Origin of the sequence: Sulfitobacter sp., from assembly GCF_039977885.1 — a bacterium.
Classification (GTDB): domain Bacteria; phylum Pseudomonadota; class Alphaproteobacteria; order Rhodobacterales; family Rhodobacteraceae; genus Sulfitobacter.
On the sequence record NZ_JBDWCI010000005.1, the window covers coordinates 1 to 57054 of the forward strand.

54 protein-coding genes and 2 tRNA genes (1 of these 56 only partly in view) are annotated in these 57054 nt (G+C 57.0%); 27 read left to right on the forward strand and 29 right to left on the reverse strand.

Annotation, left to right across the window (positions count from 1 at the left end; translation table 11 throughout):
- Positions 1-405: 405 nt before the first annotated feature.
- The 5 genes from ABJM03_RS02060 to ABJM03_RS02080 form a co-directional block, all read right to left on the reverse strand.
- Entirely contained in the window at positions 406-2019 is a 1614-nt protein-coding gene (locus tag ABJM03_RS02060; protein ID WP_348415224.1) for a site-specific integrase, read from the reverse strand.
- Positions 2016-2426: an AlpA family phage regulatory protein gene (locus ABJM03_RS02065; RefSeq protein WP_348415225.1), complete on the reverse strand. Its 411-nt coding sequence runs from the start codon at positions 2424-2426 to the stop codon at positions 2016-2018. The genes ABJM03_RS02060 and ABJM03_RS02065 overlap by 4 nt, the downstream gene beginning before the upstream one ends.
- Positions 2427-2435: 9 nt before the next feature.
- Positions 2436-2642 (reverse strand): MerR family transcriptional regulator, encoded by a 207-nt coding sequence (locus ABJM03_RS02070; RefSeq protein WP_348415226.1) that lies wholly within the window; start codon positions 2640-2642, stop codon positions 2436-2438.
- 96 nt (positions 2643-2738) lie between these two features.
- Positions 2739-3383, reverse strand: a complete 645-nt coding sequence (locus ABJM03_RS02075; RefSeq protein ID WP_348415227.1) for a hypothetical protein — start codon at positions 3381-3383, stop codon at positions 2739-2741.
- Positions 3384-3394: 11 nt separating this feature from the next.
- Positions 3395-4570 (reverse strand): tyrosine-type recombinase/integrase, encoded by a 1176-nt coding sequence (locus tag ABJM03_RS02080; protein ID WP_348415228.1) that lies wholly within the window; start codon positions 4568-4570, stop codon positions 3395-3397.
- Between the two features lie 308 nt (positions 4571-4878).
- Here ABJM03_RS02080 and ABJM03_RS02085 point away from each other — a divergent pair, with 308 nt between their 5' ends.
- The 3 genes from ABJM03_RS02085 (at position 4879) to ABJM03_RS02095 (ending at position 8650) form a co-directional block, all read left to right on the forward strand.
- On the forward strand, positions 4879-6126 hold the full coding sequence (locus ABJM03_RS02085; RefSeq protein ID WP_348415229.1) for a tyrosine-type recombinase/integrase: 1248 nt from the start codon (positions 4879-4881) through the stop codon (positions 6124-6126).
- 267 nt (positions 6127-6393) lie between these two features.
- Positions 6394-6588 (forward strand): transcriptional regulator, encoded by a 195-nt coding sequence (locus tag ABJM03_RS02090; RefSeq protein ID WP_348415230.1) that lies wholly within the window; start codon positions 6394-6396, stop codon positions 6586-6588.
- A gap of 1 nt (position 6589) precedes the next feature.
- Complete coding sequence (locus tag ABJM03_RS02095) at positions 6590-8650, forward strand: AAA family ATPase (RefSeq protein WP_348415231.1); 2061 nt, start codon at positions 6590-6592, stop codon at positions 8648-8650.
- 730 nt (positions 8651-9380) lie between these two features.
- Here the strand turns inward: ABJM03_RS02095 and ABJM03_RS02100 are convergent.
- Positions 9381-9470 (reverse strand) — tRNA-Ser (locus ABJM03_RS02100).
- A 201-nt stretch (positions 9471-9671) separates the two neighbouring features.
- On the opposite strand from ABJM03_RS02100, the gene ABJM03_RS02105 reads away from it, so the two are divergent.
- The 7 genes from ABJM03_RS02105 to ABJM03_RS02135 all read left to right on the forward strand — a co-directional run bounded on the left by ABJM03_RS02105 (position 9672) and on the right by ABJM03_RS02135 (position 16190).
- Positions 9672-10544: an SPOR domain-containing protein gene (locus ABJM03_RS02105; protein WP_348415232.1), complete on the forward strand. Its 873-nt coding sequence runs from the start codon at positions 9672-9674 to the stop codon at positions 10542-10544.
- 18 nt (positions 10545-10562) lie between these two features.
- Positions 10563-11726 carry a D-alanyl-D-alanine carboxypeptidase family protein gene (locus ABJM03_RS02110; protein ID WP_348415233.1) on the forward strand — a complete coding sequence of 388 codons (1164 nt, stop codon included), beginning with the start codon at positions 10563-10565 and terminating at the stop codon, positions 11724-11726.
- A complete protein-coding gene (gene tmk, locus ABJM03_RS02115) occupies positions 11723-12358 on the forward strand; it encodes a dTMP kinase (protein ID WP_348415234.1) in 636 nt (211 codons plus the stop codon). The genes ABJM03_RS02110 and tmk overlap by 4 nt, the downstream gene beginning before the upstream one ends.
- Before the next feature lie 99 nt (positions 12359-12457).
- Positions 12458-13603, forward strand: a complete 1146-nt coding sequence (locus tag ABJM03_RS02120) for a DNA polymerase III subunit delta' (RefSeq protein ID WP_348415235.1) — start codon at positions 12458-12460, stop codon at positions 13601-13603.
- Between the two features lie 19 nt (positions 13604-13622).
- The gene (locus tag ABJM03_RS02125; protein ID WP_348415236.1) at positions 13623-14429 is read left to right on the forward strand and encodes a TatD family hydrolase; all 807 of its coding nucleotides are present in this window, start codon (positions 13623-13625) and stop codon (positions 14427-14429) included.
- On the forward strand, positions 14426-15229 hold the full coding sequence (locus ABJM03_RS02130) for an MBL fold metallo-hydrolase (RefSeq protein ID WP_348415237.1): 804 nt from the start codon (positions 14426-14428) through the stop codon (positions 15227-15229). Before ABJM03_RS02125 ends, ABJM03_RS02130 begins: the two co-directional genes overlap by 4 nt.
- 31 nt (positions 15230-15260) lie before the next feature.
- Entirely contained in the window at positions 15261-16190 is a 930-nt protein-coding gene (locus tag ABJM03_RS02135) for an AEC family transporter (protein WP_348415238.1), read from the forward strand.
- Here ABJM03_RS02135 and ABJM03_RS02140 read toward each other — a convergent pair.
- The 3 genes from ABJM03_RS02140 to ABJM03_RS02150 form a co-directional block, all read right to left on the reverse strand.
- Positions 16179-16865 carry a 6-phosphogluconolactonase gene (locus ABJM03_RS02140; protein WP_348415239.1) on the reverse strand — a complete coding sequence of 229 codons (687 nt, stop codon included), beginning with the start codon at positions 16863-16865 and terminating at the stop codon, positions 16179-16181. The genes ABJM03_RS02135 and ABJM03_RS02140 overlap by 12 nt on opposite strands.
- A 96-nt stretch (positions 16866-16961) precedes the next feature.
- Complete coding sequence (locus ABJM03_RS02145; protein ID WP_348415240.1) at positions 16962-17831, reverse strand: NAD(P)-dependent oxidoreductase; 870 nt, start codon at positions 17829-17831, stop codon at positions 16962-16964.
- 250 nt (positions 17832-18081) lie between these two features.
- A tRNA-Leu gene (locus tag ABJM03_RS02150) sits at positions 18082-18165 on the reverse strand.
- 153 nt (positions 18166-18318) lie between these two features.
- Between ABJM03_RS02150 and ABJM03_RS02155 the strand changes: the two genes are divergently transcribed.
- The 5 genes from ABJM03_RS02155 (at position 18319) to ABJM03_RS02175 (ending at position 22526) form a co-directional block, all read left to right on the forward strand.
- Positions 18319-18840, forward strand: coding sequence for a Hint domain-containing protein (locus ABJM03_RS02155; RefSeq protein WP_348415241.1), 522 nt, complete (start codon positions 18319-18321; stop codon positions 18838-18840).
- Positions 18841-19145: 305 nt separating this feature from the next.
- Entirely contained in the window at positions 19146-19484 is a 339-nt protein-coding gene (locus ABJM03_RS02160; RefSeq protein WP_348415242.1) for a P-II family nitrogen regulator, read from the forward strand.
- Between the two features lie 40 nt (positions 19485-19524).
- On the forward strand, positions 19525-20934 hold the full coding sequence (glnA, locus tag ABJM03_RS02165) for a type I glutamate--ammonia ligase (protein ID WP_348415243.1): 1410 nt from the start codon (positions 19525-19527) through the stop codon (positions 20932-20934).
- Between the two features lie 159 nt (positions 20935-21093).
- Positions 21094-21612, forward strand: a complete 519-nt coding sequence (locus tag ABJM03_RS02170; protein ID WP_348415244.1) for a hypothetical protein — start codon at positions 21094-21096, stop codon at positions 21610-21612.
- Between the two features lie 110 nt (positions 21613-21722).
- Complete coding sequence (locus ABJM03_RS02175; protein WP_348415245.1) at positions 21723-22526, forward strand: lytic murein transglycosylase; 804 nt, start codon at positions 21723-21725, stop codon at positions 22524-22526.
- A 49-nt stretch (positions 22527-22575) separates the two neighbouring features.
- Here the strand turns inward: ABJM03_RS02175 and ABJM03_RS02180 are convergent, their stop codons facing one another.
- Together ABJM03_RS02180 and ABJM03_RS02185 are read right to left on the reverse strand one after the other, a co-directional pair.
- Complete coding sequence (locus ABJM03_RS02180; RefSeq protein ID WP_348415246.1) at positions 22576-23301, reverse strand: DUF3445 domain-containing protein; 726 nt, start codon at positions 23299-23301, stop codon at positions 22576-22578.
- Between the two features lie 17 nt (positions 23302-23318).
- Positions 23319-24473 carry an aminotransferase class I/II-fold pyridoxal phosphate-dependent enzyme gene (locus ABJM03_RS02185; RefSeq protein WP_348415247.1) on the reverse strand — a complete coding sequence of 385 codons (1155 nt, stop codon included), beginning with the start codon at positions 24471-24473 and terminating at the stop codon, positions 23319-23321.
- A 160-nt stretch (positions 24474-24633) separates the two neighbouring features.
- On the opposite strand from ABJM03_RS02185, the gene ABJM03_RS02190 reads away from it, so the two are divergent.
- A complete protein-coding gene (locus ABJM03_RS02190) occupies positions 24634-25851 on the forward strand; it encodes a bifunctional alpha/beta hydrolase/OsmC family protein (protein WP_348415248.1) in 1218 nt (405 codons plus the stop codon).
- A gap of 80 nt (positions 25852-25931) precedes the next feature.
- Here ABJM03_RS02190 and ABJM03_RS02195 read toward each other — a convergent pair whose 3' ends face one another.
- Positions 25932-26360 (reverse strand): RcnB family protein, encoded by a 429-nt coding sequence (locus ABJM03_RS02195; protein ID WP_348415249.1) that lies wholly within the window; start codon positions 26358-26360, stop codon positions 25932-25934.
- Between the two features lie 227 nt (positions 26361-26587).
- Between ABJM03_RS02195 and purB the strand changes: the two genes are divergently transcribed.
- The 4 genes from purB to ABJM03_RS02215 all read left to right on the forward strand — a co-directional run bounded on the left by purB (position 26588) and on the right by ABJM03_RS02215 (position 30817).
- The gene (gene purB, locus ABJM03_RS02200; protein ID WP_348415250.1) at positions 26588-27892 is read left to right on the forward strand and encodes an adenylosuccinate lyase; all 1305 of its coding nucleotides are present in this window, start codon (positions 26588-26590) and stop codon (positions 27890-27892) included.
- A 228-nt stretch (positions 27893-28120) separates the two neighbouring features.
- Positions 28121-28642 (forward strand): hypothetical protein, encoded by a 522-nt coding sequence (locus ABJM03_RS02205; RefSeq protein WP_348415251.1) that lies wholly within the window; start codon positions 28121-28123, stop codon positions 28640-28642.
- 132 nt (positions 28643-28774) lie between these two features.
- Entirely contained in the window at positions 28775-29851 is a 1077-nt protein-coding gene (locus ABJM03_RS02210) for a FliG C-terminal domain-containing protein (protein ID WP_348415252.1), read from the forward strand.
- A gap of 66 nt (positions 29852-29917) precedes the next feature.
- Entirely contained in the window at positions 29918-30817 is a 900-nt protein-coding gene (locus ABJM03_RS02215) for a lauroyl acyltransferase (protein ID WP_348415253.1), read from the forward strand.
- On the opposite strand, the gene ABJM03_RS02220 is transcribed toward ABJM03_RS02215, so the two are convergent.
- A complete protein-coding gene (locus tag ABJM03_RS02220) occupies positions 30814-31518 on the reverse strand; it encodes a DUF1223 domain-containing protein (RefSeq protein WP_348415254.1) in 705 nt (234 codons plus the stop codon). The genes ABJM03_RS02215 and ABJM03_RS02220 overlap by 4 nt on opposite strands.
- 224 nt (positions 31519-31742) lie before the next feature.
- On the opposite strand from ABJM03_RS02220, the gene acnA reads away from it, so the two are divergent.
- Positions 31743-34442, forward strand: a complete 2700-nt coding sequence (acnA, locus tag ABJM03_RS02225; protein WP_348415255.1) for an aconitate hydratase AcnA — start codon at positions 31743-31745, stop codon at positions 34440-34442.
- 110 nt (positions 34443-34552) lie between these two features.
- Here acnA and ABJM03_RS02230 read toward each other — a convergent pair whose 3' ends face one another.
- Positions 34553-34951: a DM13 domain-containing protein gene (locus ABJM03_RS02230; protein ID WP_348415256.1), complete on the reverse strand. Its 399-nt coding sequence runs from the start codon at positions 34949-34951 to the stop codon at positions 34553-34555.
- Between the two features lie 146 nt (positions 34952-35097).
- On the opposite strand from ABJM03_RS02230, the gene ABJM03_RS02235 reads away from it, so the two are divergent.
- Complete coding sequence (locus ABJM03_RS02235; protein WP_348415257.1) at positions 35098-35682, forward strand: TetR/AcrR family transcriptional regulator; 585 nt, start codon at positions 35098-35100, stop codon at positions 35680-35682.
- A gap of 260 nt (positions 35683-35942) precedes the next feature.
- On the opposite strand, the gene ABJM03_RS02240 is transcribed toward ABJM03_RS02235, so the two are convergent.
- From ABJM03_RS02240 to yajC, 10 genes are read right to left on the reverse strand one after another with little or no spacing between them, the layout of a single operon-like run.
- Complete coding sequence (locus tag ABJM03_RS02240) at positions 35943-36485, reverse strand: DsbE family thiol:disulfide interchange protein (protein WP_348415258.1); 543 nt, start codon at positions 36483-36485, stop codon at positions 35943-35945.
- A complete protein-coding gene (gene ccmD, locus ABJM03_RS02245) occupies positions 36472-36633 on the reverse strand; it encodes a heme exporter protein CcmD (RefSeq protein ID WP_348415259.1) in 162 nt (53 codons plus the stop codon). The genes ABJM03_RS02240 and ccmD overlap by 14 nt, the downstream gene beginning before the upstream one ends.
- Positions 36633-37364: a heme ABC transporter permease gene (locus tag ABJM03_RS02250; protein ID WP_348415260.1), complete on the reverse strand. Its 732-nt coding sequence runs from the start codon at positions 37362-37364 to the stop codon at positions 36633-36635. The genes ccmD and ABJM03_RS02250 overlap by 1 nt, the downstream gene beginning before the upstream one ends.
- 46 nt (positions 37365-37410) lie before the next feature.
- A complete protein-coding gene (gene ccmB, locus ABJM03_RS02255; protein ID WP_348415261.1) occupies positions 37411-38067 on the reverse strand; it encodes a heme exporter protein CcmB in 657 nt (218 codons plus the stop codon).
- Entirely contained in the window at positions 38064-38681 is a 618-nt protein-coding gene (gene ccmA / locus ABJM03_RS02260) for a heme ABC exporter ATP-binding protein CcmA (protein ID WP_348415262.1), read from the reverse strand. Before ccmA ends, ccmB begins: the two co-directional genes overlap by 4 nt.
- A gap of 5 nt (positions 38682-38686) precedes the next feature.
- On the reverse strand, positions 38687-39040 hold the full coding sequence (locus ABJM03_RS02265; RefSeq protein ID WP_348415263.1) for an Mth938-like domain-containing protein: 354 nt from the start codon (positions 39038-39040) through the stop codon (positions 38687-38689).
- Positions 39041-39044: 4 nt separating this feature from the next.
- Positions 39045-39800 carry a sulfite exporter TauE/SafE family protein gene (locus ABJM03_RS02270; RefSeq protein WP_348415264.1) on the reverse strand — a complete coding sequence of 252 codons (756 nt, stop codon included), beginning with the start codon at positions 39798-39800 and terminating at the stop codon, positions 39045-39047.
- On the reverse strand, positions 39793-40761 hold the full coding sequence (gene secF, locus ABJM03_RS02275) for a protein translocase subunit SecF (protein ID WP_348415265.1): 969 nt from the start codon (positions 40759-40761) through the stop codon (positions 39793-39795). The genes ABJM03_RS02270 and secF overlap by 8 nt, the downstream gene beginning before the upstream one ends.
- A gap of 1 nt (position 40762) precedes the next feature.
- Positions 40763-42412 (reverse strand): protein translocase subunit SecD, encoded by a 1650-nt coding sequence (gene secD / locus ABJM03_RS02280; protein ID WP_348415266.1) that lies wholly within the window; start codon positions 42410-42412, stop codon positions 40763-40765.
- A 37-nt stretch (positions 42413-42449) separates the two neighbouring features.
- Complete coding sequence (gene yajC, locus ABJM03_RS02285) at positions 42450-42731, reverse strand: preprotein translocase subunit YajC (RefSeq protein ID WP_348415267.1); 282 nt, start codon at positions 42729-42731, stop codon at positions 42450-42452.
- A gap of 217 nt (positions 42732-42948) precedes the next feature.
- Here yajC and serS point away from each other — a divergent pair, with 217 nt between their 5' ends.
- A complete protein-coding gene (serS, locus tag ABJM03_RS02290) occupies positions 42949-44241 on the forward strand; it encodes a serine--tRNA ligase (RefSeq protein WP_348415268.1) in 1293 nt (430 codons plus the stop codon).
- Here serS and ABJM03_RS02295 read toward each other — a convergent pair.
- Complete coding sequence (locus ABJM03_RS02295) at positions 44238-45413, reverse strand: DUF2235 domain-containing protein (protein ID WP_348415269.1); 1176 nt, start codon at positions 45411-45413, stop codon at positions 44238-44240. The genes serS and ABJM03_RS02295 overlap by 4 nt on opposite strands.
- 62 nt (positions 45414-45475) lie before the next feature.
- On the opposite strand from ABJM03_RS02295, the gene ABJM03_RS02300 reads away from it, so the two are divergent.
- Positions 45476-46186, forward strand: a complete 711-nt coding sequence (locus ABJM03_RS02300; protein ID WP_348415270.1) for a hypothetical protein — start codon at positions 45476-45478, stop codon at positions 46184-46186.
- Between the two features lie 23 nt (positions 46187-46209).
- On the opposite strand, the gene der is transcribed toward ABJM03_RS02300, so the two are convergent.
- The 3 genes from der to ABJM03_RS02315 form a co-directional block, all read right to left on the reverse strand.
- Positions 46210-47694 (reverse strand): ribosome biogenesis GTPase Der, encoded by a 1485-nt coding sequence (gene der / locus ABJM03_RS02305; RefSeq protein WP_348415271.1) that lies wholly within the window; start codon positions 47692-47694, stop codon positions 46210-46212.
- Between the two features lie 96 nt (positions 47695-47790).
- On the reverse strand, positions 47791-49164 hold the full coding sequence (locus ABJM03_RS02310; protein ID WP_348415272.1) for a PQQ-binding-like beta-propeller repeat protein: 1374 nt from the start codon (positions 49162-49164) through the stop codon (positions 47791-47793).
- Between the two features lie 68 nt (positions 49165-49232).
- Entirely contained in the window at positions 49233-49916 is a 684-nt protein-coding gene (locus ABJM03_RS02315) for a tetratricopeptide repeat protein (protein WP_348415273.1), read from the reverse strand.
- A gap of 243 nt (positions 49917-50159) precedes the next feature.
- Here ABJM03_RS02315 and ABJM03_RS02320 point away from each other — a divergent pair, with 243 nt between their 5' ends.
- The 3 genes from ABJM03_RS02320 (at position 50160) to ABJM03_RS02330 (ending at position 55773) form a co-directional block, all read left to right on the forward strand.
- On the forward strand, positions 50160-51401 hold the full coding sequence (locus ABJM03_RS02320) for an efflux RND transporter periplasmic adaptor subunit (protein ID WP_348415274.1): 1242 nt from the start codon (positions 50160-50162) through the stop codon (positions 51399-51401).
- Positions 51398-55225: an efflux RND transporter permease subunit gene (locus tag ABJM03_RS02325; protein WP_348415275.1), complete on the forward strand. Its 3828-nt coding sequence runs from the start codon at positions 51398-51400 to the stop codon at positions 55223-55225. Before ABJM03_RS02320 ends, ABJM03_RS02325 begins: the two co-directional genes overlap by 4 nt.
- 92 nt (positions 55226-55317) lie before the next feature.
- Positions 55318-55773, forward strand: a complete 456-nt coding sequence (locus tag ABJM03_RS02330) for a DUF302 domain-containing protein (RefSeq protein WP_348415276.1) — start codon at positions 55318-55320, stop codon at positions 55771-55773.
- A gap of 79 nt (positions 55774-55852) precedes the next feature.
- Here ABJM03_RS02330 and ABJM03_RS02335 read toward each other — a convergent pair whose 3' ends face one another.
- Positions 55853-57054: the 3' portion of an ABC transporter ATP-binding protein/permease gene (locus tag ABJM03_RS02335; RefSeq protein WP_348415333.1), read on the reverse strand. It continues 595 nt past the right edge of the window; the window shows 1202 of its 1797 coding nt (coding positions 596-1797); its start codon lies off the right edge, out of view; the stop codon is at positions 55853-55855.

Here is a 57054-nt window from a genome sequence, read left to right on the forward strand (position 1 = left end):
CAGCGCTTCCAACGCCACCTTGGCCTTGAATTCTGGATGATGTTGCTTCCGTTTCGACATTCCTGATCTCCTTCGTGTTGAAGATCAGCAGACTACAAATCGCAGCTTACGTCAGTGTCCGAATTTCGGGGGGTAGCTCACTCCTTTTGGACTGTCGCGAAGGCGGGCGGACCAGAATTATTGGTTTTCATGGTCCGCTTAGGCGATTTCGCAAAATCCTCTCTGCAGAGCGGCGAATTCACACTTTCCGCCCCTTATGTCGATTAAAGCGAACGATCCAAACCGAACGTTGATTAACATCGGCAATACGTTGGTGCGATGCATCAGACAGGATAGCTGCTGCGAGCGTAGCACTAGCACGATAAAGCCACCGACAAGAGTTGCAGGCTTTAACTCGTCGAGGGATTATTCAAGTAGATCGTCATCTCCTCGTGCCTTATCGCGCTTTTCCGCGAGTCTTTTCGCCTCGGCATATTCCAGTGTGCCACGAATGAGGCGGTGCTGGTAAAAGTCGATGATTAATTCGTTTTCCTCTTCTGTGAAGACCAAGTCGGAGCACAAATCCTCCATTAGCTCGCCGCTCTGAGATTGGGACATCTTGGCGTAGTGCTTTTCTGTGATCTGCTCGTCCGAATGACCGAGATTCATCGACCAGGCTTTGCGCTGCTGATGTGAACGGCACATCTGAGCGCCCAGTGCTTTTAGAGTGTGTCGCGCGGAATGCGGCGTGTAAGCTTTGCCAACTCGCTCTGACGCCTTTGCAAAGGCATCTTGCAAGGGCTTGCTCGATGCCAAAGGCTCGACCGGAGTATCGCTCGGCGTCCGCGCCACGAGTTGTCTGCCATCTGGAAACAGGGCACAGTGGGGTTGAAACCCGAGGTCTTGCAATTCCCTCACCCAAGACAAGAAAATCTCTTGAAACGCTCCCGTCCGCGGAAACCACTTAGCGCGATAAGTCTTGCCGTTCTTGGCTGGAACTTCCCTTGCATCTTGCAAAACAGATCGGCTGTCAAAGTCAACGTGCTTGATCCGAAGCGCGGAAAGAGCTGCTGCCCTGAAGCCCGAAATAAAGGCAAAGGCAACGATTGCGCGATCACGGCGTTGGATCACACTCTTTTCGGGCATCATCTCAATCATGCGCCACGCCTCGCTGAGCGTTGGGTACTCTTTACGCCGCTCCTTTGACTGCGGAGATGAAGCGCTGCGAGGGAGGGCAAAGTAGTCCGGTATGCTAGAACTTAAGCGGCGGTAGCCCTCCTGCCCATGAAGCCATTGGAAGAATGCTTTAAGGTGCGAAGCTCGGTGACGAACAGTGGAATTGCTGAGACCGCCTTTGTCCTTCGACTGGGCCAGCAGGCGAACCAGGTGATCACGATATTGTCCGGCGTGCTTCGGCTTCACCTTGCTGAACTGAATACCTTCCAAGAAGGCTTCAAAGTCGCGGATGCTGACCAGATGCGCTTGCACTGTTTTTGGGTCATATTTGCCTGCGAAAACTTGCCATTCATGAACCACCCGATCGTTGATAGTGAACCATTTCACTCCCCGAGAACCCGCTTCCTTCCCAATACCAGCCGAAGAGTCCACTTGGCTTTCGTCTATGAGCGCCAGCGGCGTGTTTGTATTCAGGCATTCTTCAACTTTGTCGCACTCCGTCGCACCCAGTAACTTTAGCATAGTCGCCCCGCAGTCGCAGCACGTCGCTTGGACCAAGCTAGCGCGACCTTCCTTGCGTGGGAACGAGATAGTGCTGAGGTCGGGAAAAACCGCATTTCCGCACGCAACACATTTGAACTCTCCCTGCCGCAGATTGCGACGCGTACGCTCTGCTCGTTCCGTATGAAAGCGCTTGAGTTCGGCCCCACGAAAGAGTTGAGGCAGCGACCCATCCGACGGGTCTAAGCCTGAGCCCACCCAGTTTGAAACTGTATTGCGATGCACGCCGAAAAGCGCTTGAACTTCGACAACCGAATAAACCTTGGCGTGCTGTGGACGAATTTTCCGGTAAGAGCGGCTCATTTCTGACCTCCCGCATTGCCAGTTTTCAAACGGTTCGTTCGGACCACTTTCCCTTTGGCCCCCTTCGGCAAAGAATTCTCGTGGGTGACTAGGTCTGACAGTCGCCAGCGCGTGACACTCACCGAGAGCTTGATAGGCTCCGGCAGTGCCCCCTTCGCCGCCCAGCGCCACACTGTCTGGCGGCCGACGCCGTAACGGTGCGCTACCTCCGCGTCTCGCAGATAACGCTCACTTGGCGCTTCATTGACCGGGTTTGCAGAAGTAGCTTTCTGCTGCTTTTTGCGACTAGGCTTTGCTTTCGGAGGCGCAGGCTTCAAATTCCCGTTCCGGCGGAAAGTTTGCTGAGGTAGTCCGGCAATAGCAAAAAGATCGAGGTTTTCGCGCGTTTGGCGTATCTTTTTCGGCATTTCTACACCTCACGCGTTCTGAGACGGGTCGACGCGATTTATCGCCACCCATGCGTTCAGGTCGGATCCGCGATAGATGATCTTGCGGCCCAATCGGTAGAACGCCGGGCCTTTCATCTTGTGACGCCATTGCGCCAGCTTTTCGCGGTCTCCGATGATGTTAAGTTCGGGATCGCCCAAGACATAGTTGCGGTTATTTTCGAAGAGATTGGACACGTTCTGCTTTCCTTTCGTTGCAGCGAGTTTCAACGAATGGATACGCTCAGGTCAGGAATGCCAGGCAGCCCCGATCTCTAAATCGGGGACCCTAAGTCATTGACTAGCAACAAATGAAATTTGTTCACGATCGTCCACGTAGGGCTTATTCGAACTCCTCGGAGAGTGACGGCTCAATTCCATGCGGATTTGTTCAGCGAGAAAGAGCATATCAAATGATTGAAGCGCGCTGTCCCCAAATAAGTCCATCGCCATCCCCAAATGAACAACACCACGGTAGGTTCCCCAAATCTTCCTAAGGGTGTCGTGATCGCGCGCGCCGAAAATCTTTTCCTGCTGTGAGAAGTGGCGTACTTGCTCTAGTATCCCGATCTCGGTTTGAAGACCCTCGAACTTTCCCTCTTTGATCGTAAGTAATACCCGCATCCCAATGTGTTCAGCGATATTGAGCTTTTTCTCCCGCCCCCGACTTCCTTCATACTCACGCTCAATCTGAGAAAACTCAGCGGCAGCCGCGCGACGTGCCGGAGCCTCAAGCATGCTACGCCTGAAAAACTCCGCGTTGGCGGACATCCACTCTTCGCTGCGTCCATCCACGATCAGCTCGTCTACTTGTGTCGCCACTTCCTGTTTCAGATTGGAAATCGCGCGAAGTCGTTGTCGGTTGTCAGGCGCGCTCAGCGCAATCCTAAACATCTCGATGAACTGAACCTGCGTATCGCTAATAAGCACCGTTTCCATCGACGCGGCTCCTAGATGGACGTGTTTGCGACGTATTGAGACCAATCCCGCATCAATGCACGTCGTTTGTCCAGCAGGTCAGAACGGGCGTAGGCGCGCTCCACATCAGACCCGACCGAGTGCGCCAAACTCTTCTCAGCAACTTCGCGCGGCACATTGGCAACCTCGGACGCCCAATCGCGAAACGTGGATCGAAAGCCGTGAACTGTGACCCCCTCCACATCCATCCGGCGCAAAAGCATGAGCATCGACATATTGGACAAAGGTCTGTGGCGCTTTTGGCCTTCGAACACAAAATCAGACCTTAGCTCCTTTAGGGGCTCAATGATCGAGAGCATCTCATCCGTCAGCGGTACGCGATGGGCCTCGCCGGTCTTCATGCGATCCGCTGGACACGTCCAAAGCTGCGTCTCGAAATCGATCTCTTCCCACCTTAGTCCCAGGACTTCCCCTGTTCTTGATCCCGTCAGACAGGTGAACATTAAGGCTTTTGCGGCCATCGCTTTGCGTGTTCGCAAATCCGCATAGAATTTTGGAACATCCTGCCAGCCCATCGCCCTGTGATGCTTCACCTTTGCTTTGACCCTTGGCAAGGCTCCTGCATCCTTGATCGCAGTGACCGGGTTCTCGCCAGTGCGAAATCCTTTTGAACGCGCGACGTCCAATACAGTCTTGATCCTTTGCGCCAAACGCTTTGCGGTCTCGTGTTTCTCGGTCCAAATCGGCGCAAGGCACATCATCACCTCGGGCTGGTCAATGCTGTCGATCGGCATGCGCCCGATTTTTGGGAAGGCATAGTCACGCAACGTATTGATCCATTGTTGGCCGTGTTTGGCATTTTTCCACGTGGGCATCCGGTCAATATGAACCTGCTGCGCCACCTCTTCGAAGGTTGGCACCTCTCGACGGGCGTTAAAACGTGGATTTAATCCTTGCTTGGCCATCCGGCGATATTCCAGCGCCCGCTCGCGTGCTTGGTTCAACGGAACAATATCAGCGCCCCCAAGGCCAAAGTCAGTACGCAGCGGTGCCCCTTTTTTATTTTTCTGGCCTTTGACGACCACGCGCACGATCCAACGGCGTGCACCTGATGGATCTACCACGAGATAAAGGCCGTTACCGTCCCCATGACGCCCAGCGCCAAGATTCTCGACCAGCTTCTTCGTCAATTTACCAGACAGGGCCATTCAAAAAATACCACATTCCGTACCACTCAAGGAACGAATATAGACACTATCGAAAGAAACTCAAGGCAAGCGAAGACAGGCGCTAAGTTCATGCAAACAATATAAAAAGGCCACTCAAGGCGAACAAATCAAAGCGATGAAGAAGGGGATCTGGCGGAGGCTCAGGCGGCCCTTTTGGTATGCTTGGATATAGCTTGATATATAATATATCCATATATATCAGAGAATTAGACACTTATTTGCATCAAGGCATAACATTCACTACCATCTAATAACGTATTTTATGGCGGATAGGATGGCGGATAAGAATGCCCAAGATTGCAAAAACAATCCCAAACTCACAGTTTAAGAACTTGGCGCACAACCCTGCGCATGGAGATCGCCCCACTAGCTACCCGACAGGGATCGTTGCAGGGTTATACATGCAAGTCACAAAGAGCGGCTCTAAAAGTTGGTTTCTACGCACCAAAATCGGAAGCCGTAGGCCTGAGATCGGCTTGGGCGGCTATCCAGCAGTTGGGGTGGCGCTAGCAAAAACTAAGGCCTTAGAAGTGTTGGAGCAGATACGGCAAGGGATTGATCCCGTGCAGGCCCGCAAAGAGGCCCGTGAAGCGCTCACAAGTCAGGGTATACTTTTCTGCACCGTGATGGAGCAATACCTCAAAGGGAAGCTGGCAGAATTTGACAATTCCAAACATCGCAAGCAGTGGCGAGCCACTTTAGACAGATACGCCCTGCCCTCGCTAGGCAATATGCCCATCTCAGATATTACCGTGCAACACATTCAGAGCACACTAGAACCGATTTGGCACGCCAAGACTGAGACAGCGTCTAGGCTCAGAGGGCGGATTGAAAACGTGTTGGCATACGCCACCGTGCAAGGCTATCGCAGCGGCGACAATCCTGCACGCTGGAAAGGCAACCTAGACACCGCCCTACCCAAGCCCTCAAAGATCGCGAAGACAGTTAATCAACCTGCGCTTTCATTAGCAGACGCCACACAGTGGTTCTGCGACTTGCGCGCTCGATCAGGCACAGCAACGCGAGCGCTTGAACTACTCGCGCTGACAGGTATGCGCTCTGGCGAAGTACGCGGCCTTACATGGGAAGAAGTAGACCTGAAAGGCGGCACAATCACGCTACCCGCCCAACGCATGAAAGCAAACAAAGAGCATCGCATCCCCCTCACAAATGCTATGAGAGGACTTCTAAGCGGCCTCACAAAGCAAGACGGGACTAACTATGTGTTCCCCGCCCAGCGCGGCGGCATGTTGTCAGACGCAGCCTTAAGCGCCTGTATGAAGCGCATACATGAGGCAGCGGGTGGCGCGCTTTATCTAGACCAACGGTCAGGACGTCCCGCTGTACCACACGGCATACGCAGCACTTTTCGAGATTGGGCCGCAGAGCTAACCGACTACCCCAGCGCAATGGCTGAAATTAGCCTTGCTCACTCTGTCGGGTCGGACGTTGAACGCGCCTACCGTCGCGGCGATCAGCTCGAAAAAAGAAGGGCTATGATGTCGGATTGGGGGCAATTCCTACAAGGTAAGTGATTCGTTTTTGCATTCACATTTTCAAAAAAAATGCAAATACTATCGGTGCGACATATTGCCACACCGCCTGAAGTGCCTTATTTTTATAGCGCCGCTCAAATGCAGAGTTTGATATAGTGTGTTATACTACACTTGGCGATTAACGTGCGACGCCAAAGGAAAAAGCCCCCGCTGTGTTGGCGCACAGAGAGGGCTGAATTCAGATTAGACCCGCTATTCAAGCAGTCTGAAATCTCCTTAGCACATTTTTGATAAGGAGGTCAAGTTTTGACCGACGAACTACAACAGCTAACGTCAAAAGACGTTCGCGCCCTGCTGGGCGGCATTTCTGACATGACGCTTTGGCGCTTAGAGCAGGACCTAGAAGCAGGCTTTCCCAAACCTGCCCGAATTCGCTCGCGTCGTTACTGGTCCGAAGCGGCACTTGCGGCTTGGATTGCTGGACAGGGAGGCGCTCAGTAAAATGGAAAATGAAAAGAACGCCACTGGTGGGCAAACCAATGACGCTCAGAAAGTTATTTTTAGTAACCTTGAGTATATCAATCCCACCCCTGCAAGTCAAAATGACCGCGAGCTTGAATTCTTAGACGCCATGAAAGCGGCAGGTTGCGCCCCACAGGGCAAGCACCCGATAGCAGACAATTTACTACACCGCTTTGATATAGTCGGAGATCACAAGGGCAGTAACAATGGAGCCTATATGCTTGATTATGCGAGTGATGGCTTCGCCTTTGGTTGGTTCCAAAACTGGAAGTCAGGCGATACCGTCACTGCATGGCACAGCGGTGCAGGAGCGACGCTAACCGACCCCCAGCGCGAAATATTGGCAGAAAGAAGGGAATATCAGAGAGCAACACAGGATCGCGCACGCGAAGAAAGGCAAGCTGAAGCCAAGACCAAAGCCCAAAGCATTTGGGACAACGCAGAAAAAGCAGGTCATTGCGCGTACCTTGATCGCAAGAAAATAGACATACACTGCGCACGCTTTTCCAACGGCGATCTGATCATTCCCATTAAGGTGGGAGGCAATATTGCGAGCCTGCAATTCATCAAAGCCGATGGTAGCAAGCGGTTTCTGTCTGGCGGGAGAGTTGCTGGTGGGTATTGCGATCTCAGCACAAAAGACGACAACTTCAGCAAATGGGTCGTCTGTGAGGGCTTTGCCACAGGGGCAAGCATCCGCCAAGCAACAGGCTTGCCAGTCGCAATCGCCTTTAGTGCGGGCAATCTAAAGGCCGTAGCAGAGAAGATACGGAACAAATGGCCAATCTGTGAGATAATCATTGCTGGCGATGCTGATGCGCATGGCGTTGGAAAGCTGAAAGGCGACGAAGCGGCAGCAGCAGTTGCAGGCATAGCCATATACCCCCAAAGCGGCGACTGGAACGACGTGCACACCCGTGAAGGCTTAGGGGGCGTAAAAGCAGCACTCAACGCTGAGACGCCCTCTCTGACAGTCAGCGTAGCAGACTTTGAAGGCACAGTCGCGCCAGATAGAAAATGGATCGTTGAGGATATGATACCTGATCGCCAAGTGACATTGTTCACAGGTGATGGCGGGACGGGCAAATCTCTGATCGCCATGCAGCTTGCGACAGCAGTTGCGTTGCGTGAGGAAAAACCTCTCCAGACTTGGCTGGGACGCCCCATTATGAATGGAAGCGCTCTATACTTTGGTGCTGAAGACGAACAAGACGAAATGCACCGTCGCTTAGAGGACATTGTTGCCGCTGAAAAATGCAGCTTTAATGACCTTTCACAACTACGCATTTGCTCACTAGCGGGCGAAGATGCGCTGCTCGCAGTCGAAGGTGCAGCAGCCGCACCCCTTTCTGCGTCACCCCTCTACGACAAGATAACGAGGGAGCTTTTGAGGTTCTCCCCCAAGGTGGTTGTGCTCGACACCCTTGCAGACATGTACCCCGCTAATGAGAATGACCGCGCTAAGGTTCGGCAGTTTATTGGGATGCTGAAGTCACTAGCGATTACGTATGACTGTGCCGTAGTGTTGCTGGCTCACCCATCCAAGTCAGGCATGGAAACAGGGCGCGGCGATAGTGGATCAACAGCTTGGAACGGCTCGGTGCGCTCGCGGCTATACCTTACACATGAAAAGGACAGCGATGGACATATCGATCCCAATGGCCGCATCCTCACTAATATGAAGAACAACTACGGCCCTCTTGGTGCATCGACTAAACTATTTTGGGATAATGGCGTCTTTTCCGCGAGGGCTGGAGAGACACCTCTGGATAAAAAGGCGGAGACACAAAAGGCTGAACGGGTATTTATGGCGTTGATACGTAAATTTGCAGAACAAGGCCGTGACCTCAATTCATCCTCTGGGTCCAACTATGCACCAAGGCAATTTGCTGAAGACCCAAGCAGTGAAGACATTACGAAAGCGATGTTTAAAAGAGCGATGAATAATCTATTTGCGCAAGGAAAAATCAAGAACATAGAAGGCAAACGCTCGAAGCAGCTTGTCGAAGTCAGGTGCGAGGAACACCTCTCCCCCAACTAGCGAACAACTCGCCTACAACTGGGGGTGCATCTACTGCGCACCCCCTTTACATCTCCCCTGCACACCTCTCCCCCCTTATACCCCCCAAGAGATGCGCCGCCCTTGAGCGGCTGGCGCACCCTTTAAGAACAACGCCCAGCGCTGGGCTAAATGTTTGAATTTTCCCTGATGCGGGAATTAACAGCACATCGCAACCTGCTTTCAGGTGCTCACACAAGTACAGCGCTGCAAATAACTCATTGACTGCAGAGAATATTAATTAATCTTTTTGGGTGGCGAATTCTTAGCCACAACGCCTTTCCACACAATATAATAACCATTCGGATGGAGAGACTTATCTACACAACTTGCTACGCGGTGCTCAGGTTTATTAACCTCACTGGGCAAGCCATGTTTGTGCCGTTGACCACATGGACAGTCAAAAACTGCAATTGGATGCTCGGAAAAATAATTTGCCTCAACTTCATAAGTAGTCATCAAATGATACCATAGTGCTTTTTAAAAACATTAGCGCCAGCATAAGAGCCGACCAAAACAGTAAAGGCCATTTTAGACCACAAAGCTAGCCCCTTAGCCTGAAAATATGGCGCACATAGATACCTCGACATTACCAATGCGCAGGAAAAGGACTGCACCCCACAGGCAAGAACGGGTCTATTGGCGGATAAGATGGGGGGTAAGAAAATCATGCACCCATTAACTTAACAAAAACAACGAGTTACAAAAATACTGGCGGAGGCTCAGGGATTCGAACCCTGGGGACGCTCTCACGCCCGTCGGTTTTCAAGACCGGTGCAATCGACCACTCTGCCAAACCTCCGCTGTGGGGTGTTCCTAAATCGGTCAAAACGATTCTGCAATCGGGCAAAATTCACGCGCTGCTGTGGGGAAATCTGCCGATGTGGTGAGCGATCTCTTGTCTGGCGGGGTGATCGCAGGCTAGACTACGCCAAATGCTCCGCAAAGGGGCCATAAGCCATGTCCTGAAAACAGGCATGCACACAGGCAAGGACGAGGGAATATGGGCAGTCTCAAGATGCAAGGTCGGGCACGCAGAAAACTGCGCGGCGTTGCGACAACAATTCTGGTCGCAGGGGTTTTGGCCGGCTGCGATGATCAGGGTAAATTTGCACTGCCCTCTCTGGGTGCGAATAGTGCCACCGCAAGCGCCCCTGCCCCTGCGGGCCCGACGGTCGAACGCGACATCGAAGCCCCCGAGGTGTTTTCGGTCACGGACGAAGGGCTCTGGGACGGGCGGCCCAGCTTGGGCGGTGTCTGGGTGGCTCATCCGGATGTAACCGACCCCGAGCGGGTCATCATTCGCAATCAGGCTAACGGGCAATTCGTCGTCGGCGCCTTGTTCCGCCGCGAACGCGACATCCCCGGCCCTAGCTTGCAGATCTCGTCAGATGCGGCGGCCTCGCTTGGCATTCTTGCCGGAGCCCCGACCAAATTGAACGTAACAGCCTTGCGCAAGGTTGAAGAGCCCGCCGAAGCCGCCGCCCCACAGCCAGGCCCAAGTGTCGAACCCGCACCGGAAGTCAGCGCAACGCCGCTGCCTCCCGCCGCCGCCAGTACTGCGGCAACAGCAGCGGCAGCAGCGCCGGTCGCAAAACCGACCCCCGCACCGGCACCAAAGCCGCCCGTTCAAAGCACAAGCCTGTCCAAACCCTTTATCCAGATCGGTATTTTCAGCATCGAAGAAAACGCAGAGCGCGCGGCCAAGCAAATGCGCGGCGCTGGATTGTCTCCTACAATCAAGAAAAGTACCATCAGCGGCAAGACGTTCTGGCGTGTGGTTGTTGGCCCCGCCGCCACCAGCGCGGAACGTGCCAAGATTTTGTCGACCATCAAAGCAGAAGGCTTTACCGACGCCTATGCTGTTTCCAGCTAACTCATAGAGGTGCCTGACATGCGCGGATTGAAACTCACCCTTGGGGCGGTTGCCCTCCTTGCCTCCTCGGTGAGCGCGCAGGCGTTTGAAACCGGTGCCAGAGCGGCCTATGTTCTGGATTATAACAGCGGCACCGTGTTGATGGCCAAAAACGCCGATCAGCCCTTGCCGCCTGCATCAATGTCCAAGTTGATGACGCTGTATATGGCCTTTGAGGCGATTGATAACGGCATTCTGGATCTGGATCAGGAACTACCCGTCTCGGAAGCCGCGCAGGCCTATGGCGGCTCGACCATGTTTCTCAAGGCCGGCGAGCGGGTCAAGGTCGAGGACCTAATTCGCGGTATTATCGTGCTGTCGGGAAATGATGCCTGTGTCGTCATTGCCGAAGCCCTTGCCGGCACCGAAACCCGTTTTGCCCAACAGATGACGCAACGCGCCCAGCAATTGGGCATGACAAATTCCACATTTGCCAACTCCAACGGGTGGCCTGCAACGAACCACCGGATGTCGATGCGCGATCTGGGCCTTGTCGCGACCAAACTGATCAAGGATTACCCACAGTACTATCCGATGTTTGCGCAAAAAGAATTCCTGTTTGATCCACAGGAATCCTCAAACCGCTTCAACCGGAACCCGCTTTTGGGTTTGGGTATTGGGGCCGACGGGCTAAAAACCGGCCACACTCAAGAGGCAGGTTACGGGCTTGTCGGTTCGGCCATACAGGGCGACCGGCGGATTATATTTGTCCTGTCGGGCATGGATTCGACCCAAGCACGTGCACGCGAATCCGAGGCCGTGACCAACTGGGCCTTCCGTCAGTTCGCCGAGACAACGCTGGGCACAGCGGGTCAACACATCGCGCAGGCTGACGTCTCTATTGGGGCCGAGCGGACTGTGGGTCTTGAACTGGCCGAGGATATCTCACTGCTGTTGCCAGTGACACCGCTCACGCCTTTGAAAACAGAGGTCGTTTATCAAGGCCCTGTGAAAGCGCCGATTGCCAAGGGCGATCAAATTGGCGAACTGATTATAAGCCCCGAAGGCCTACCGGAAAAGCGCGTGCCGCTGGTTGCGGACAGTGATGTCGCAAGCCATGGCTTTATGGACCGTGTGATGGCTGCGGCCATGAACCTTGCCTCTCGCCTGAGTGACAAAGCGCCGGCGCCCGAAGCTTCGTGAGCGCCAGCGGCTTGTTCATCAGCTTTGAAGGCATAGACGGCTCTGGCAAATCCACGCAGGTGGCCTTGTTGGCCGAACACCTGCGCGCGCAGGGCCGCGATGTGATTGTCACCCGCGAACCGGGCGGTTCTGACGGCGCTGAAGAAATCCGCGCGCTCGTGCTGCAAGGCGATCCTGACCGCTGGTCCGCCGAGACCGAACTGTTGCTGTTCACCGCTGCGCGCCGCGATCATCTGGAGCGGTTGATCCGCCCCGCCCTGAGCGCGGGCAAAGTGGTAATCTGTGATCGATTTGCCGATAGCACCCGCATGTATCAGGGCCTGAGCCGTGGCAATCTGCGCAATACTGTGGACACGTTGCATGACCTTATGATCGGGGTAGAACCCGATGTGACGGTTCTGATTGATATGGATCCCGTCGAGGGGTTGAGCCGCGCCAAGGCCCGACAGGGCATCGAGGAGCGGTTCGAAGACTTCGGAGCCGATCTGCAAACTGCCATGCGCGCGGGTTTTCTGGCGCTGGCAACAGAATTCAGCGCCCGTTTCCGCGTGATCGACGGGGCGCGCGATGTAGACAGCGTTGCCAAAGATATCCGCACAGCGATAGAGACCGAGCTTGCGAAACGGGCTTAAAACCTGCCCACGCCCGAAAACACGCCGGAATTTTCCTAAAAGTTGCTTCCCCTTACGCGGGGCATTTCAAACCCGCCCGATCCCCGCTAAACCGCTGGTATGAGCGATGATACCCCTCCCCAACCAGAACGTCTGACCGGCGCGCCGCATCCGCGTGAAACGCCGCATCTGATCGGACAGCAGGCCGCAGAAAATGCATTTGTTGCGGCGTTCAATTCGGGCAAACTGCATCATGCGTGGCTGATCACCGGCCCTCGCGGCGTAGGAAAGGCCACGCTGGCATGGAAAATCGCCCGCTTTTTGCTGGCCACCCCTGCCGCGGATGAGAACAGCATGTTTGCGCCCGATCTGCCCGACACCCTCGAAATTTCGCCCGACCACCCTGTGTCGCACCGCATTTTGGCTGGTGCCGAGCCGGGCGTGCATCTGGTGCGTCTGGGCGGCAAGGGCAGCACGGATTCTGATCGCGCCAAGAATTTTGCAGAAAAGAAATATTCCGCCGTTATCCGCGTAGATGAAATTCGCGTGCTGAACAGCTTTATTCATATGAGCGCGACCGAAGGTGGGCGTCGCGTGGTGATCGTGGATGATGCGGATTTGATGAACCCGAACGCCTCTAATGCGTTGCTCAAAATGCTCGAAGAACCGCCTGCGCGGACCTATTTTCTGCTGTTGTCGCACCAGCCATCGGGCCTGTTGCCCACAATCCGCTCGCGTTGCCGCACGTTAAGTTTGCGCACGCTTGAACCTGCCGAAGTTGCCGAAGCCATGGCGCAGGCCGATGTACAAGCCGCCAATGCCGATGCGCTTGCGGCGCTTTCGGGGGGATCGGTTGGCGGCGCCATGCGGCTATCGCTTTTGGGTGGTGCGGCACTTTATGCCGACTTGGTGGCCTTGATGGGGACCCTGCCCCGTATGGACCGCGGGCGCGCGCTCAAACTGGCCGAGCTCGCCGCCGCGCGCGGTGGCGAGGCCAAGCGCGACCTGTTGTTCACCTTGATTGATCTGCTGCTGAGCAGGCTCGCGCGCACCGGTGCCATGGGCACGCCCCCCGCCCCGCAAGCCGCACCACAAGAAGCCGAAATTCTTGCCCGCCTGTCACCTGATCCGTATCAGGCCCGTATCTGGGCAGACCTCGCAGCCGAGATCAGCAGCCGCGCGCGCCACGGTATCTCGGTCAACCTTGACCCTGCCGCACTGGTTCTAGATACCTTGCGTAAAATGGCAGACGCGGCACCCCGCTGAGCGCCCCGACGGAGCCCCCATGACCGACACACCACAGATCACCGACAGCCACTGCCACCTGGACTTTCCCGAACTTATCGAGGAATTGCCCGATGTTATCGCCCGCGCGCAGGAGGCCGGTGTGGCCCGCATGGTCACCATCTGCACCAAGCTCAAAAACGAAGCAGCCGTGCGCGCCATCGCCGAAGCACATGCGCCGGTTTTCTATGCTGCCGGCACCCATCCGATGTCCGTCGCCTCCGAGCCGATGGCAACGCTTGAGCAGTTGATCGAGATCGCGCAGCACCCCAAAATGGTCGGCATCGGTGAGACCGGCCTTGATTACCACTACACCGCCGAAAGCGCACAGGTGCAGCAAGAGAGCCTGCGCATCCATATCGCCGCCGCGCGCGAAACCGGCCTGCCACTTATCATCCATAGCCGCGATGCGGATGAGGATATGGCCGCCATCCTGCGCGAAGAGCACGCCAAAGGCGCATATACCTGCGTGATGCATTGTTTCTCTTCTTCGCCGGAACTGGCCCGTGCCGCGCTGGATTTGGGGTTTTACCTCAGCATGTCGGGCATCACCGCATTTCCCAAAAGCAACGATTTGCGTGATATTTTCGCGAGCGCCCCGCTGGAGCGCGTTCTGGTAGAAACCGACAGCCCCTACCTTGCGCCGCCGCCCCACCGCGGCAAACGCAATGAACCCGCCTTTACCGCCTATACGGCCCGTCGTGCGGCAGAAACCTTTGGCGTGGATTACGCCACCTTCGCCGCCCAGTCCGAGGCCAATTTCGAACGCCTGTTCACCAAGGTTGCCGCCTATGAGGCCCCTGCATGAGCGATGTGATGCGCATCACCATCCTTGGCTGCGGCTCATCGGGTGGCGTGCCACGGCTGGGCGGCGAATGGGGCGCATGTGACCCGAATGAGCCGCGCAATGCGCGGCGTCGTTGTTCTGCACTGGTCGAGCGGATCGGCTCGAACGGCACGACAAGCGTTCTGATTGACACGTCACCCGACATGCGCGCGCAACTGCTGGATGCCGGTACCAGCCGCCTGGACGCGGTGCTATACACACATGCCCATGCGGACCATGTTCACGGGATTGATGACCTGCGCATGATCGTCATCAACATGCGCGCGCGCCTGCCGGTTTGGGCCGATGCCCCCACCCGCGCGTCGCTGATGGAACGCTTTGGCTATGCCTTTGTTCAGCCCGAAGGATCAATGTATCCGCCCATCCTCGAAATGAACCTGATGGATGGTGATGTCGAGATTGACGGCCCCGGCGGCCCCTTGCGGTTCACCCCGTTCGAGGTCCCCCATGGGAGCATAAATGCCCTTGGATTTCGCGTGAACGATGTGGCCTATCTACCTGATGTACAGACCATTCCCGAGGATATCTGGCCCATAGTTGAAGGGCTGAAATGCTGGATCGTGGACTCATTGCGCCGCGAACCACACCCAACACATAGCCATTTGGCACAGACCCTTGAATGGATCGAAAAAACACGCCCTGCGCAGGCGGTGCTGACCAATCTCCACACTGATCTCGACTATGCCACGCTTGATGCCGAAACACCTGAACACATCCACCCTGCCTATGACGGGATGCAGATTGAGTTCGATCTAGAATAGTCCCCCGCCCCCTTTCAAAACCGGATTTTATATGCAGACCCTTCTTGACGTTATCCTTCCGGTTTTTCTGGTCATCGGTTCGGGCTATTTTGCCGTGTGGCGCGGGCTGTTTCCGGTCGCAGGTGTGGACGGTGTCCTGCGTTTCGCCCAAAGTTTTGCTGTGCCCTGCTTGCTGTTTCAGGCGATCTCGAAGCTTGACCTCAGCTCGGCCTTTGATGCGCCATTGCTGATCAGTTTCTACACAGCGGCAGCCGTCTGTTTCACGCTCGGCATCCTTGGTGCGCGGTTCTTTTTCAAACGCGACTGGGAGGATTGTGTTGTCATCGGCTTTTGCGCGCTGTTTTCCAACACGGTCCTGTTGGGCCTGCCGATATCCGAGCGCGCCTTTGGTCCCGACGGGTTGGCGGGGAACTATATGATCATCGCCATGCATTCACCGTTCTGCTACGGCCTAGGGATCGCGGTAATGGAATTCGTGCGCAACCGCGGCAAAAGCAAAGCCGCGCTGGCGCGTTCGATCATCAATGCGATGTTCCATAATCCACTGGTGATCGGGATCATGTTGGGCTTTGCGGTCAATCTCAGCGGCGTGGCCTTGCCGCTGGTGATCGACGATGCTGTATCGCTCATCGTGCGGGCAGCCTTGCCCGCCGCCCTGTTTGCATTGGGCGGCGTGCTGATCCAGCACAAGCCCGAGGGTGATATGAAAGCCATCGCCATGGTTTGTGCCCTGTCGCTCCTTATTCATCCCGCGATTGTCTGGGGCATGGGCAAGGGTTTTGGCGTGCCAAGCGATTTGTTCCATTCCGGTGTTCTGACGGCAGCCATGGCACCAGGATTTAACGCATATATTTTTGCCAATATATATGGGCGCGCAAGACGCATTGCCGCGTCTTCCGCCTTGATTGCAACCGCTGCCTCTATCCTGACAGTCTGGATGTGGCTGGCTTTACTCGGGTAGGCACATCACCACCGATTGCGGCATCCGCAATACGGCCGCCACCGGCAGCTCGTTCGGGTCTGCGTCCGGTGCCATCGAAAGCGCCAGCTGCGCCACTTTTTCCGGCGTGTTTGCCAGCATCAGGATTTGCAAACAGTCCTTGATCGCCTTGAGCCCCAGCGTCAGGCGCGGAGCAACATTTGGCGGTGTCTCGGGCACGGCAGCGGCAAAAATGCTGTCATCGCGCGCCTCGATCCGGTCGGGGAAAATCGACGCCGTATGGGAATCGTCCCCCACACCGAGGAAAGCCACCGCAGGCGGCCATGCCATCGTATCAAGGCCCGCAGTCCAAGTAGCAAGAGCCGCATTCGGGGCCAGATCGGTGCCAAAGCTGATGTAATGGCACGGACGGCCTGCATCGGCGAAAAGCCCGCGTAGCATGCCCTCGGTCGAAGCTGCATCTTCGACAGGTACCAGCCGTTCGTCACTTGCCACTGTATAAACGCGGTCCCAGTCAATATCATCGCGCGCCAACACCAGCGGCAAAATCGCGCGCGGAGTGCGGCCACCCGGCACGACCCAGCTGACCCGCTTGCCCGGTGAGATATCACAGGCCGCTGACAGGGCATCCCCCATGAAGGCAGCAGCAGCCACAGCAAGCGCTTCGGCATCGGGAAGGGTTTGGATATCTACCATAGAATTAGCCTTTCAATCGGTCTGGCGCGATGCGCCACATAGGATGTTTGCGCTCACATTACGGCGGCACGTTCATGGGGGCAACGTCGTTTGCGTTCAATCGTTCCGCAGGCTGCGCCATTGCGCAACCATCTGCGCGGGATCGCTGTCGGTGGCGTTGAAAGAATACAGCCTGGCCAGAGCTGCGCAATCCAATGTGATATATTGATGGGCACTGCCCATGGCGGGTACCAGATCAAACGCCATCCCTGCGGCCTGTGCAAGGGCCGCCATTTCTACCGGATTTGATACTCCGATATTCAGGACGTCCGGCAGCGTTTTGTGGTTCTGAGCCAGTTCACACAGGACCTTGGCCAAAGTGTGCGGCCCGATATAGGAGCGCAGCGGCGTGGCCCCACCATCGAAACTGTCAATGCGCAACCTCTCGCCCGACTTCAGCGCCGCACCATTGCCAAGCAGCGCATCCGCCCCCGCCACATTCCCGATGCGCAAACAGCACAACATCAAGCCCAGCTCACGCGCATGAACGGCGCAGCGTTGTTCCATCTCGTATTTGGCGCGGCCATAATCATTGGCAGGCGCAGGGCAATCATCCTCATGATATGGGCTGTCGCTTTGCATCCCGTAAACCGCCGAACTGGAGGCCAGAATAACCGTTTTTGCCCCCAGCGCCTTGGCCGCCTCAAGGCTGTTCAGACCAATGGCCACATTTTGCTCAAGCTTTGCGCCTGCACGCGGAACAACACCGCTGAGCACAAGCAGAACATCAAATGGCCCTGCTTCACGCAGTTGCGCGGGGGCCGGCCCCTCCAGACTCCACACAACATCCGACACATGTTCCGGATCAGGCCGCCGTGTCTGATAGGTGAATTCAATCTCTCGGCCGCAGGTCTCAGTATCCCAAACAGGGCGCAGCATCGTGCCAATGCGGCCTGAGCTACCCAGAACCAATACTTTTGTACCCACCTGCCCTGCCTCCGGTTGTTGTGGTAGCACATAACGCAAACGGGTTTTCCCGTCTACGCGGGCTGCACGAGCTGTTCGGCGCTTATTAAACGGATGCGCGCAAGTCTGTGCTTGCGCTTTACATTATTCATCAGGCCAAGGATCATCTCGGTGCGCCATATGTGATGGCTGGTCAAAGCGGATGTCGACACTTCGGGCATCAGCGCAGCGGCCGGACACAATACACACAAAATATTCAATGAATTCAAAATGGTGCGGGTGAAGGGACTCGAACCCCCACGCCATAGGCGCCAGAACCTAAATCTGGTGCGTCTACCAATTCCGCCACACCCGCACAGGCCGGATTGCACACGTTGCGAACCCGACACACAAGTCACTAACAAAACGCAATCAAAGAGGCGAGACCAAAAAAGCACGCGACATGAACATTTTCTTGTCATATTGTCGAGATAACCTGAGGTAGGTTAGATTATAAGTGAGACGCACCATGAAACCGAATACGGTCATGCGCGTAGGCGGAAACAATTCGCAAACGGGCCAATACGCGCCTTATGCTTCCCGTGATACCGGGTTGCTACAAGGTGCAACTCTGCTGACACTCGATGGGGAAATGCCCGTTGAATTCGTAAGTGTCGGGGACAAAGTCATTACACGCGACAGCGGCATCAGCCGCATTCAGCATATCCAGCGCTCGACGCGTCTGGTCCACTCTATCGCATTGGCGGCAGGATCCTTGGGCCACACGCGCCCCGAACGGGATGTTACACTGGCCGGTGACCAGATGTGCCTCGTTCGTGACTGGCGCGCGCAGGCGATGTTCAGCGCGGACCGCGCATTGGTGGCTGCACGCACGCTCGTGGATGGCGAATTTATTCGCGACCTCGGCATGCAAGAGCAAACCTTGATCCAGATCTTCTGTGACGCGCCGCATATCCTTTATGCCGACGGGCTCGAAGTGAGCACTGCCGACGGGGCACGCGCCCGCGGCCAGGTTCTGCACGCCGCTTAAGCCCCCTGCCCCTGACCCAACGGGACTTATTCGAGGGTGGAGCCAGAGGCCTAAACCACTATCGAGAATCCCCTGCCTTTTTGGCGCGCCCCATCTAACCGGCGCGCCATTGCTTTTTGTGACCCCCGCAACCCGTGTTCAAAGGCTTAATATTAATTTTCATTTCGATCATTATTTGACCTAACCGCCCATTTATTAATCTAAGGGTATTAATTTCACCGCCAGCACCGTACCACTGTCATGCCACATATGGATTCTCTCAAAAGCGGGTGAAAACACTGTGTTGCAAAGCCGAGGGAGCAATCATGAAAAAGATCGAAGCGATCATTAAGCCGTTCAAGCTCGACGAGGTGAAGGAAGCCCTTCAGGACGTTGGCGTTCAGGGCCTTTCTGTCATCGAAGTCAAAGGCTTTGGCCGTCAAAAAGGACATACCGAACTTTACCGCGGCGCTGAATACGTTGTGGATTTCCTTCCCAAGGTCAAAGTCGAGATTGTTCTGGACGATGATCAAGTCGATGCCGCGATCGAAGCCATTGTGAATGCTGCCAAAACCGAGAAGATCGGTGACGGCAAGATCTTTGTCTCTCCCATCGAACAAACAATTCGCATCCGCACCGGTGAAACCGGCTCGGACGCGCTGTAACCCTTTCCGTGACCATTCGAAAAAGTAAAAGGACAACGCCATGAGCGCTAATGCAGACCTGATCAAACGGATCAAAGACGAGGACATCGAATACGTCGACATCCGTTTCACCGATACACGCGGTAAGTTGCAGCACGTCACAATCGTCAACGATCTGGTTGACGAAGACTTCCTCGAAGAAGGCTTTATGTTCGATGGTTCCTCCATCGCTGGCTGGAAATCCATTGAAGCATCCGACATGAAACTGATGCCCGATGCGTCCACAGCATATGTTGACCCCTTCTATGCCGAGAAAACAATCTGCCTGCACTGCTCGATCGTAGAGCCCGACACAGGCGAATCCTATGAGCGTGACCCACGTGGTACAGCGCAAAAAGCCGAAGCATATCTGAAGTCCTCGGGCATCGGCGATGTTGCCTACATGGGTCCAGAGGCCGAGTTCTTCCTGTTCGACAACGTCAAGTTCTCCAACAGCATCAACAAAGTGTCCTACGAAGTTGATGCATCCGACGCGTCCTGGAACACTGACACGGATTATGAGATGGGCAACATGGGCCACCGCCCTGGCCTCAAAGGCGGCTACTTCCCCGTCAACCCAACTGACGAATCCCAAGACCTGCGCGCCGAGATGCTCTCCACCATGAAGCGTCTGGGTATGAAGGTCGACAAGCACCACCACGAAGTGGCGTCCTGCCAGCACGAACTGGGCCTGATCTTTGGCTCACTGACGCACCAAGCGGACGAGCTGCAGAAATACAAATACGTGATCCACAACGTGGCACATGCATACGGTAAATCCGCAACCTTCATGCCAAAGCCAGTCTACGGCGACAACGGTTCCGGCATGCACGTGAACATGTCCATCTGGAAAGACGGCAAGCCATTGTTCGCAGGCGACAAATACGCCGACCTGTCACAAGAAGCGCTGTATTTCATCGGCGGCATCCTGTCCCACGCAAAAGCACTGAACGCTTTCACAAACCCATCCACAAACAGCTACAAGCGTTTGATCCCGGGCTTTGAAGCACCCGTTCTGCGCGCCTACTCTGCACGTAACCGTTCGGGTTGTGTACGTATCCCATGGACAGAATCCCCCAAAGCCAAGCGCGTCGAGGCACGTTTCCCTGATCCGGCAGCAAACCCATACCTGTGCTTCTCGGCTCTGTTGATGGCCGGCCTTGACGGCATCAAGAACAAGATCGACCCCGGCGAAGCCATGGATAAGAACTTGTATGACCTGCCTGCAGAAGAGCTGGCCGGCATCCCGACTGTCTGCGGCTCCCTGCGCGAAGCACTCGACGAGCTGAGCAAAGACATGGACTTCCTGCTGGCCGGTGATGTGTTCACCAAAGACCAGATCGAAGGCTATGTTGAGCTGAAGATGGAAGAGGTGCATACGTATGAGCACACACCTCACCCAGTTGAATTCGGCATGTACTACAGCTGCTAAGTAATTAAATAAACTTAGAAAAATTTATGGCGCATCCGTAGTACGGATGCGCCATTTTCGTATTTTGACCCTACAGTTTCCGCATTGATGTCAAAATTCGCCACCAGATTGTATTGCGGAAACGCGCCTTAACAAGACGCGCGATAGTAGGGACAAAAAATGGCGACCAGTTTTGAAGAGCGACTTTCGCGACTAGAGAGCAAAAGGATTGAAGCCGGCGGAGCGCCCTCACGCGACCTACCCGATTATAGTAATCAAGGTGGTAGCGGCGGGACCGAGCCCCCCAAGCGTCCCAAAAAGGAAGGCCGCAAACTTCCATTGATCTTGTTCGCCATTGCCGCGTTAGCAGGCCTTCCCTTGGGCGCATATTTCATCACCGCTCACTTATCCCAAAACCCTGATCTGGTCGCCGCGGTTCAGGAAAAGACAGCTGTTGCCGCTGATAGCGCCGCGTTAATGAACATCGCTTATGGAGCCCCCAAAGACGATGAACAGCGCGATGCGCGCCGGTTAATGAACAGCGTTTCTTTACGTTTTAATACCGGAACGATGACCGATGAAGAAATCGAGTATTGGGGCAGTGATGAAGGGCAACAAAAACTTGCAGAGCAACAGAAAAAGGCGATGAATCTTGAGGGTATGGAAAAGTTTGCCAAAAAAATTTACGGCGTCGATTAAGCTGGCAAAGCCCCGACGCGCCGCAAGCGCAAAGTTGCAAACCTAAAACAATGCTTTGCAGAACCTTATGGGATTGGTAAACATATTCAGTCCTAAACAAAGGTAAGCCCATGCGCTCTTTCAAATCTATCGCAATTTTCACGACATTCTCAGCCCTGTTTGCCGGCCCAGCCCTTGCGGCCCAGTGCGGAAATAATGCGAGCGGTTTCAATGCGTGGAAGGCAGCGTTTGCCTCCGAAGCACAAGCAGCAGGCGTGGGCCAGCGCGGCTTGCAGGCATTGGCCAGCGCGCAATATGCCAACGGCACCATTCAAGCGGACCGCAATCAGAAGTCGTTCAAATACACGCTCGACAAATTCATGCAGATCCGCGGTGCCAACACGATCATCAGTCAGGGCCGCAAACGCAAAGGGCAAAATGCCGCTTTGTTCAACTCCCTCGAACAGCAATACGGTGTGCCTGCGGGCGTTTTGTTGGCAATCCACGGCATGGAGACCGGATTTGGCGGCTTTATGGGCGACTCGGCGGTTGTTTCTGCGATCACCACATTGGCCTATGACTGCCGCCGCACGGATTTCTTTGTGCCGCATGCCATCGGCGCACTGAAACTGGTTGACCAAGGGTCGATCACCTCCAGCACCAAAGGGGCCAAACATGGCGAGCTGGGGCATACTCAATTCCTGCCCGGTAACGCGCTGCGCTACGGTGTCGATGGCAATGGCGATGGCCGCGTCGATTTGTATAACCGCACCGATGCAATGGCATCGACCGCCAACTTCCTGCGCCGCAAGGGCTGGAAGCCCGGCCAAGGCTACCAAGAAGGCCAGCCGAATTTTCAAGTAATCAAACAATGGAACGCGGCCACCGTGTACCAGCAGGCGATCGCCATCATGGGTGCCAAGATCGACGGCTAACGCCCCAATAATCCTGCACGACGCGTTCGAGGCCCCGCTTGCGGGGCCTTTAGTTTTTTATGACATAGGTGTGGATCGAGAACACGACCACATCGCTGACAGGCATCCTCACAAGGCATTGCCGCTCGGAGCGGGTAAAGGGGGCGGCCTGCTCCTCTGGCACGATACGCCGTATGCCAACTCCACGGGGCTGGAACAGCTCGGCATCCTCATACCACAGCTTGTTAAACCGCCACAAAGGCTGGCCCACCCGTACCCCGTCAAACAGGCGCTGGACGCGTTTGGCCAGCTGGCTGTCGTATTCTTCGACGGGGACATGAATATCGATCAACGGTTTACCTGCCTTCTCGGCCAACCGCCAACTGGCAGGAAAGCACAAAACCGCGCCAACAAGCACATGCGCCTCCCCCTCTTTGCGCATGAGACAAATATCCTCCTGCACCAACTGCCCCAATGTATGCAGAGGGGCGTCACGCCGCACGACCACATCACGGCCATCGGGACAACGCACAACATCCCCATTCACATCAAACCCGAGGCCGGGCAAAAGGCCCAGCGCCTGATCCAGCACCTCGCATGCGGCCTGCTGCGCAGAGGGATCAAGCCAAAGCACCTCGTCTTTGCGTGTCTTTAACAGTTCCAAGCGGCGCTGCATCTGCGCGCCATAGGCCTCATCCACCCGCAGCCAGTCATGTGCATCCGCCGGGCCAGTGCCGGGCAGACGGGGCGCTCCTTGCATTTCAGGTGGCAGAGCGCTTTGAACAATCACCGTCATAGAGGAGACCCTTGCCGCTACTGCCCCAAGGCTTGGGCCAGATCCGCGATTAAATCCCCCGCATCCTCAATCCCGACCGAGAGACGCAGCAACCCTTCGGGAATACCGGTATGCGGCTCAATCGTGTGGCGGTGCTCGACAAGGCTCTCCACACCGCCCAGCGACGTGGCCGGATGGAAAAGCTGCAAACGCGCCACAGCGCCCAGCGCCGCCTCCGCTCCGCCTTTGACGACAAAAGACAAAAGCGGGCCAAAGCCGCCCTGCATCTGGGTGCAGGCCAGCGCATGGGTGGGATGGTCCGGCAGGCCCGGATATAGAACCGCCTCAACCCGAGGATGATCGCTCAGGTATTCTGCCAGCTTTTGCGCGTTGGATGACATCCGCTCCACCCGCAGCGGCAGCGTGCGCATTCCGCGCAGCAGCAGCCACGCCTCGAACGGGCCCAGAACGGCACCCGCAGTATCACGGTCCAGCCGGATCGCCTGCCAGATGGCCGCCCCCGCATCCTTACAACATAACGCACCGGCCAATACATCAGAGTGACCGTTCAGCGCTTTGGTGGCCGAATGCATCACAATATCCGCGCCAAAAGACAGCGCGCGGGCAAGCACCGGTGTGGCTGTTGTCATGTCCGCAACCAAGAGGCCGCCCCTGTCATGAACCGCTTGCGCACAGGCCGCGATATCAACCACGCGCAGCCAGGGGTTTGACGGGGTTTCGATCCATGCAAGGGACGGGCTGTGATCGGCGCAGGCCTGCGCAAAAGCCGCGCTATCAGATGCTTCGACCTCGATCAGTGTAATATCGCGGCGGGTGCAAAAATCGCGGATCCACGCCGTGGTACCCCAGTAGATCTGGCTTTGCAGCAGCACGCTGGCCCCCGCAGGCAAGGTCCGAAACACCGCTGCCACCGCTGCCATGCCAGATGGAAACACCAGCGCTTCCTCGGCCCCTTCAAGCTGGGCCAATACATCTTCGGCCATTCGTGCATTGGGTGCATGAGAACGGGAATAGACGTTGCCCCCGACGGCAGGTGCATAGGTATCATCGCGCACAAATGTGGTCGCGGGATGGATCGCGGGTACGACACCTCCTGTGCCATCATCAATCAATCCATTCGCCTGCGCAGCAAGGGTCGCGGGCTTCAACGGGCGTGTCGGTTTATGGGACATAGCAGAGGCTTTCGCTGGAGATTCATCGTATCTAAAGATGGTGTATGGTGTGAGTGTCGCCGGTGCAAACACATCCTCACAGCAGCGTGAGCCCTGTGTCATCCTATTGTACAATGAATGGCGGTGTCCCACCTTGGGCGAAACTGGAAGGAGACGACCCATGGCAGTAGAACGTATTTCATTCCCCGGCCACGACGGATCACAACTCGATGCGCGGCTGGATCGTCCTGACGGGCCGCATCTGGCGACCGCGATCTTTGCGCATTGTTTTACCTGCGGCAAAGACATCGCTGCCGCCCGCCGGATCGCTGCGCGTCTGGCGGCGATGGGGATCGCCGTGTTGCGGTTTGATTTCACAGGGCTTGGCCATTCGGGCGGAGAATTTGCGAATACCTCTTTCAGCAGCAATGTTCAGGATCTGGTACAGGCAGCAGAATGGGCAGCGGATCAGGGCATGGCCCCTACCCTGCTGGTTGGCCACTCACTGGGTGGTGCGGCAGTAATCAAAGCCGCGAGCATGCTGGAAGGGATCAAGGCCGTGGCCACCATCGGTGCTCCTTTTGACCCCGGCCATGTGCAGCATCATTTCAAGGATGCCATCCCCGAGATCAGCAGCGCAGGTGCCGCCGAAGTCAATCTGGGCGGGCGTAGCTTTACCATCGGCAAAACCTTTATCGAAGATACCGGAAACGGGGCGTTGGGTGATGTTTTGGGCAAACTGGGCAAGCCATTGCTGGTCCTGCACGCCCCGCTTGATGCGACAGTCAGCGTCGACAGTGCCGCACAGATCTTTATGGCGGCCAAACATCCCAAAAGCTATGTCTCGCTGGATGATGCCGATCATCTGGTTTCGCGCCCAGAGGATGCTGAATATGCTGCTGATGTGATCGCCACATGGGCAGGCCGTTATCTCGACATTACCCAACCAACGGCAGACGCTGACACGCCCGAAGGCATTGTACGCGTCTCTGAGGCCAGCGAAGACGGCTTTTTACAGGATATCTCTTCTGCCGGGCATGGGCATATGCTCGCTGATGAGCCCACAAAATACGGGGGCACCAATCTGGGCATGTCGCCTTATGGTTATCTGTCAGCGAGCCTTGGGGCCTGTACCTCGATGACAATCCGCATGTATGCACGGCGCAAAGGCTGGCCTCTGGTCCATGTCAGCGTCGATGTGAGCCATGATAAAGTCCATGCAGAGGATTCTGCTGACGCAAATGATCAAAAGATCGACAGTTTCAAGCGTCTGATCACCCTAAGAGGCGATGATCTGGATTCAGCACAACGCGCGCGCCTGCTTGAAATCGCTGACCGCTGTCCTGTGCACCGCACACTCGAGCGCAGCTCGAAGGTCGAAACCTTATTGGCCCAATAACAGCGCGCGAACCGCTAACTCGCCGAAATACACCGGACCGGACAGGCATTTGCCATCCGGTCCGCTGCATGACCGCCTGATCAGTTGATCAGGGCCTTGACGATCAAGGTCGCCGCTGCCGCAAGATAGACGTCATCGCCGTTCACGATATAAACTTCGTCTTTATTCGGACGGCGCAGACCGCGCGCGCTCCAGTCATTCACCACGACGACCTCACGCTGCTGAAAGCGGTGCCCGACAGATTTCTTCTGGCTGGTTTTGCGCTCGACTTTTACGTTTTTCTTGGACGATTGCTGGCTCTTGGATGACTGTTGGCTCTTGTTGCTTTGCCCCTTGGTGTTGCGGCTTTGATCTTTTTTGGTCACGGTGGTTTTCTCGACTGTCTTTTCCACCGTCACTTTCGATCCCCGGTCAGAGGCCCGATCAGCCATTGCAGCCATAGGTACAAGAGATACCGACGTCGCTGCCAGGACAAGAATAGTTGCGTAGCGTTTAATTGGGTTCTGCATGGGTCCATCCTCTGGGTTATGTGCCTATTCAACGCATGGGCTGCAGCACTCCGTCGAAATTTTTTGAATAAATTTATCTCGGCGGATTGCAGCGGAAAGGATCAACTCTCCCACAACAGCGCTCAATACAGGTGGAATTGCCCCTTAAGACCGCTCCTGCCTTGTCCTTCACGGCTGCACAGTCTATTGCGCCCCTGTCCCTTGCACAGTCAAAAAAGGTGTGTCCGATGATCCCCCGCTATTCCCGCCCTGACATGGTCGCCATCTGGTCGCCGGAAACGAAATTCCGCATCTGGTATGAGATCGAGGCTCACGCCTGTGACGCGATGGCCGATATTGGCGTCATTCCACGCGAAAATGCCGATGCTGTCTGGAAAGCCAAAGATGTCGAATTCGACGTGGCCCGCATCGACGAGATCGAAGCCGTCACCAAACATGACGTCATCGCCTTCCTGACCCACCTTGCCGAACATGTTGGCTCGGATGAGGCGCGCTTTGTGCACCAAGGTATGACCTCTTCGGATGTGCTGGACACAGCGTTCAACGTACAGCTGACCCGTGCCGCCGACATTCTGATCGCGGATATGGAGCTGTTGCTGGCTGCGCTCAAGCGCCGCGCGATCGAGCATAAAGACACTGTTCGTGTGGGCCGTAGCCACGGCATCCACGCGGAACCCACCACAATGGGCCTGACATTTGCGCGCTTCTATGCGGAAATGGACCGCAACATGAAACGCCTGCGCACAGCACGCGATGAAATCGCCACCGGTGCGATCTCTGGCGCGGTTGGCACATTCGCGAATATCGACCCTGCAATTGAAGAGCATGTCTGCGAAAAGCTGGGCCTCACACCAGAGCCGATCAGCACGCAGGTGATCCCGCGTGACCGCCATGCCGCCTTCTTTGCCACGCTGGGCGTGATTGCGTCATCGATCGAGAATGTCGCGACCGAAGTGCGCCACATGCAGCGTACCGAAGTTCTGGAAGGTGCGGAATTCTTCTCGGCGGGTCAAAAAGGCTCCTCTGCGATGCCGCACAAAAAGAACCCTGTGTTGACCGAAAACCTCACCGGCCTTGCACGGACCATTCGCATGGCTGTGATCCCTGCAATGGAGAACGTGACCCTATGGCACGAGCGCGATATCTCGCACTCCTCCGTTGAGCGCGCGATCGGGCCCGACACAACCATCACGCTTGATTTCGCCCTGCACCGCCTGACCGGTGTGATCGACAAAATGCTGATCTATCCCGACAACATGCTGGCCAACATGAACAAATTCAGCGGTCTGGTCATGTCCCAGCGCGTTCTGCTGGCCCTGACCCAAGCAGGCGTGAGCCGCGAAGACAGCTATAAGCTGGTTCAGCGCAACGCGATGAAGGTCTGGGACCACGGTAAAGACTTCAAAACCGAATTGCTGGCCGACGAGGATGTTCTGGCCGCACTCAGCGTTGAGGAGATCGAAGAAAAATTCGACATGGGCTACCACACCAAGCATGTTGATACGATTTTCAAACGCGTCTTTGGCGACTGAAAATATACATAAAACACAGCCAGCGCGCGGAAAATAACGCGCTAGGCCAAAGCGATGCGGCGCGATTTCACTTGAAGTCGCGCCGTTTTGTCATTGTCCGTTTCTCTGCTGGTCACAGCCCTTTCCTGACGGAAACGTGAACGCCACCACAGGGCGGCGCCCTTTGTGAATGCAAATTCAGAACTATCTTGGATCAAAGACAGGAAATTTAACAACGGAGTCCGTATTATGATGCGTTTTCTTCTTGCTGCAACAATCGCGCTCGGCGTGCCCGCAACTTCATTTGCGGCTGGTGGTGACGACGACTTCCCGCCCAAACCGAAATGCGAACGCGGCTTTGTCTATGACAAGAAAACCAAATCATGCGTGAGCACCAATGGGCACTCGCTGGATACGGATGGTCTTTACCAAGAAGTTCGCGCCCTGTCCTATGATGGCCGCTATAAGGACGCTCAAGAATTGCTGGCGCAGATGCCTGCCGACGATGACCGCACCCTGACGTATCTGGGCTTTACCAACCGCAAACTGGGCAACAGCGAAGCGGCAATGACATATTATGCCCGTGCTTTGACAGTGAACCCCGCAAATATCCTTGCGCGTTCCTACATGGGACAAGGCTATGTCGAAGAAGGCAATATCTCTGCTGCGCTGGAACAACTGCGCGCCATCCGCACCTATGACGGCGAAGGAAGCTGGGCCGAGGCATCGCTGCGCACTTCCATCGCCTCGGGTAGAACCTTCAACTACTAATCGACAGCCATGGCAACGAATTGCACGCGTCCCTTCCAACAAGGGGCGCGCGTTTTTTTTTTGCGCCCCTGAGCAGCCTTTGTTTACCTTTCACCGGCATAGATAGGGAATACCAGTGCCGGAGACTTTCCCATGACCATGCTCACCACCATAACGCCCTCGCGTGCTGCGCCGCCGGCTCGCATCATCCCCCATCCCACGCTCAGCAAACGCGCCAAAGCAGCCATTGTAGTAAGGTTGTTGATCAATCAGGGCGCGGATGTGCCTTTGGAAGAACTGCCTGAAGAGCTACAGGCACAGCTGACGCAACAAATGGGTGCCATGCGGGTGGTCGACCGCGTAACCCTTGCCGCCGTGGTCGAGGAATTCACCGAGGCGCTTGAATCGATTGGCCTGTCCTTTCCGGGTGGCATCGCGGGCGCATTGGAGGCCCTGGACGGAAAGATTAGCGGTGCAACCGCTGCGCGCCTGCGCAAAGAGGCGGGTGTGCGCGCTGCGGGCGATCCGTGGAAACGCCTGCGGGCGCTGCCGCTAGAGGAGCTACAAACCATCGTGGAAACAGAAAGCACAGAAGTCGCTGCCGTTCTGCTGTCCAAACTTGACGTGCCCGTTGCCGCAGGGCTGTTGGGGAAACTCTCTGGCCCCCAAGCGCGGCAAATTACCTATGCGATCTCACTCACCAGTGAGGTAACGCCGGATGCAGTTGACAGGATCGGGCTGTCACTGGCTGCACAGCTGGACGGCCAGAAGGTATCGGCATTCGAATCCGATGCTGCCGCGCGTTTGGGCGCGATCCTCAATTCTTCCTCCACACCCACACGCGATGATGTGCTTACCGGCCTTGAGGAATCCGATCTTGAGCTGGCCACCGCCGTGCGCAAAGCGATCTTTACCTTTGGCAACATCCCCGCGCGCATTACCCCCCGTGACATCCCGCGTATCCTGCGCGATGTGGATGGGGCCGCCCTTATCACCGCCATGGCCGGTGCCGAAGATGCCGGTTTTGCCGAAGCGCGTGATTTTATCCTTGAAAACATGTCCGGCCGGATGGCCGACCAGCTGCGCGAGGATATGGCCGAAGCCGGAAAGATCAAGCCGGCAGAGACCGACGATGCCATGTTTGCCTTTGTCTCTGTCATCCGCGACATGGAAGCCCGCGGAGAGCTGGTTCTGATCGAGCCGGATGAGGACGAGGAGGAAGACAGCTAGGCCCTTGTTGCAGGGGCTGGCACCCTTTATGCCTTGAGGACACCTGTCCCTTTGCATTGGGCTTTTATGTCTGCCCCTTTCTCTTTGTCACTGCGCCTGCGCCAATTGGGGCATTACACCAGCAATCTGGCGATTGTGGGATTGATCCGAACCGCAGCACTATTGCCGTATCAGAGACGCCTGCAGTTTATGGGCGCTGCGGTCGAAAGACTTATCGGCCCTCTAGCCGGTTACCGGAAACGCGCGAGGGAAAACCTCGCGCTTATCTACCCCGAGCTGGATATCAATGCCAGAAAACAGATCGCCAACCGCTGCCTCAACAATTTCGGCCGCAGCTTTATTGAAAACTATTCGCCCGATGATTTCCTGAAACGCATGGCAGAAACGCCGCTGACCGGCCCCGGCGTAGCGGCGTTAGAACAGGCCGCATCACAGGGGCGGCCCGTCATTCTGGTGACAGGGCATTACGGAAACTATGAGGCCGTGCGTGCGGTCCTTGCCGCCCGTGGCATCCATGCTGGGGGCCTCTACCGGAATATGAAAAATCCGTATTTCAACGCCCATTACGCCAAGACCATGCAAACATTCGGCGGGCCCGTCTTTGCGCAGGGGCGGCGCGGGACAACCGGATTTGTGCGCCACCTCAAAGAGGGCGGGCAGTTGGTGTTATTGTTTGACCAGCATGTGATCGGCGCGCCGCGTTTTGATTTTCTGGGACATCCGGCGCAGACAGCCACCTCTGCGGCAGAGCTTACCCTGCGTTATGACGCGCTGCTGATCCCCTTCTACGGCATCCGCCGCGCCGACGGGATCAGCTTTGACGCGCTCATCGAGGCTCCTGTCCCCCACAGCACAGCAACCGTCATGACCCAAGCCATCACAGACAGCATTGCCGCGCAAATACGCCGCGACCCGACCCAATGGTTCTGGGTCCACCGCCGCTGGCGCTCAGATCCGGAAGATTAGTTAAGACGCGCAGCCGATACGATCGGACCCGCGTTGGCCTCTTGAACCAGTACCACAACAGGATCATCACCCGTCACGCCCTGAACCGTCAGATCCAACGGCCCTGTCCCGTTCCAGCCCGTCACAACCGTCTGCCAGTCATGGGCAATATTGTGGTACTCAAGCGTCTTGCCACGGTTCTCACCACGGGTGATCTTGGTCTCTTTCTTTTCGTACATCCGCAGAACATGCACATCCATCGCCGTTGATTTGCCCGACGGCACACTGCCCTGAATGCGTAAAGTGTCACCTGCGCGTTCGGCATCAAGCGTCATACGCGGTGCTTTGCTTTTGTGGTCCTCGATCGCCTCGGCCACCTTCATAGGCCGCGCCCCGACGATATCGGTCACCCCGTTCACAACCATTTCCGGAGTATAAATCGTCCGGCGCCCCGCAGTGTTGGCATAGGCACGCTGTCGTTTGGCGAAATCGGGATTGCCAAATTCGTCCTTCCAGCCAATGTAGTCCCAGTAATCCACATGCATGGCGATGGCGATGACATCATCACGGTTGCTGATGTCTCGCATGATGGCGTCCGCCGGAGGGCACGATGAACAGCCTTGCGACGTGTAAAGCTCCAGCACAACCGGAATTTGCTCCGCGGCAAGCGGTGCAGAAAGGCCGATCAGTGAGGCGGTCATCAAGGGAAGTATACGGTTCATGTGATTCCTGCTTGGCTATGTCAGTACCTAAGACCTAATCGAGCCGTAACGCAAAAACCAATCAAGGTTTCGAGAGTGCCGTGTGAAAAGAAATTCGGGGCCGTATTGAGAAAAATTCGGTGTACAACGGTATACAAAGGGCGTGTTTGATATTGAAAACCCGCCCGATATAGGCCATTGAAGGCGCAACATCCCCTGTAGCCACCTCATGACTGGAGCCACATATGACAATTATCGTCGGTCAGGACACCGCCAAAGCCCGCAAGACGCTTAAATCGGGCGATCAATCTATCGCCTACTACTCGATTCCCGCAGCCCAAGCTGCCGGTCTGGGCGACTTTTCGAACCTGCCTGCCGCGCTTAAGGTTGTGTTGGAAAACATGCTCCGTTTTGAAGATGGCAAAACGGTTACCGTTGACGATATCAAGGCCTTTGCCGAATGGGGTGCCAAAGGCGGCAAGAACCCACGCGAAATCGCCTACCGCCCTGCCCGCGTCTTGATGCAGGATTTCACCGGTGTGCCAGCGGTTGTTGACCTTGCTGCGATGCGTGACGGTCTGGTGGCGCTGGGTGGCGACGCCGAGCAGATTAACCCGCTCAACCCTGTTGATCTGGTCATTGACCACTCGGTCATGATTGACGAATTCGGCAACCCACGTGCGTTCCAGATGAACGTGGACCGCGAATATGAGCGCAACATGGAGCGCTACACCTTCCTCAAGTGGGGCCAAAAGGCGTTTAACAACTTCCGCGTTGTGCCCCCCGGTACCGGCATCTGCCACCAGGTGAACCTTGAGTATCTCGCGCAAACCGTCTGGACCGACAAAGACCAGAACGGCGAAGACGTCGCCTATCCTGATACGCTGGTTGGTACTGATAGCCACACCACCATGGTCAACGGCATGGCCGTTCTGGGCTGGGGCGTTGGCGGGATCGAGGCCGAAGCCGCGATGCTGGGCCAGCCGATTTCGATGCTGATCCCCGAAGTTGTTGGCTTTGAGCTGACCGGTGCCATGATGGAAGGCACCACCGGTACCGACCTCGTGCTGAAAGTTGTAGAACTGCTCCGCGAAAAAGGCGTGGTTGGTAAATTCGTTGAATTCTACGGTGCGGGTCTGGACACGCTGCCACTGGCGGACCGTGCGACAATCGCCAACATGGCGCCTGAATACGGTGCAACATGTGGCTTCTTCCCGATCGACGGTGAGACACTGCGTTACATGCGCACCACAGGCCGTGACGAAGACCGCATTGCGCTGGTCGAAGCCTACGCCAAGGAAAACGGCATGTGGCGCGACGCAGATTACGCGCCCGTCTACACAGACACGCTGAGCCTTGATATGGGCACCATCGTGCCTGCGATCTCCGGCCCCAAGCGCCCGCAAGACTATGTTGCGCTGACCGGCGCAAAAGAAGCCTTTGCAAAAGAGATGGAGCAGACCTTCAAGCGTCCGATGGGCAAAGAAGTGGCTGTTGAGGGTGAAGATTACACCATGGAATCAGGCGATGTCGTAATTGCCTCCATCACCTCATGCACCAACACCTCCAACCCTTACGTGATGATCGGTGCGGGCCTCGTGGCACGCAAAGCCGCAGCACTTGGGCTGGATCGCAAGCCATGGGTTAAAACATCGCTGGCACCGGGCTCTCAGGTGGTATCCGCCTATCTTGAGGCCGCTGGCCTTCAGGAAGATCTCGACAAGATCGGCTTCAACCTTGTCGGTTATGGCTGCACCACTTGTATCGGGAACTCTGGCCCGCTGGAGCCCGCGATCAGCAAGGCTGTGAACGAAGGCGATCTGGTTGCGACTTCGGTCCTGTCGGGCAACCGTAACTTTGAAGGCCGCATCTCTCCTGATGTGCGGGCCAACTATCTGGCGTCGCCTCCACTGGTGGTGGCCTATGCGCTGGCCGGTACGATGGACATCAATCTGGCCACCGACCCGATCACGCAAACACCGGACGGCAAAGACGTTTATCTGAAAGACATCTGGCCAACCACACAAGAAGTGGCCGAGCTGGTCGAGCAGACTGTGACACGCGAAGCATTCCAGACCAAATATGCCGACGTGTTCAAAGGCGACGAGAAGTGGCAGGCCGTTGAGACGACCGACGCCAAAACCTACGACTGGCCTCCTGCCTCGACCTATGTTCAAAACCCGCCTTACTTCCAAGGGATGAGCAAAGAACCAGGCGTGATCAGCAACATCAAAGATGCCAAGGTTCTCGCAATTTTGGGTGACATGATCACGACCGACCACATCTCTCCTGCCGGATCGTTCAAGGAAACGACCCCTGCTGGTCAGTATCTCGTCGAGCGTCAGGTTCCTGTGCGTGAGTTCAACTCATACGGTTCGCGTCGCGGCAACCACGAAGTCATGATGCGCGGTACCTTCGCCAACATCCGCATCAAGAACGAAATGCTGGACGGCGTTGAAGGCGGTTATACAAAAGGCCCCGATGGCGAGCAGACCTCGATTTTTGACGCGGCAATGGCGCATCAGGAAGCTGGCACACCGCTGGTCATCTTTGGTGGTGAGCAGTACGGCGCGGGTTCCTCACGCGACTGGGCGGCCAAAGGCACAGCCCTGTTGGGTGTGAAGGCTGTGATCTCTGAAAGCTTTGAGCGTATTCACCGCTCCAACCTTGTTGGCATGGGTGTTATCCCGTTTGAATTCACAAACGGCGACACGCGCAAGACGCTGGGCTTGACCGGTGAAGAAACGGTCAGCATCTCGGGTCTGGACACGATCAAGCCACTGGAAGAAGTGCCTTGCACGATCACCATGGCAGATGGCACCGTCAAAGAGATCACCATCAAATGCCGTATCGATACCGCGATCGAGATCGAATACATCGAGCATGGCGGCGTTCTGCATTACGTACTGCGCGATCTGGCCAGCAAAGGCATCGCAGCGGAATAAACCCGCGTAAAGAATAAAAAAGGCCCCCGCTGCATGCCGCAGCGGGGGCCTTTTTTATTGGCGCGGGGCAGGAATCCCTCCTGCCCCGTGCCTTCGTCGAACTGCTGTTTTTACTTCAACGAAGCAACGCCCAATGAAACGTCGAACTGGTCACACCAGATGTAGACTTCGTTGAAGTCGTCAACATTCACCGAGGCCGGCACTACGAACACCTGAAGGCCGGTGTTGTTTTCCAGCTCCCCCAGATCGGCGGCTTTTACATATTTTCCGTCCTTGCCGAAACCAACGCTGGGTGCCGGTGCGCCATCAAGGCTGAAATTGGTGTCCAGAATAACAACCGCGCCGCCGTTTTCGGTTTTTACGATGGAAACACCACCGGTTGTGATGTGGTCATTTGCACCGGTGAACGAACCAGTCGTAGCCGTCTCACCTGCAGAGGCAGAGCTTGGTGCAAAGGAAGAAATAGCGAAGAATGCAGCGGTTGCAGCAGCAGCAAAGAGAGTTTTCATGTTTGGAACCATCCTGTGTGTTTGAGTTATTTCCGGGTCGTGAGGGAGACATACAGTTTGGAACCAATCGGTACAAAACACATCTTCGTGAATTGTGAACCATATGGTCTATAACTAAGATAATAGCATCATCAGAGGATACCCACATGGCCCGCCCTAGAGAGTTTGACACGAAAGTAGCGCTCACTGATGCGATGAACGTCTTTTGGCAGCACGGCTATGAAGCGGCGTCATTGCCAGCTTTGCTTGAAGGGATGGGGTTAACGCGGGGCAGTCTATACAAAGCCTTCACCGACAAGAAAACATTGTTTATTGAAGTACTTAACCGCTATGAGGCCGAGGCTGTCGATCCAGCGGTGGCGCTGTTGACGACAGGGCCTGCTGACGGAGCCGCGCGCATAAACGCGCTGTTTGACGGTCTGGTCGAAGCAGTGGAAAGGGGCGATCAAAGGGGATGTTTGCTTTGCTCTGCTGCGGCAGGTCCCTCGGCTGTTGATGCAGATATCTCGAAGGTCGTGCAGCATCAGTTGCGCAAAATGGGTGATGCCTTTCATGTCGCCCTCATCCAATCAGTGCCACAATCACGTGCCGCCGCACTGGATTTACGCAATCTCGCGGGGCTGTTGTTATCGCAATATGTCGGCCTGCGCGTCATGGTCCGCTCAAACGCCCCGATTGATGCCATCCGGCACAGCACAAAAGCCATAGCCGACATTCTGGAGGCGTTGTAAGCGCGGCTCAGCCCTCAGAACGTAGTGATGGCGATATTCTTAAGGAACTCCTGATGCCCTGACACGGGATGGGGATCAAGCGCCACGTCTTACAGGTACGAGCAATGTCACAGCCGTAATTTCCGGCTTTGAATATAACGGTGCCCGCCCTGCCCTAGCCCTGTCGATCCTGTCCAATGCCGTGATCAGCGCTACCTCGGGAACCGCAGAGATGCCCGTGATTTGCCAAGTCGGTCGGAAAGGGTTTTGTACCGTTCGACCTAGTTTTTGCTCAATGCCGCCTCGAAGGCCGGTAGAAACCGCTGTTCATAGTCACTGCCGACCAAAGGCCCCGTAAAACGGTATAAAACCGTCCCGTCCCCATCCAGAATGAAAGTCTCGGGGGGGGCTGTCACACCCCAATCAACGGCCATGCGCCGCTGGGGGTCAAATCCGATGCCCGCGAAAGGGTTATCATCATTCACGATATACTGCGTCGCGGCCCGTTCTGTATCGCCAAAGTTGATGCCAATGATATTTACGCCCTGCGCTTGCATCTCCAATAGCCGGGGATGCTCGGCGCGGCATGGCGGGCACCAGCTGGCCCAGAAGTTTACAAGCGTCACCTCGCCTGTCGCCAACATCTCCGGCGTGGCATGGGTAAAGCCTGCCAGCGCGCGTTCTGGCACGCCGGGGGCCGGTTTGCCGATCATCGTCGACGGGATGCCATTGGGGTCATCGCGGTACATCCCCACCGCAGCCATGGCCACAAACGCCACAAAAATCAGCGGTGGTGCGATCATCATCGGGTTAATTTTTGCCATTGCGCCCTGTCTCCTCTTCGATCTTGCGCAGTGCGGCGCGTGCCTTGCCACCGCGGCGCAACGTCAAAACAACCAACCCCGCCAGAAGCACAAGCGATAGAACGTAAGCGCCCAGCACTTCGGTGGCGTATTTTCCAAGCTCGGGCATCAGTCAGAACTCTCCAAACGGACCGTCAGCGCGCGCGCGCGCCGCAGCGCGATTTCCGTCCCCGTTCGGTACAGAACAAGCGCCAGAAATAACAATGTGAAACCGGCAATCGACAAAACCAGCGGTTGCCAGAACACGTCCGAGATATTTTCCTCTTTATCAAGGCTCAGCGTGGCGCCCTGATGAAGCCCTTGGGACCAGAAAAGAACCGCATAGCGCGACATCAGCGCGAATACCGATCCCACAAGACAAAGAACCGAGGTCAGATCGGCAGCGGTATCAGGGTCTTCGACCGCTTCCCAAAGGGCGATATAGCCAAGATAGAACAAAAACAGGATCAAAAACGAGGTCAGTCGGGGATCCCATGCCCACCATGTGCCCCAAATCGGCTGCCCCCAGATGGCTCCCGTCAGCAGGCCAATAACCGTCATCACCAGCCCCACAGGAGCCGCAGCGCGGGCGGCAAGCGCGCTTACGTGATGGCGTCTGACCAACCAGATGAGCGATGCCACCAGCATCATGATCCACGCATTGATGGCGATCCATGCGGCAGGCACATGGATATAAATGATCTTGATGCTCGCGCCTTGGCGGTAATCCTCGGGCGTCAGGAAAAATCCCCAGATCAAGCCCACACCAATCCCCACTGCCGCAGCCGCCCATGCAAAGGGCTGTAGCTTTGCGCTCAGGGCCAGAAATTTGACCGGATTTGCATATTCCCAAAGTGACATATCAGGGTTCTAAAGCTCCATATTCAAAGGGGCAAGCGCGGCACGCTCACCTGATCGTCATCCGCAAAGCGGCCGCTGCGGCAAAGGGCAACAGCGCAATTGCCCCCAGCGAAATACCCGCCAGCATCAAAAGCGGCGTCTCTGCTGCCATACCTATCGCGCCACGCCTTGCCGCCTCGGCGCCAAAGATCAGCGTCGGCACATAGAGTGGCAGCACCAGCAATGACAACAACAGCCCCCCGCGTTTGATCCCTACCGTAAGCGCCGCGCCGAACGTCCCGATCACCGACAGCGCAGGCGTGCCCAGAAACAACGACAGCACCAGCCATCCCATTCCCTGTACGGGCAGATTCAGCAAGATGCCCAGAACCGGTGCTGCGACAACCAATGGCAACCCCGTCGTAATCCAATGGGCCAGTGCCTTGGCCGCCAGCGCCGCTTCAAGCGGCAGCGGCGCGGTGATCAACACGTCTAACGTCCCATCCTCGAAATCCAGCGCCAGCAGGCGGTCGAGTGACAACAAACACGCCAGTAGCGCGCCTAGCCACAAAATACCCGGGGCGATGGAAGACAGCAGCGCATTTTGCGGGCCAACGCTGAAAGGCACCAGCGTCACAAGGATCAGGAAAAACGCCAACCCAAGGCCAAAACCCCCGCCTGCTCGAAAGGCCAGCCGCAGATCGCGGAGCAACAGCGCAATCACAAGAATGCCTCGTCGCTGGCACCGTGCAGATGTTGCGGTGCAGCGCGCAGATCGGTCACGTCCAGAACTCCAGCCTCGATCCCCAGATCAATATGCGTGGCCAGCAACGCCATGCCCCCCGCCGCCAGATGCGCGCACACAGCATCTGCAAACATCGTAACGGATGCCGCATCGAGCGACACCGTCGGCTCATCCAACACCCACAAAGGCCGTCCTGTCACCAACAATCGCGCCAGTCCCGCACGCCGCTTTTGTCCCGCCGACAAGGTGCCCGCCAGACGGTCTGCCAAGGTTTCAAGCCTGTATGCCGCCAAAGCTGGCGCAATTTCGCGCTTGCCGTAAACCGACGCCCAAAATGTCAGGTTTTCCGCCACGCTCAGCATCGCCTTGAGACCATCGGCATGGCCAGCATAGGCCACCTGATCCGCGGCACCCGTGATATTGCCCGATAGCGGGGATTGCAGCCCGGCAATGGTGCGCAGCAATGTCGTCTTGCCCGATCCATTGGGGCCGCGCAGCACCAACGCCTGCCCCGCCTCCAGCGTCAAACTGACCCCGCCCAATACCGGCACGCCGCCGCGGGCTACGGCTACATCTGTCAGTTGCAGGGTCATTTCGATTAGATCGGAAGCATGGCAAGGGCGATGCGACGGCCCTCACTCAGCAGGACATTATAGGTACGTGCCGCCGCAGGAGAGGCCATCGCCTCAATCCCGACACCTGCTGCCTCAAGTGTCTGCCGCAGATCCGCTGGCAAATGCGCGATCTCTGCGCCCGTGCCGATAAAAATCACGTCGCTATGGGCCGCTAGCTCTTCGAGCGCCGCAATATCGTCCAGCCCGCCCCATCTGCGCGTGCCGGAAGGCGCAGTGATCACAGGCCCCTGAATAACCTGTCCGCCAATGCGGAAAAACCCGGGGCCATACCCCTCAACAGGTTTGGCATCATTAAAGACAATCTCATTCAGGCGCACGGTCTTATCCTTTCCACACTGGCAATCCTACGATAGCGGATGCTGCAATCACGAGATAGGCCACCTTGCGAAAAACAGCTGATTTGGACGGGTCAAATAGCCGCGCACCCATCATATTCGCCAAAAGACCGGGGCCCCCGACCAAAAGCCCCAATACCGCAATGGTCCAATTCATCATCCCCAACATCCAAAGCAGCGTAAACATGATCAGATCAAGCGCGAGCAGATACAGAAGAAAATTTGCCCTGATCACCGAAACCGGCAGCTTGCTTGCCATATACAACATGATGACAGGCGGCCCCGGAAGACCTGCAAAGCCGGTCATGAAACCACCAAGAGCACCCGCGCCGACTGTCAGTGGACGCGTCAGCCCGCTTTTCAGACGCCACCCCGATATGGTGAGCGCTAGCAAGATGATGACACTAACGGATACGACCCAGCCAAACAGCGTCTGATCCATCGCACTCAGCGCCCAAATGCCGATAGGCAATGCCAGCAATGCGCCCGAAATCAGCACGACAACCTCACGCGGTGCCCCTTCGCGCCACGCCGAAGGGGCATTGGGCAACGGGCTGATCAGCTCGGCGCAGATCACAAAAATGATCGCCTCGACAGGTGTGAGGACCGAGCTTGCCACCGGCATGATGATCATGGCGGAGCCAAAGCCCGCAAATCCACGCACCAGTCCCGCAACAAATACCGCCAGTATCAGCCAGATCAGGCCATCAGCCCCAAGGGCCATGGCCCATGCATCAGGCATCAATGTTGGCGTATTGATTTCCCGCGTTCGCGTCTTTTTTGGACCAGTCCCGTTTCACGCCAAAATATAGCAGCGCGGCAGAGGCAACAAAGATCGAGGAATAAGTCCCCACAATCACACCCCAGATCATCGCAAAGACAAAGCCGCGGATCACATCCCCACCCAACACAAACAGCGCAATCAACGCCAGCAAGGTGGTGAAAGAGGTCATGAATGTACGGCTAAGCGTTTCGTTGATCGAGATGTTGAGCACTTCTTTCAACGGGCGTTTTTTGAATTTGCGCAGGTTTTCACGCACACGGTCAAACACCACCACAGTATCGTTGAGCGAGTAGCCGACAATCGTCAACAATGCCGCGATAATGGCAAGGTCAAAGCGGATTTGAAGCTCTGAGAATACACCAATGGTGAGGACCACGTCATGCACCAGCGCAAGCACAGCGCCCGCAGCAAACTGCCATTCGAACCGCAACCAGATATAGATCAACACGGCACCAATCGCGAGCGTGACAGCCAGAATCGCCGTGTTGATCAATTCGCCTGAAACTTTCGGCCCGACCGATTCCACCGAGATAAACTTGATCTCGGGGCGTACCACTTGCAGTGCCGCCTCGACCGCGTCGATGGTCTCGGCGCTGACGGCTTCCTGTTCGTCCTGCGCCTGAATGCGGATCATGGCGACATGTTGGTCTTCGCGAAACTGCGGATCAAAAACCTCGGTGATGTTGATATCGCCCAACTCGAGGCCGGCCATGGAATCACGGTATTCTGCGACATCTACGGGCAGCGGAGACTCCGTTCGGATCGTCGTACCGCCTCTGAAATCGATGCCATAGTTCAATCCCTGAACCAGGAATGACGCCGAGGCCACGATGACCATGACAGCGGAAATCCCCAGCCACAGTTTCCAGCGGCTGAAAAAGTCAAAATTAGTGTCCTGCTTTACAAGTCTGAGGCGCATATCAAAGCTCTATCGTTTTGGGACGGCGGCGCTCAAACCAGATAACCACCATCAGACGTGTTACATAAATTGCCGTGAAGACCGACGTGAGAATACCAATTCCCAGCGTGATCGCAAACCCGCGCACCGGACCAGAGCCAATGGCAAAAAGGATCACAGCCGTAATGAAGGTCGTGATGTTGGCATCCAGAATGGCGCTAAGCGCGCGTTCATATCCCAGCGAAATCGCGCGTGCTGGCCCTTTTGCCGTGCGCAGTTCCTCGCGGATACGTTCAAAAATCAGCACGTTGGCATCCACCGCCATACCCACCGTCAACACGATGCCCGCAATCCCCGGCAAGGTAAGCGTGCCACCGATCAGGCTCAGCAAGCCGAACATCAACCCGACGTTGATGATCAGGGCCAGATTGGCAAATATACCGAACAAGCCATAAGACGCCCACATGAAGAACAGCACAGCGGCGAATGCGACGCCTGTCGCAATTTTGCCCGCCTCGATACTGTCCTGACCCAATTGCGGGCCGATGGTGCTTTCCTGAAGGAAATCAAGCTTGGCCGGCAAGGCCCCCGCCCGCAGCAGAACGGAAAGTCGGGTGGATTCTTCGACGTTAAAGTTACCCGTAATAATGCCGGAACCGCCCGGGATCGCGCTTTGGATTGTCGGGGCGCTTACCACCTCGTTATCGAGTACAATCGCGAAAGGAGATCCGATGTTCTCGGCAGTGTATTCACCAAATTTGCGTGCGCCGGTCGTGTCAAAGCGGAAATTCACCGCAGGCGCACCGTTCTGGTCAAAACTGGGCTGCGCATCGACAAGCTCCTCACCTGTGACGACAGGCGCGGTTTCGATCACATAGAAAAGGCCCTGTTGATCAAGCGAAGGGACCAACGCGTTGCCGATGCCCGGTGTGTCATTCTCATTGGTGGAAATCCGCACGACGGGGTTAAACGTCAGCTGCGCGGTTGTGCCGATGATTTCCTTCAGCTCCGCCGCCGATCCGACACCGGGAACCTGAATTAGAATCCGGTCCGCGCCTTGGCGCTGGATCGTCGGTTCGCGTGTGCCGACCTCGTCGATACGGCGGCGCACAATCTCAAGGCTTTGCTGCATCGTGCGCTCGTCACTGGCAGCTTTCTCTGCGTCGGACAGAACAACCGTGATAACACCGCTGTTGCCACTGACCTCGATATCGTTAGAGCCGACACCGGTTAGGGTCTGCACAGGCGTGGCCAAGCCTCGCACAACCTGCAATGCCTCGGCCATCTTGTCGGGATCGCTCAGGCGGACCCGCAATTCACCGGCTGGCGCTTCCTGACGGCGCACGGGCGTCAGCCCGCGCAACCCGTCGCGCACTTCGGGCCACATCGCCTCAAGACGGGCAGCATATACATCCTGCACCCGCACCTCGGCCAAAAGATGGGCACCGCCGCGCAAATCCAACCCCAGATTGACAAGCCCGTTGGGCAGCCAATCGGGCCAAAGTGCGCGCTGTGCTTCCAGCTCGGGCGTGGCGCCGGACAGCTCGATCGCCTTGACCGCGTCGTTATGGCTCTCGACGGGGCCATAGAATGCATTGGGCATCGCAAGCAAAAGGCCGACCGCACAGGTCAGCCAGATGGAGAAGCGTTTCCAAAAGGATATCTGGAGCATGAACCGCCCGCCTTTTACTATGTCGTGTGGTGCAGGATTAGGCTGCTGGTTCGGTCTTGTTGACCACAGTTGCGATCGTGCTGCGGATCACACGAACCTTTACGCCTTCTGCAATCTCGACTTCCAGCTCGGCATCGTCGTCTTTAACCTTGGTGACTTTGCCCATGATCCCGCCTTGGGTCACAACCTGATCGCCACGGCGCAGTGCTGCAACCATCGCCTGATGATTCTTCAGTTTTTTCTGCTGCGGACGGATCAGCAGGAAATACATGATCGCAAAGATCAGAATAAGGGGGATAAATTGCTCGATACCAGCCATGAAAGTCGTTCCTTTAAGTGCCGCGCGGCGCGTTTGGCCTGCGTGTCTGAAGTCCGGCAGAACCTATGCCTCGGTTAACGGCTTTGCAAGTCGTCGCACCCCAAATACAGCAGCACCCACACAGTTTTACCATCTGTGCGACGGCCCCCTCTATTCTGGCATGAAATAATCAGCCATAAGGCGGCGCATACGATTCAGTTACACAAAGGACAGACAGATGCATGACATTCGTGCCATTCGCGAAAACCCGGATGCTTTTGACGCCGCATTGGCGCGGCGCGGTGATGCGGCGCTGTCGTCCCGAATCCTTGAGCTGGACGGGGCCAGACGCGCCAAAATTCAGGCCGCCGAAGCCGCTGCCGCTGAGGCCAACCGAGCAGCAGGGCAAATCGGACGTATGATGGCCAATGAAGAATTTGAGCAGGCTGACCATCTCAAAAGCGTCGCGTCCTCAAAGAAAAAGGAAGTTGCGGCACTACAGGCCGAAGCCAAGGAGCTGGATGCCCAGCTGACTGATATGCTGGCCCGTATCCCCAACAGCCCCGCCGAAGACGTGCCCGAGGGCGCGGATGAGACCGACAATGTCGAGGTCAAGCGTTGGGGCGATGTCCCCGCCTTTAACTTTAAACCGCGTGAACATTTCGAGCTCGACAGTGTTGCCGCCTCGATGGATTTTGAAACTGCGGCAAAAACTTCGGGCGCGCGGTTTGTCATGCTCAAACGCGGCGTGGCACGCATCCACCGTGCGCTGGCGCAATTCATGCTCGACACGCATGTGGACACCAACGGGCTGACCGAGGTGAACACCCCTGTTCTGGTGCGTGACGAGGCCATGTATGGCACGGATAAGCTGCCCAAATTCGGTGAAGACAGCTATAAAACCGAAGAAGGCATGTGGCTGGTGCCCACCTCCGAGGTGCCGTTGACCTATACCGTCGCGGGTGAGGTGCTGGAAGCTGGCGATCTTCCGCGCCGGATGACCGCGCACACCCTATGCTTCCGCTCAGAAGCAGGATCGGCGGGGCGTGATACGTCCGGCATGTTGCGCCAGCACCAGTTTGAAAAAGTGGAAATGGTCTCGGTCACATTGCCCGAGGAATCTGACGCCGAGCAAAAGCGGATGCTGGCCTGTGCCGAAGGCCTGCTTGAGGCGCTTGGCGTGCCCTACCGCACGGTAATCCTATGCACCGGCGACATGGGGTTCGGCGCGCGCCGCACCTATGACATCGAAGCGTGGCTACCGGGTCAGGATGCCTACCGCGAGATCAGCTCGGTCTCGACCACCGGTGATTTTCAGGCCCGCCGCATGAACGCGCGGTTCAAACCCGAGGGCGGCGGCAAGCCGCAGTTCGTGCACACCCTCAACGGGTCCGGCCTTGCCGTCGGTCGCTGCCTGATTGCGGTGCTGGAAAACGGCCAGCAGGCGGATGGCACTGTGGTCCTGCCCGCGGTGCTTGCGCCCTATCTGGGCGGCAAGACCACGCTGGGGCTGGACGGCACGCTGGTTTAGGACTCTTCCCCGTCTGTGGGTGGTTTGCCAAACAAATGCGGCATAAGATTTTGCAATGAACGGGGGCGGTAGTCATGCCGCCCCTTGATCCGCGCCTCAGCGCTTGACGACAGATCAATCGGATGCCCCGGCCCTGCGCGCCATTTCAGCAGATGCCCTGCGATCTTGTACAACCACGGCGGCTGGCTCAGTGCGAGACTGTTGGACAGCGGATCGGGCGCTGCATCAAGCAAATCATCCGCAGCAATCTCAAGCCCAGCGTCCTGAGCGCCCTGCGCAATCCATGCCAGCGTTTCGCACACAAGCGGCCGCGCTGTTTTCACTGAGCCGCCCACCATGGAATGCGTGCCGACAAACCACTGTTGCTGATAGGGGCGTGTGGCGCTCCGGTCGCCCTTGTTCAGGCCCCCGTCCTCCCGCGAGGCCTCCAGATTGCTCCATAAGGTCGGCTTAAAGAACACCCGCCGTTCGTCCAGCGCCACAGCATGGCGCGCTGCCTTGACCAGCGAGGTAAGCGTGAGATCGTGAAAGCTGTATTTCTTATTCCACAACGTGGCCACCGGACCCAGCAGCGGCGCAGGCAGTCCGAGCGATCCCACCGTATCCCAGACGCCAAGATAGGCGATCTGCACCTTATGATGATTGCCCGGCATCCCCGGCCACGGGTGGGTCAACCGCCACGACAAATCGGCCTCCGACGTCGCCGCATGAGGTGACAGCGACCGGCGCGTTTGCATAACATGCAGCGCGTCAGGATGGTTTTCGGCCCCGCGTTTGCGGTACAATCTGAACGCTTTCTCGACGTTTTCGGCTGTCGGGTCAGCGACAATCCCGCATTTACGGATCATGCCCACCAACGAACGCGCAGTATAGGCACCGCGTGAAAAGCCGAAAACGAAAATCTCGTCACCCGCCTCATACTGCGCACAAAGGGCTGTGTAGGCCCGTTTGATATGCGCATCCAACCCCCAACCGAACGCTCCGCCGCCAAGCTTCATCAATGCCTTGGCCAAAAAGCCAGGGGCTTCGTCGCCTGTGCCGACACCTTCGAAATAATGGGTATGCTGGGCATTGGTTCTGGGGGTACTATCAAACAGGCGCACCACATGGGTGGGCTGTTCGATTGTTGGCGAGTTCCATGTGCCATCGCAGAAAATAGCGATCCGTGCCATTGGCAAAATTCCTTTGTGCTTTATCTTATCGCGCAACCCGAGTGTTCACCAGAAAGCGCCAGATGTCACGTATACCAACCGCCATTTTGGCATTTATCTCGGCAATGCTGTTTGCACTGTCGCCTCTGTTAGTGCCTGGTTTTGGCGGATTTGACCCCGACCGCTTTCCGATTCCGCAGAATAATCCCCCTGTTCAACCGGCGGGCTATGCCTTTGCGATTTGGGGGGTGATTTACCTATGGCTGATTGCGGGTCTGGGCTTTGGTCTATGGAGGCGCCGTGATGATCCGGCATGGCATGCCATGCGACTTGCCTTGATCCCCTCGCTTTTGACCGGAGCGGTATGGTTACCTGTCGCATTGCAAAGCCCCATCTGGGCCACCGTGCTGATCTGGGCCATGCTGGTTCCAGCCCTGCTGGCCCTGTTCCGCAGCCCGCGACAGGACCGTTGGGCAGCGGCCCTGCCTGTGGGGCTTTATGCCGGCTGGCTCAGCGCAGCGTCCTGTGTTTCGCTAGGGCTTCTGGCGGCTGGATACGGATATGCGGATGAAACCACGGCTGCATTAGTGGCGCTTTTTCTGGCGCTGGTGCTTGCCTCCGGGGTGCAAAACCAACTGCGCCGCGCGCCCAGCTATGGCATTGGCGTGATCTGGGCACTTGCTGCTGTCGTTGTACAGAACCTGACGCAAGATATCACCGTCGCAGCGCTTGCCGCAGGGGGGGCGCTGGCCATGATCCTGCCGACCTTCAAGGCGTGGCGCGCCAGCCGATGACCGGCACGCCATCCACCTGCTGATTATCTGCTGCCGTCATTGCGGTTGGCGCCTGTGTGCTTACGCAGCTTGGAAGGCGCGGCCTTTTTGCGGCCCTTATAGGGGTTCGCATCAGATTGACCGCGCATCCACAGCCGGATCGGCGTGCCGGGCATGTCAAAATCAATGCGCAAACCATTGACCAGATAGCGGCTATAGCTGTCTGGCACCTTATCAGGGTGGCTACACATTACCACAAACCCCGGAGGCCGCGTTTTCGCTTGGGTCATGTAACGCATCTTGATGCGCTTGCCCTGCGGTGCAGGGGGCGGGTGCGCCTCCATCATACCGGCAAGCCAACGGTTCAATTGCGCCGTGGTCACGCGGCGGTTCCACATTTCATAGGCACGCATGATCGCCTGGTGCAGACGGTCAAGCCCCCTGCCCGTCTTGGCGGACACTGTAATCAGCGGCGCGCCGCGCAGCTGTGGCAACAGCCGCTCGAAACTCTCTTTGAGCTCTTTCAGCTTGGCCTGACGGTCTTCCTCGATGTCCCATTTGTTCACGGCAATAACCACGGCCCGGCCTTCGCGTTCGGCCAGATCGGCGATGCGCAAATCCTGTTGCTCAAACGGGATCTCGGCATCCAGTAGAACAACCACAACTTCCGCAAATTTTACCGCTCGCAAACCATCGCTGACGCTCAGCTTCTCGAGCTTTTCCTGAACCTTGGCTTTTTTGCGCATGCCCGCAGTGTCAAATATGCGCATCGGCACGGGGGCTGTATCAAACCCTGCCGCCCATTCAGTCGTCAGCGAGATCGCATCGCGGGTGATCCCCGCTTCGGGGCCGGTCAACAGCCGGTCTTCTTTCAAAATCTGGTTGATCAACGTGGACTTACCCGCATTGGGGCGTCCGACAACAGCCACTTGTAACGGGCGCGCGCGGGTGGGCACGCGCACGGCGTCTTCGTCGTCATCCTCATCGACATCCACATCAATTTCCGGCGCATCCTCGGTCGCGCGCTCCGCGAACTGGTCGGCAAGCGGCATCAGCTGCGTGTAAAGATCGCTCATGCCTTCGCCATGCTCCGCTGACAAGCGGATCGGCTCTCCGAGGCCCAGCGAAAAGGCTTCGAGCACACCGGCATCAGCGGCTTTGCCTTCACCTTTATTCGCCGCAACGATCACATGGGCCGAACGTTTGCGCAGGATGTCGGCAAATACCAGATCAGAGGGGGTAATACCCGTCCGGGCATCCACCATAAACAAGCAGATGTCGGCCATATCAACCGCGCGTTCGGTCAAACGGCGCATCCGGCCCTGAAGGCTGTCGTCGGTGACCTCTTCCAGACCGGCGGTATCAATCACGGTAAAGCGCAGATCGGCAAGCCGTGCCGCCCCTTCGCGCAAATCACGTGTCACACCAGGTTGGTCATCAACCAACGCAAGGCGCTTGCCGACGAGGCGGTTGAACAGTGTGGATTTACCCACATTAGGGCGGCCCACAATTGCGAGGGTGAAGGACATCAGGATGCTCCGAAGCGGTCTATAGACACGCGCCATACCGCAAAGCGCTGCGGGGCGAAAGCCCTAGCAGAAATCCCCGCCTCCGCTGATCGGTCTTTAGCGGTAAGCCAGCAGCTCGCCGTTGGCGTTAACCACATATAAAGTCTGGCCTGCAACCACCGGATCCGAGGTCGCACCACCGGGCAGTTCGGTGCTGGCCAGCAAGGCCCCATTGGTCGGGTCATAGCTGCGCAGCAATCCATCGCTGGAGGCAATGATCACACGTCCGCCCGCAACGATCGGGCCGTGATGGGTCATTACTGCACCCTGACGGCGCGGTTTACGTTTGATAAAGTTGGGCAGTTCAACGCCCCAGATTTTGGAGCCATCCGAGGCATCCAAACGCATCAATTCATTAAGCTCGCTCACCGCGAAAACACTATCGCCCGCTGGCCAGACAGGGCCGACAGCCCCCTCCCGCGCGGTCCAGATACGGCTGCCCGAATCCAGCTCAAGCGCGGCGATGCGGCCCGATTGGTTGCCCACATAAACGGTATTTCCCGACACCACAGGCGGTGCAGTGATATCCGAGGTATTGCTCAGGGCGCGGCCAGCGCGTTTACCCACAACGGACGTATCCCAACGGCTCAACCCGCCGCGGCGGAACACCCCCTGAACCTCGCCCGATCCGAATGCAAAGACTGCGAATTCATCGGTCACAGCAGGTGCCGGCGCACCAAGAACATTGCCCAGAGACTCAGACGTGTTGAGCTCCCATGCCACAGTGCCATCATAGCGGTTAATCGCAAAACCGGTGTTATCGCCTGCCAAAACATAAATCAGATCGCCGGAAACCGCCGGTGCGCCAGTGCTGCTGCCGCCCAGTTGTTGCGTCCAGCGCACCGCCCCTGTGGTCGCATCAAGCGCCGTCAGCACGCCAAAACCGGTGGCGGCATAGACCGTATCGCCAAAGACAACGACGCCACCTCCTGTGGCATCGCCCTCTTTATCGCGCGGCGGCCGCAGATCGGCCTGCCATAGCGTCGCCCCTGCGGTTGAGGTTGCAGTGATCACAGACTGCGAATCCAGCGTGAAAATCCGCCCCTGCGAGACAACCGGCGCTGCGGTGATGCGGAATTTGCGGCTGTCGCCATTGCCGATATTGGCAACCCAGCGCAGCGTTGGTGCCGCGGCCAGCGCCGGATGGTTGACACGCGTGGCAGGCGTGCCCGTCGTCTGTGTCCAATCCGCGTTTACCCGTGTGGCAGGTAACGAAATCGCCCGCGTCTGATTGCCTGCGAATGCAACCGGACCGCTTTGGTCAACGCCACCATCAGACAGGACCGAACGAATGTCTTCGCGCTGCCCCGGCAGAACAACCTCCGGCTCGCTACAGGCTGCCAAGAAAGCAGCGCCGCCCAGAAGGCCCGCAACAACAGCGCGCCGTGCCGACCACTGCTTGCGCTGCATGGAAAAGCTGAAATGTGTCATGGCCTGCTCACTCTGGTCTGGTTCTGCACCCTTGCACCGTCTAGGCGGCACACACAGGCGCGGCATCGTTATCCGTTATTAATATTCGTCGGGGCCGATGTCAGATCTGGCTCACCACCCAAGGCCACAATCACCTGCAATGCACGTTGTTGCAAGTCCGGCGTGACTTCGGCATCGCTCAGGATGCTTTGGTAGATCTCGATTGCGGCTGTGGGGTCTTCTTCCTGAATTGCGATAAGCGCGAGCTGTTCGCGGGCCAGCAAACGCAGGCTTCCGCCTGCGCCCTCAAGGGCCTCAAAGCCCTGCTTGCGCGCAGCGGCATCAAGCGTATCTGCCTGAAGCGTCAATGCCTTGAAGCTCGCGATCTGGCGGTAAACTTCGGGGACATCCCCGTTCAGCGCCACTGCATTGAGGTTTTCCACCGCACTTGCGCGGTCTTCGGCGGATAATTGCTGGGACGCGGCCAGCAATGACAAAACCGCACCGGCTGTGGGGTCGGGCGCATCGAGCGCATCGATTGCCGCAGCGCTTTGCGCCGGATCCTCATTATCGAGCGCGGCCAGAACGGCATCGCCCAATGCTTCGGCTTGTGCGCGTTCCTGCCCGTTGCGGTATTCTGTAAAAGCGGCACCACCAACGATTGCCAGCACCACAAGCACCCCGATCCAGCCATATCGCTTGAGCTTTGCCATCATCTGGTCGCGGCGCAGTTCCTCGGTGACTTCTTCGATAAATCCGTCGCTGTTGCTCATGCGGGCGTGGCCTTTAGCAGTTGTGTTTTGCCTCTCATAACGAAGCCGCCCGCCCAAGCCAAGACCGAAGGCCTTTTCAAAAGCACTTAGCGGTTGCAGCCACACAGGCTGCCTGCGACGATTTACTGCGGGGAAATCCGAATAAATGAACTGGTCGGTTCACTTTTGTTACGCTAGAACTGATCTCAATATCGGGCATCCCCCTATTTTCGGGAGGCTCTTGACTAATTTTATGAGGCTTTGATGCGCATTTTTCCCGTTCTAGCTGCCACCGCCTTGGCTGTGATTTTATACATGGCTGTGATTGAACGGCCTACATTAATGGCACTGATTGGCTCTGCCCCCGAGGCGGAGGAAAATCCTGAGGCCGAGGTCAAGCCTGAGGACGGGGCCGCACTAGCAGGGAAAAAGAAGGTAAAGGTCGTTGTTAAAACGCTTTCTGCCGAACAGATCGACAGCGCCGTCGTGCTGCGCGGTCAGACCGCCGCCGCACGCCAGGTCGAATTGCGCGCCGAAACCACAGCCGTGGTCGTATCCGAGCCGCTGCGCAAGGGCACCCATATTTCCGAAGGCCAAACCATGTGCCGCCTCGAAGAAGGCACGCGGCAATCCGCATTGGCCCAAGCCCGCGCAGAACTGGCCGAAGCAGAATCGCGCGTCCCCGAATCCGAAGCCCGCGTGGAAGAGGCCAAGGCGCTTCTGGCTGAAGCCAAGATCAATCAGAATGCCTCGGCCCGTCTGAATGAGGACGGCTTTGCCTCGACCACCCAGCTTGCCAGCTCGGACGCGGCCGTGGCCGCCGCCGAGGCAAGCGTGAGCTCAGCCCAATCTGGCCTGCGTGCGGCCCGCTCGGGAATTGAGGCCGCAACTGCCGCTGTCGCCGTGGCCCAAGCCGAGTTGGAGCATCTGGTGATCAAAGCCCCCTTTAGCGGCCTGTTGGAAAGCGACACAGCCGAGCTTGGCTCGCTTTTGCAGGCGGGGGCGCTTTGCGGCACCATTATCCAGCTTGATCCGGTCAAATTAGTAGGCTTCCTGCCCGAGACCGAAGTGAACCGCGTGCGCGTGGGTGCAATGGCGCGGGCACGTCTGGCCGCAGGGGGCGGAGAAGTGATAGGGGCCGTGACCTTTATCTCGCGCTCTGCCGATCCGGAAACACGCACCTTCCTGACCGAAATCAACGTGCCAAACCCCGAGCTGAAAATCCGCGACGGGCAAACAGCAGAAATCCTGATCTCTTCGGACGGTGCTATGGCCCATCTGGTGCCACAAAGCTCACTTACCCTGAATGCCGATGGCACGCTGGGCCTGCGCGTGGTGACCCCCGACAACATCGTAGATTTCTATCCGGTCGAGATTATCCGCGACACCGCTGACGGCATTTGGGTGACGGGCCTGCCCGAGACGGCGGATGTGATTGTGGTAGGGCAGGAATACGTCATCAAAGGCGTTGAGGTCGCGCCAACCCCGTGGGAGGTCACACAATGACCGGCATCGTCGATTGGGCCGCCTCGCGCGCCCGAATGGTGCTGGCCTTTATCCTGCTGAGCCTTGTTGTGGGGGCTTTTGCCTACACCACCCTGCCCAAAGAGGGCGAGCCGGATATCGAGATCCCCGCGCTGTTTGTGTCCGTCCCCTTCCCCGGCATTTCCGCCGCTGACGCAGAGACGCTGCTGCTCAAACCGATGGAGACCGAGCTGAGCGATCTGGACGGTCTCAAAACCATGTCCGGCACTGCCGCCGAGAATTACGCGGGCCTCGCGCTTGAGTTCGAATTCGGCTGGGACAAGACCTCGATCATTGCGGATGTGCGTGATGCCATGGGCACCGCCGAGGCGCAGTTCCCTGAAGGTGCCGAGACCTACAGCATCAACGAGATCAACTTTTCCGAATTCCCGATCATCATCGTCAATATGACCGGCCCTGTCCCCGAACGCACCATGGCGCGCTATGCCAAACAGCTTCAAGACGACCTTGAAGGCATGGACGCCGTGCTAGAGGCCGGCATCGCGGGCAGCCGCGACGAAATGCTGGAGGTGCTGATCGACCCGCTCAAGCTCGAGGCCTACAACGTCACCGCGAACGAGCTGATCGAGACGGTACAGAACAACAACCAGTTGATCGCCGCAGGTGAGGTCGAAACCAGCAATGGCGCGTTTTCGGTCAAGATCCCGTCGAGCTTTGATGACCCGCAAGACGTGTATGACCTGCCCGTCAAAACAAATGGCGACCGTGTTGTCACCCTTGGCGATCTGGCGCAGATCCACCTGACATTCGAAGACCGCGAAGGCACTGCACGCTTTGACGGGCAGTCCACGGTCGCGCTTCAGGTGGTCAAACGAAAAGGGTTCAACCTGATTGATACGGCTTCGGCGGTGAAAACCATGGTGGCCGAGCGTAGCGCAGGCTGGCCAGAGGAGCTGCGCACAGCGGTCGAGGTTGGCACCTCCAACGATCAAAGCCGCGTTGTGGATTCGATGGTACAGCAATTGCTTGGCTCGGTGTTCACGGCGATTGCGCTGGTGATGATTGTGGTGCTGGCCGCCCTTGGCATCCGTGCCGCATTGCTTGTGGGTTTTGCGATTCCGACATCGTTTCTGTTGTGCTTTGCCTTTCTGGCGCTGATGGGCATTTCCATCTCGAACATCGTGATGTTCGGCCTGATCCTTGCCGTCGGCATGTTGGTGGATAGCGCAATTGTGGTGGTCGAATACGCCGACCAGCAACAACAAGAGGGCAAAGGCCCGATGGAGGCCTACGTCACCGCGGCCAAGCGGATGTTCTGGCCGGTCATCTCGTCCACTGCGACAACCCTGTGCGCTTTTTTGCCGATGCTGTTCTGGCCCGGCGTCCCCGGTGAGTTCATGGGAATGCTGCCCGTGACGCTGATCTTTGTGCTGTCTGCCTCGCTGGTGGTGGCGTTGGTGTACCTGCCGGTCATGGGCGGCGTGACCGGCCGTCTGGAGCAATGGATGGCTTCCAATATGGAGCGCATCGCATCGCTGCCTTGGTATCTGCATCTACTGCTGTTCCCGGCCGCCTTTGCAATGATCTTTCCCGCGATGGCATTGCTGGCACCCAAGGGCGCGCAATCAGGATTGTTGTTCCAATGGATCAGCGCGAATTTCGCGGCGATGGACGGGTTGGACCTGCTGACTTCGGTGATCCCTACCTTTGCAAAAGTCTTTGCCCTTGTCCTGATCGCTGTGGCGGTATTGCTTGTGGCTTTGGCAGGCTTCATGCTGTTTCTTCTGGCGCTATTTGCCGTTCTGACCCGCATGGGCAAAATCGGCCGCTGGCTCGCCTCAAAGCTGTTTCGCCGCGCGCCCGACCGTATCAACGCAGGCTACAGACGCTCGCCTTTCGGGCGCTTGATTGAATTTATCGTCGGCAATCCGGTGATGCCGCTTGTCATGTGCGGCGTTGTGTTTGTCTTTGTGGGCACCACGCTGATCTTCTTTTCCAACAACTCTAAAGGCGTCGAGTTCTTTGTGGAATCCGAACCAGAACAAGCCATCGTTTACGTTCTGGCACGCGGCAACATTTCATTGACGGAAAAAGATGATCTGTTGCGGCAGGCCGAAGCCATCGTGCTAAAGCACCCCGGCATTGCGACCGCATTTGCCTTTGCCGGCGAAGGCGGTTTGGACAGCAACACAAGTGGCTCATCAGCCCCCAAAGACCTGATCGGGCAAATCCAGTTTGAGACAATCCCTTGGGAGGACCGCGCCCTGCGCCCCGAGCTGGACGGCGATATCGTTGTGGCCGAACTCACAGAACAGCTCTCGGCCATTCCCGGCATCCGGATCGAAGTGCTTGCGCTCTCGCGTGGGCCTGCGTCCGGCAAGCCGGTTCATCTGCGCCTCAAGGGCGACCGCTTTGATGAGCTGATCGCCGCCACGGGCATGGTGCGCGATCACTTTGATACCGTCCCCGGGCTTACGCTTACCGAAGACACCCGCCCCCTGCCCGGCATCGACTGGCAGATCGACGTGGACGTCGAGAAAGCCGGCCAATACGGCGCGGATGTTGTGAGCGTGGGTGCTATGGTGCAGCTGGTCACACGTGGCCTGTTGCTGGACACAATGCGCGTAGATACCTCGGATGAGGAAATCGACATCCGTGTGCGCCTGCCCGAACAGGACCGCTTGCTCAGCACGCTCGACAACCTGAAGGTGCGCACGGCAGATGGTCTTGTGCCGCTGTCCAACTTCATCACCCGCACGCCGGTTCCCAAACTGGCCGAGATCAGCCGCATTGACCAGAAACGTTATATGGACGTGAAAGCCGATGTGACACCGGGTTTGGTAAAGGCGGTAAAAGTATCCCACGGAGGGGATCAGGGCGATGCCCCCGCTACCCTAGCCACCCTGCGCCCTGCAGGGCAGGATGCCGATTTTACTGCCCTTGATGGCACAGGCTACAAGATCACCGATACAACAGCATTGGCCGAGGGGCTGGACCTGCAAGAAGAATACGATTCCTTGCGGTTGCGGCTGGTGCCGATCAACGCAAATGAACGGATCGCGGAGATTTCGAAATGGATCGAAACGGCCGATCTACCCGATGGCATCACCTATGAATGGACCGGCGATCAGGAAGATCAGGCAGAAAGCCAGGCCTTTCTCAGCTCCGCCTTTACCGCGGCCCTTGGGCTGATGTTCATCATCCTGCTGGCGCAGTTCAATTCCTTCTATAACGCCATTCTGGTGCTTCTTGCCGTTGTGCTGTCCACAACTGGCGTGCTGATCGGGATGTTGGTGATGGACCAGACTTTCTCGATTATTATGACCGGTACGGGGATTGTGGCGCTGGCCGGCATTGTGGTGAACAACAACATCATCCTGATCGACACCTATCAGGAGTTCAGCCAATACATGCCGCGGATCGAGGCCATCATCCGCACCGCCCAAGCGCGCATTCGCCCTGTTTTACTGACCACCATCACCACTATGGCAGGGCTTGCCCCGATGATGTTCGGCCTATCGCTGGATTTTGCACAGGGCGGCTATACCATCGACAGCCCCACCGCGCTGTGGTGGAAGCAGCTGGCTACGGCTGTGGTGTTCGGCCTTGGGGTGGCCACGGTGCTGACATTAATGGTGACGCCTTCGCTGTTGGCAATCCGTGTCTGGGCCGCGACCTACGCCCGTTGGATAGCCCATCTTCTGGCGCGCATGTCCATGGGCCGTGCCAGCCGCGCGGCGCGCGATTGGGCATTGCAACGGGACACACAGCGCCGCACCACCAATGAAGTCATCTGGATCGAGGAAAACGATGCCCTCCCCACAGATATCAAACCGGCACATTGAGGTGCGATCACGTGAACGTGATCCCCGTACACTCGCGCAATAACGAAAGACACGTATCACTAGATTTAATAAAATTTTTAAAGGAAACGCTCATGACTTCCTCACTCAAGAATATTGCAGCGGCCACTGCCATTGCCATCAGCGCAACAGCGGCACATGCTGAAATCATCACAAAAACAAGCCCTCATTCTGTAGCTCAAACCATCGACAAGCTCGAAGCGGCCGTCACCGCAGCCGGTGCCACGGTATTTGCCCGCGTGGATCACGCAGCAGGCGCGCAAAAAGTCGACATGGAGCTGCGCCCGACGCAATTGCTGATCTTTGGTAACCCCAAGCTGGGCACACCCGCCATGCTTGACGGGCAAACCGCAGGGCTTGATCTGCCACTACGCGTTCTGGCCTATGCGGATGCCGAAGGTGTTGTGCATGTAGCTTATCACGCACCGGCCGAAATGGCCGCAGTCCACGGCCTGCCTGCGGATGCCCCTTACATCAAAATGATGACAGGTGCGCTCGACAAGCTGACCGGCGCCGCAGTTGCCGAATAAGCCGCAAGCGCGACACATAGGAACGATCCGTCAGCCCCGCCCACCGCGCAGGGGCTGACATCAAAGGCCAACGCTGTGCCTATTCCTCGTTTTGCTGACGATGCCAAAGCTGGGCATAACGCCCATCTTGCGCGAGCAGCGCCTCATGGGTGCCCTGCTCGACCACATGACCGCTTTCCAGCACAATGATCCGATCCGCATCGGCAATCGTGCTAAGCCTGTGCGCAATCGTGAGCACCGTGCGCCCCTGCCCTGCACGGCGCAACGCATCCTGAATTTCATGCTCGGTCTCGCTGTCCAGCGCGCTTGTCGCCTCATCCAGCAACAGGATCGGCGGATCCTTGAGCAAGGTACGCGCAATGCCCACACGCTGTTTTTCACCCCCTGACAGTTTCAGCCCACGCTCGCCCACCGAGGTCTGATACCCTTCGGGCAGCGCCATGATGAAATCGTGGATTTGCGCGGCACGCGCGGCATCTTCGATGTCTTCCTGAGATGCCCCATCGCGGCCATAGGCGATGTTATAGCCGATGGTATCGTTGAACAGCACTGTGTCTTGAGGCACCACGCCAATCTGCCGGTGCAGCGAGTTCTGCGTCACGTCGCGTACATCCTGCCCGTCAATCTTCAGACTGCCCGCATGCACATCATAAAACCGGAACAACAACCGCCCGATGGTGGATTTCCCTGATCCGGTGGACCCGACAATCGCAACCGTTTCCCCCGGCTGCGCAACCAGATCCACACCTTTGAGTATCTGGCGGTCTGCATTATAGGCAAAATGCACATTTTCCAGAACCACCTGACCGCCGGTAACCTGCAGGTCAGGCGCATCGGGTTTGTTGGTAATCTCGGCCGGTTGCTCCAGCAGATCGAACATCTGCCCCATATCCACCAAAGCCTGGCGGATTTCACGGTAGACCGAGCCAAGAAAGTTCAGCGGCACGGTGATCTGGATCATATAGGCGTTGATCATCACAAAATCGCCCACGGTCAAATCTCCGTTCTGAACGCCAACGGCTGCCATCACCATCATCACCACCAGACCGATTGTGATGATCAACGACTGGCCCGCGTTCAACGCAGCAAGTGAATAATTCGTCTTGATTGCGGCTTGTTCATAACCGGCCATCGCGCTGTCATAGCGCGCCGCTTCGCGCTCTTCCGCGCCAAAGTATTTGACCGTTTCATAGTTAAGCAGACTGTCGATCGCCTTTTGGTTGGCATCCGTGTCCTGATCATTCATCTGACGGCGTAGCTTCACGCGCCACTCGGTGACAG

Excerpts from the sequence above, each read along its gene's own strand:
- acnA (WP_348415255.1), top strand. The coding sequence starts at position 31,743 with ATGACAATTATCGTCGGTCAGGACACCGCCAAAGCCCGCAAGACGCTT.
- ABJM03_RS02120 (WP_348415235.1), top strand. The coding sequence starts at position 12,458 with ATGAGCGATGATACCCCTCCCCAACCAGAACGTCTGACCGGCGCGCCG.
- serS (WP_348415268.1), top strand. The coding sequence starts at position 42,949 with ATGCATGACATTCGTGCCATTCGCGAAAACCCGGATGCTTTTGACGCC.
- ABJM03_RS02315 (WP_348415273.1), bottom strand. The coding sequence starts at position 49,916 with ATGAGCAACAGCGACGGATTTATCGAAGAAGTCACCGAGGAACTGCGC.
- ABJM03_RS02160 (WP_348415242.1), top strand. The coding sequence starts at position 19,146 with ATGAAAAAGATCGAAGCGATCATTAAGCCGTTCAAGCTCGACGAGGTG.
- ABJM03_RS02060 (WP_348415224.1), bottom strand. The coding sequence starts at position 2,019 with ATGAGCCGCTCTTACCGGAAAATTCGTCCACAGCACGCCAAGGTTTAT.
- ABJM03_RS02205 (WP_348415251.1), top strand. The coding sequence starts at position 28,121 with ATGATGCGTTTTCTTCTTGCTGCAACAATCGCGCTCGGCGTGCCCGCA.
- ABJM03_RS02175 (WP_348415245.1), top strand. The coding sequence starts at position 21,723 with ATGCGCTCTTTCAAATCTATCGCAATTTTCACGACATTCTCAGCCCTG.
- ABJM03_RS02250 (WP_348415260.1), bottom strand. The coding sequence starts at position 37,364 with ATGTCACTTTGGGAATATGCAAATCCGGTCAAATTTCTGGCCCTGAGC.
- ABJM03_RS02075 (WP_348415227.1), bottom strand. The coding sequence starts at position 3,383 with ATGGAAACGGTGCTTATTAGCGATACGCAGGTTCAGTTCATCGAGATG.
- ABJM03_RS02220 (WP_348415254.1), bottom strand. The coding sequence starts at position 31,518 with ATGAACCGTATACTTCCCTTGATGACCGCCTCACTGATCGGCCTTTCT.
- ABJM03_RS02095 (WP_348415231.1), top strand. The coding sequence starts at position 6,590 with ATGGAAAATGAAAAGAACGCCACTGGTGGGCAAACCAATGACGCTCAG.
- ccmD (WP_348415259.1), bottom strand. The coding sequence starts at position 36,633 with ATGCCCGAGCTTGGAAAATACGCCACCGAAGTGCTGGGCGCTTACGTT.
- ABJM03_RS02210 (WP_348415252.1), top strand. The coding sequence starts at position 28,775 with ATGACCATGCTCACCACCATAACGCCCTCGCGTGCTGCGCCGCCGGCT.
- ABJM03_RS02110 (WP_348415233.1), top strand. The coding sequence starts at position 10,563 with ATGCGCGGATTGAAACTCACCCTTGGGGCGGTTGCCCTCCTTGCCTCC.
- ABJM03_RS02105 (WP_348415232.1), top strand. The coding sequence starts at position 9,672 with ATGGGCAGTCTCAAGATGCAAGGTCGGGCACGCAGAAAACTGCGCGGC.
- secF (WP_348415265.1), bottom strand. The coding sequence starts at position 40,761 with ATGCGCCTCAGACTTGTAAAGCAGGACACTAATTTTGACTTTTTCAGC.
- ABJM03_RS02065 (WP_348415225.1), bottom strand. The coding sequence starts at position 2,426 with ATGCCGAAAAAGATACGCCAAACGCGCGAAAACCTCGATCTTTTTGCT.
- ccmA (WP_348415262.1), bottom strand. The coding sequence starts at position 38,681 with ATGACCCTGCAACTGACAGATGTAGCCGTAGCCCGCGGCGGCGTGCCG.
- ABJM03_RS02240 (WP_348415258.1), bottom strand. The coding sequence starts at position 36,485 with ATGGCAAAAATTAACCCGATGATGATCGCACCACCGCTGATTTTTGTG.
- ABJM03_RS02185 (WP_348415247.1), bottom strand. The coding sequence starts at position 24,473 with ATGTCCCATAAACCGACACGCCCGTTGAAGCCCGCGACCCTTGCTGCG.
- ABJM03_RS02230 (WP_348415256.1), bottom strand. The coding sequence starts at position 34,951 with ATGAAAACTCTCTTTGCTGCTGCTGCAACCGCTGCATTCTTCGCTATT.
- ABJM03_RS02125 (WP_348415236.1), top strand. The coding sequence starts at position 13,623 with ATGACCGACACACCACAGATCACCGACAGCCACTGCCACCTGGACTTT.
- secD (WP_348415266.1), bottom strand. The coding sequence starts at position 42,412 with ATGCTCCAGATATCCTTTTGGAAACGCTTCTCCATCTGGCTGACCTGT.
- ABJM03_RS02170 (WP_348415244.1), top strand. The coding sequence starts at position 21,094 with ATGGCGACCAGTTTTGAAGAGCGACTTTCGCGACTAGAGAGCAAAAGG.
- ABJM03_RS02295 (WP_348415269.1), bottom strand. The coding sequence starts at position 45,413 with ATGGCACGGATCGCTATTTTCTGCGATGGCACATGGAACTCGCCAACA.
- ABJM03_RS02235 (WP_348415257.1), top strand. The coding sequence starts at position 35,098 with ATGGCCCGCCCTAGAGAGTTTGACACGAAAGTAGCGCTCACTGATGCG.
- ABJM03_RS02300 (WP_348415270.1), top strand. The coding sequence starts at position 45,476 with ATGTCACGTATACCAACCGCCATTTTGGCATTTATCTCGGCAATGCTG.
- yajC (WP_348415267.1), bottom strand. The coding sequence starts at position 42,731 with ATGGCTGGTATCGAGCAATTTATCCCCCTTATTCTGATCTTTGCGATC.
- glnA (WP_348415243.1), top strand. The coding sequence starts at position 19,525 with ATGAGCGCTAATGCAGACCTGATCAAACGGATCAAAGACGAGGACATC.
- ABJM03_RS02085 (WP_348415229.1), top strand. The coding sequence starts at position 4,879 with ATGCCCAAGATTGCAAAAACAATCCCAAACTCACAGTTTAAGAACTTG.
- ABJM03_RS02310 (WP_348415272.1), bottom strand. The coding sequence starts at position 49,164 with ATGACACATTTCAGCTTTTCCATGCAGCGCAAGCAGTGGTCGGCACGG.
- ABJM03_RS02320 (WP_348415274.1), top strand. The coding sequence starts at position 50,160 with ATGCGCATTTTTCCCGTTCTAGCTGCCACCGCCTTGGCTGTGATTTTA.
- ABJM03_RS02330 (WP_348415276.1), top strand. The coding sequence starts at position 55,318 with ATGACTTCCTCACTCAAGAATATTGCAGCGGCCACTGCCATTGCCATC.
- purB (WP_348415250.1), top strand. The coding sequence starts at position 26,588 with ATGATCCCCCGCTATTCCCGCCCTGACATGGTCGCCATCTGGTCGCCG.
- ABJM03_RS02155 (WP_348415241.1), top strand. The coding sequence starts at position 18,319 with ATGAAACCGAATACGGTCATGCGCGTAGGCGGAAACAATTCGCAAACG.
- ABJM03_RS02195 (WP_348415249.1), bottom strand. The coding sequence starts at position 26,360 with ATGCAGAACCCAATTAAACGCTACGCAACTATTCTTGTCCTGGCAGCG.
- ABJM03_RS02325 (WP_348415275.1), top strand. The coding sequence starts at position 51,398 with ATGACCGGCATCGTCGATTGGGCCGCCTCGCGCGCCCGAATGGTGCTG.
- ABJM03_RS02130 (WP_348415237.1), top strand. The coding sequence starts at position 14,426 with ATGAGCGATGTGATGCGCATCACCATCCTTGGCTGCGGCTCATCGGGT.
- ABJM03_RS02140 (WP_348415239.1), bottom strand. The coding sequence starts at position 16,865 with ATGGTAGATATCCAAACCCTTCCCGATGCCGAAGCGCTTGCTGTGGCT.
- ABJM03_RS02270 (WP_348415264.1), bottom strand. The coding sequence starts at position 39,800 with ATGCCTGATGCATGGGCCATGGCCCTTGGGGCTGATGGCCTGATCTGG.
- ABJM03_RS02180 (WP_348415246.1), bottom strand. The coding sequence starts at position 23,301 with ATGACGGTGATTGTTCAAAGCGCTCTGCCACCTGAAATGCAAGGAGCG.
- der (WP_348415271.1), bottom strand. The coding sequence starts at position 47,694 with ATGTCCTTCACCCTCGCAATTGTGGGCCGCCCTAATGTGGGTAAATCC.
- ABJM03_RS02080 (WP_348415228.1), bottom strand. The coding sequence starts at position 4,570 with ATGGCCCTGTCTGGTAAATTGACGAAGAAGCTGGTCGAGAATCTTGGC.
- ABJM03_RS02135 (WP_348415238.1), top strand. The coding sequence starts at position 15,261 with ATGCAGACCCTTCTTGACGTTATCCTTCCGGTTTTTCTGGTCATCGGT.
- ABJM03_RS02190 (WP_348415248.1), top strand. The coding sequence starts at position 24,634 with ATGGCAGTAGAACGTATTTCATTCCCCGGCCACGACGGATCACAACTC.
- ABJM03_RS02215 (WP_348415253.1), top strand. The coding sequence starts at position 29,918 with ATGTCTGCCCCTTTCTCTTTGTCACTGCGCCTGCGCCAATTGGGGCAT.